At 68.9% G+C, this 53498-nt stretch carries 59 protein-coding genes, 2 tRNA genes and 1 other RNA gene (1 of these 62 running past the window's edge); 37 read left to right on the forward strand and 25 right to left on the reverse strand.

Features of this window, described 5'->3' with window-relative positions:
• Positions 1-93: 93 nt before the first annotated feature.
• The gene (locus ACWEPL_RS45280; RefSeq protein WP_452439863.1) at positions 94-1089 is read right to left on the reverse strand and encodes an inositol-3-phosphate synthase; all 996 of its coding nucleotides are present in this window, start codon (positions 1087-1089) and stop codon (positions 94-96) included.
• A gap of 13 nt (positions 1090-1102) precedes the next feature.
• Complete coding sequence (locus tag ACWEPL_RS45285) at positions 1103-1693, reverse strand: PadR family transcriptional regulator (protein WP_350724184.1); 591 nt, start codon at positions 1691-1693, stop codon at positions 1103-1105.
• Between the two features lie 134 nt (positions 1694-1827).
• On the opposite strand from ACWEPL_RS45285, the gene ACWEPL_RS45290 reads away from it, so the two are divergent.
• The 4 genes from ACWEPL_RS45290 (at position 1828) to ACWEPL_RS45305 (ending at position 7412) form a co-directional block, all read left to right on the forward strand.
• A complete protein-coding gene (locus tag ACWEPL_RS45290) occupies positions 1828-2214 on the forward strand; it encodes a DUF5318 family protein (protein WP_363978835.1) in 387 nt (128 codons plus the stop codon).
• 328 nt (positions 2215-2542) lie between these two features.
• The gene (locus ACWEPL_RS45295; protein WP_363978837.1) at positions 2543-5020 is read left to right on the forward strand and encodes a transglycosylase domain-containing protein; all 2478 of its coding nucleotides are present in this window, start codon (positions 2543-2545) and stop codon (positions 5018-5020) included.
• Entirely contained in the window at positions 5017-6339 is a 1323-nt protein-coding gene (locus ACWEPL_RS45300; protein WP_452439865.1) for a glycosyltransferase family 87 protein, read from the forward strand. The genes ACWEPL_RS45295 and ACWEPL_RS45300 overlap by 4 nt, the downstream gene beginning before the upstream one ends.
• Positions 6336-7412, forward strand: a complete 1077-nt coding sequence (locus ACWEPL_RS45305; protein WP_363978843.1) for a mannosyltransferase family protein — start codon at positions 6336-6338, stop codon at positions 7410-7412. The genes ACWEPL_RS45300 and ACWEPL_RS45305 overlap by 4 nt, the downstream gene beginning before the upstream one ends.
• Before the next feature lie 63 nt (positions 7413-7475).
• On the opposite strand, the gene ACWEPL_RS45310 is transcribed toward ACWEPL_RS45305, so the two are convergent.
• Entirely contained in the window at positions 7476-8219 is a 744-nt protein-coding gene (locus ACWEPL_RS45310) for a deoxyribonuclease IV (protein WP_355192904.1), read from the reverse strand.
• A 153-nt stretch (positions 8220-8372) separates the two neighbouring features.
• On the opposite strand from ACWEPL_RS45310, the gene ACWEPL_RS45315 reads away from it, so the two are divergent.
• The gene (locus ACWEPL_RS45315) at positions 8373-8507 is read left to right on the forward strand and encodes a hypothetical protein (protein WP_357746497.1); all 135 of its coding nucleotides are present in this window, start codon (positions 8373-8375) and stop codon (positions 8505-8507) included.
• A gap of 57 nt (positions 8508-8564) precedes the next feature.
• Here the strand turns inward: ACWEPL_RS45315 and ACWEPL_RS45320 are convergent, their stop codons facing one another.
• The gene (locus ACWEPL_RS45320) at positions 8565-8879 is read right to left on the reverse strand and encodes a hypothetical protein (protein WP_363978847.1); all 315 of its coding nucleotides are present in this window, start codon (positions 8877-8879) and stop codon (positions 8565-8567) included.
• A 189-nt stretch (positions 8880-9068) separates the two neighbouring features.
• Here ACWEPL_RS45320 and rpsF point away from each other — a divergent pair, with 189 nt between their 5' ends.
• The 7 genes from rpsF to ACWEPL_RS45355 all read left to right on the forward strand — a co-directional run bounded on the left by rpsF (position 9069) and on the right by ACWEPL_RS45355 (position 13672).
• Positions 9069-9359: a 30S ribosomal protein S6 gene (rpsF, locus tag ACWEPL_RS45325; RefSeq protein ID WP_080044189.1), complete on the forward strand. Its 291-nt coding sequence runs from the start codon at positions 9069-9071 to the stop codon at positions 9357-9359.
• A gap of 77 nt (positions 9360-9436) precedes the next feature.
• Positions 9437-10000, forward strand: coding sequence for a single-stranded DNA-binding protein (locus tag ACWEPL_RS45330; RefSeq protein WP_452439866.1), 564 nt, complete (start codon positions 9437-9439; stop codon positions 9998-10000).
• A 64-nt stretch (positions 10001-10064) separates the two neighbouring features.
• Positions 10065-10301: a 30S ribosomal protein S18 gene (gene rpsR / locus ACWEPL_RS45335; protein WP_020543048.1), complete on the forward strand. Its 237-nt coding sequence runs from the start codon at positions 10065-10067 to the stop codon at positions 10299-10301.
• Positions 10302-10315: 14 nt separating this feature from the next.
• Positions 10316-10762 (forward strand): 50S ribosomal protein L9, encoded by a 447-nt coding sequence (gene rplI / locus ACWEPL_RS45340; RefSeq protein ID WP_185069541.1) that lies wholly within the window; start codon positions 10316-10318, stop codon positions 10760-10762.
• A 314-nt stretch (positions 10763-11076) separates the two neighbouring features.
• A complete protein-coding gene (locus ACWEPL_RS45345; protein ID WP_350724169.1) occupies positions 11077-11934 on the forward strand; it encodes an ABC transporter substrate-binding protein in 858 nt (285 codons plus the stop codon).
• Entirely contained in the window at positions 11931-12932 is a 1002-nt protein-coding gene (locus tag ACWEPL_RS45350; RefSeq protein ID WP_452439868.1) for an amino acid ABC transporter permease, read from the forward strand. Before ACWEPL_RS45345 ends, ACWEPL_RS45350 begins: the two co-directional genes overlap by 4 nt.
• On the forward strand, positions 12929-13672 hold the full coding sequence (locus tag ACWEPL_RS45355; protein ID WP_350724165.1) for an amino acid ABC transporter ATP-binding protein: 744 nt from the start codon (positions 12929-12931) through the stop codon (positions 13670-13672). The genes ACWEPL_RS45350 and ACWEPL_RS45355 overlap by 4 nt, the downstream gene beginning before the upstream one ends.
• Positions 13673-13757: 85 nt before the next feature.
• On the opposite strand, the gene ACWEPL_RS45360 is transcribed toward ACWEPL_RS45355, so the two are convergent.
• Together ACWEPL_RS45360 and ACWEPL_RS45365 are read right to left on the reverse strand one after the other, a co-directional pair.
• A complete protein-coding gene (locus ACWEPL_RS45360; protein ID WP_452439870.1) occupies positions 13758-15230 on the reverse strand; it encodes an APC family permease in 1473 nt (490 codons plus the stop codon).
• Between the two features lie 125 nt (positions 15231-15355).
• Entirely contained in the window at positions 15356-16657 is a 1302-nt protein-coding gene (locus ACWEPL_RS45365; protein ID WP_452439872.1) for an MATE family efflux transporter, read from the reverse strand.
• Between the two features lie 283 nt (positions 16658-16940).
• On the opposite strand from ACWEPL_RS45365, the gene dnaB reads away from it, so the two are divergent.
• Positions 16941-18296 (forward strand): replicative DNA helicase, encoded by a 1356-nt coding sequence (dnaB, locus tag ACWEPL_RS45370; protein ID WP_350724159.1) that lies wholly within the window; start codon positions 16941-16943, stop codon positions 18294-18296.
• A 60-nt stretch (positions 18297-18356) separates the two neighbouring features.
• On the opposite strand, the gene ACWEPL_RS45375 is transcribed toward dnaB, so the two are convergent.
• Complete coding sequence (locus ACWEPL_RS45375) at positions 18357-18863, reverse strand: GtrA family protein (protein WP_452439873.1); 507 nt, start codon at positions 18861-18863, stop codon at positions 18357-18359.
• Positions 18864-19166: 303 nt separating this feature from the next.
• The gene (locus tag ACWEPL_RS45380) at positions 19167-20003 is read right to left on the reverse strand and encodes an SDR family oxidoreductase (RefSeq protein ID WP_452439874.1); all 837 of its coding nucleotides are present in this window, start codon (positions 20001-20003) and stop codon (positions 19167-19169) included.
• 58 nt (positions 20004-20061) lie between these two features.
• On the opposite strand from ACWEPL_RS45380, the gene ACWEPL_RS45385 reads away from it, so the two are divergent.
• Entirely contained in the window at positions 20062-20532 is a 471-nt protein-coding gene (locus tag ACWEPL_RS45385; RefSeq protein WP_363978872.1) for a MarR family winged helix-turn-helix transcriptional regulator, read from the forward strand.
• On the opposite strand, the gene dnaN is transcribed toward ACWEPL_RS45385, so the two are convergent.
• The 3 genes from dnaN to ACWEPL_RS45400 form a co-directional block, all read right to left on the reverse strand.
• Positions 20515-21612 (reverse strand): DNA polymerase III subunit beta, encoded by a 1098-nt coding sequence (gene dnaN / locus ACWEPL_RS45390; RefSeq protein WP_452439875.1) that lies wholly within the window; start codon positions 21610-21612, stop codon positions 20515-20517. The genes ACWEPL_RS45385 and dnaN overlap by 18 nt on opposite strands.
• 98 nt (positions 21613-21710) lie before the next feature.
• Positions 21711-22364: a response regulator transcription factor gene (locus ACWEPL_RS45395; RefSeq protein ID WP_350724149.1), complete on the reverse strand. Its 654-nt coding sequence runs from the start codon at positions 22362-22364 to the stop codon at positions 21711-21713.
• Entirely contained in the window at positions 22364-23794 is a 1431-nt protein-coding gene (locus ACWEPL_RS45400) for a sensor histidine kinase (protein WP_363978878.1), read from the reverse strand. The genes ACWEPL_RS45395 and ACWEPL_RS45400 overlap by 1 nt, the downstream gene beginning before the upstream one ends.
• A 109-nt stretch (positions 23795-23903) precedes the next feature.
• Between ACWEPL_RS45400 and ACWEPL_RS45405 the strand changes: the two genes are divergently transcribed.
• Complete coding sequence (locus ACWEPL_RS45405) at positions 23904-24809, forward strand: ABC transporter ATP-binding protein (RefSeq protein WP_363978881.1); 906 nt, start codon at positions 23904-23906, stop codon at positions 24807-24809.
• Positions 24806-25534, forward strand: a complete 729-nt coding sequence (locus tag ACWEPL_RS45410) for an ABC transporter permease (protein ID WP_452439877.1) — start codon at positions 24806-24808, stop codon at positions 25532-25534. The genes ACWEPL_RS45405 and ACWEPL_RS45410 overlap by 4 nt, the downstream gene beginning before the upstream one ends.
• A 2-nt stretch (positions 25535-25536) precedes the next feature.
• On the opposite strand, the gene ACWEPL_RS45415 is transcribed toward ACWEPL_RS45410, so the two are convergent.
• A complete protein-coding gene (locus ACWEPL_RS45415; RefSeq protein ID WP_355192935.1) occupies positions 25537-26451 on the reverse strand; it encodes an SMP-30/gluconolactonase/LRE family protein in 915 nt (304 codons plus the stop codon).
• A 56-nt stretch (positions 26452-26507) separates the two neighbouring features.
• Here ACWEPL_RS45415 and ACWEPL_RS45420 point away from each other — a divergent pair, with 56 nt between their 5' ends.
• Together ACWEPL_RS45420 and soxR are read left to right on the forward strand one after the other, a co-directional pair.
• The gene (locus ACWEPL_RS45420; RefSeq protein ID WP_350724139.1) at positions 26508-26939 is read left to right on the forward strand and encodes an Lrp/AsnC family transcriptional regulator; all 432 of its coding nucleotides are present in this window, start codon (positions 26508-26510) and stop codon (positions 26937-26939) included.
• A gap of 9 nt (positions 26940-26948) precedes the next feature.
• On the forward strand, positions 26949-27482 hold the full coding sequence (gene soxR / locus ACWEPL_RS45425; protein ID WP_363978887.1) for a redox-sensitive transcriptional activator SoxR: 534 nt from the start codon (positions 26949-26951) through the stop codon (positions 27480-27482).
• A 166-nt stretch (positions 27483-27648) separates the two neighbouring features.
• Here soxR and ACWEPL_RS45430 read toward each other — a convergent pair whose 3' ends face one another.
• From ACWEPL_RS45430 to upp, 7 genes are all read right to left on the reverse strand, one after another.
• A complete protein-coding gene (locus ACWEPL_RS45430) occupies positions 27649-28101 on the reverse strand; it encodes a universal stress protein (protein ID WP_355192939.1) in 453 nt (150 codons plus the stop codon).
• A gap of 99 nt (positions 28102-28200) precedes the next feature.
• The gene (locus ACWEPL_RS45435) at positions 28201-28875 is read right to left on the reverse strand and encodes a FadR/GntR family transcriptional regulator (protein ID WP_350724133.1); all 675 of its coding nucleotides are present in this window, start codon (positions 28873-28875) and stop codon (positions 28201-28203) included.
• 100 nt (positions 28876-28975) lie between these two features.
• Positions 28976-30319 carry a helix-turn-helix domain-containing protein gene (locus ACWEPL_RS45440; protein WP_452439879.1) on the reverse strand — a complete coding sequence of 448 codons (1344 nt, stop codon included), beginning with the start codon at positions 30317-30319 and terminating at the stop codon, positions 28976-28978.
• Between the two features lie 96 nt (positions 30320-30415).
• Positions 30416-30949 (reverse strand): PH domain-containing protein, encoded by a 534-nt coding sequence (locus ACWEPL_RS45445; RefSeq protein WP_192788987.1) that lies wholly within the window; start codon positions 30947-30949, stop codon positions 30416-30418.
• Positions 30946-31128 carry a hypothetical protein gene (locus ACWEPL_RS45450; protein WP_192794450.1) on the reverse strand — a complete coding sequence of 61 codons (183 nt, stop codon included), beginning with the start codon at positions 31126-31128 and terminating at the stop codon, positions 30946-30948. The genes ACWEPL_RS45445 and ACWEPL_RS45450 overlap by 4 nt, the downstream gene beginning before the upstream one ends.
• Before the next feature lie 71 nt (positions 31129-31199).
• On the reverse strand, positions 31200-31424 hold the full coding sequence (locus ACWEPL_RS45455) for a hypothetical protein (RefSeq protein WP_192788986.1): 225 nt from the start codon (positions 31422-31424) through the stop codon (positions 31200-31202).
• A 120-nt stretch (positions 31425-31544) separates the two neighbouring features.
• On the reverse strand, positions 31545-32183 hold the full coding sequence (gene upp / locus ACWEPL_RS45460; RefSeq protein WP_350724129.1) for a uracil phosphoribosyltransferase: 639 nt from the start codon (positions 32181-32183) through the stop codon (positions 31545-31547).
• Positions 32184-32386: 203 nt separating this feature from the next.
• Here upp and ACWEPL_RS45465 point away from each other — a divergent pair, with 203 nt between their 5' ends.
• From ACWEPL_RS45465 to ACWEPL_RS45530, 14 genes are all read left to right on the forward strand, one after another.
• Entirely contained in the window at positions 32387-32899 is a 513-nt protein-coding gene (locus tag ACWEPL_RS45465) for a tRNA adenosine deaminase-associated protein (protein WP_449897029.1), read from the forward strand.
• A 17-nt stretch (positions 32900-32916) separates the two neighbouring features.
• Positions 32917-33393 carry a tRNA adenosine deaminase-associated protein gene (locus ACWEPL_RS45470; protein ID WP_350724125.1) on the forward strand — a complete coding sequence of 159 codons (477 nt, stop codon included), beginning with the start codon at positions 32917-32919 and terminating at the stop codon, positions 33391-33393.
• A gap of 31 nt (positions 33394-33424) precedes the next feature.
• Entirely contained in the window at positions 33425-33862 is a 438-nt protein-coding gene (gene tadA / locus ACWEPL_RS45475; RefSeq protein WP_350724347.1) for a tRNA adenosine(34) deaminase TadA, read from the forward strand.
• A 10-nt stretch (positions 33863-33872) separates the two neighbouring features.
• Positions 33873-33962 (forward strand) — tRNA-Ser (locus ACWEPL_RS45480).
• A gap of 548 nt (positions 33963-34510) precedes the next feature.
• Positions 34511-35572 (forward strand): sugar ABC transporter substrate-binding protein, encoded by a 1062-nt coding sequence (locus ACWEPL_RS45485; protein WP_363978899.1) that lies wholly within the window; start codon positions 34511-34513, stop codon positions 35570-35572.
• A 52-nt stretch (positions 35573-35624) separates the two neighbouring features.
• Complete coding sequence (locus tag ACWEPL_RS45490) at positions 35625-37187, forward strand: sugar ABC transporter ATP-binding protein (protein ID WP_363978902.1); 1563 nt, start codon at positions 35625-35627, stop codon at positions 37185-37187.
• Positions 37180-38223 carry an ABC transporter permease gene (locus ACWEPL_RS45495; protein WP_363978905.1) on the forward strand — a complete coding sequence of 348 codons (1044 nt, stop codon included), beginning with the start codon at positions 37180-37182 and terminating at the stop codon, positions 38221-38223. The genes ACWEPL_RS45490 and ACWEPL_RS45495 overlap by 8 nt, the downstream gene beginning before the upstream one ends.
• Before the next feature lie 90 nt (positions 38224-38313).
• On the forward strand, positions 38314-39639 hold the full coding sequence (locus tag ACWEPL_RS45500) for an L-fuconate dehydratase (RefSeq protein ID WP_452439881.1): 1326 nt from the start codon (positions 38314-38316) through the stop codon (positions 39637-39639).
• Positions 39632-40018: an amidohydrolase family protein gene (locus ACWEPL_RS45505; protein WP_452439882.1), complete on the forward strand. Its 387-nt coding sequence runs from the start codon at positions 39632-39634 to the stop codon at positions 40016-40018. The genes ACWEPL_RS45500 and ACWEPL_RS45505 overlap by 8 nt, the downstream gene beginning before the upstream one ends.
• Positions 40009-40446, forward strand: coding sequence for an RbsD/FucU domain-containing protein (locus tag ACWEPL_RS45510; protein WP_363978914.1), 438 nt, complete (start codon positions 40009-40011; stop codon positions 40444-40446). Before ACWEPL_RS45505 ends, ACWEPL_RS45510 begins: the two co-directional genes overlap by 10 nt.
• A complete protein-coding gene (locus ACWEPL_RS45515; protein ID WP_452439883.1) occupies positions 40443-41486 on the forward strand; it encodes a zinc-dependent alcohol dehydrogenase in 1044 nt (347 codons plus the stop codon). The genes ACWEPL_RS45510 and ACWEPL_RS45515 overlap by 4 nt, the downstream gene beginning before the upstream one ends.
• Positions 41483-42244, forward strand: coding sequence for an SDR family oxidoreductase (locus ACWEPL_RS45520; RefSeq protein ID WP_452439884.1), 762 nt, complete (start codon positions 41483-41485; stop codon positions 42242-42244). The genes ACWEPL_RS45515 and ACWEPL_RS45520 overlap by 4 nt, the downstream gene beginning before the upstream one ends.
• A 37-nt stretch (positions 42245-42281) precedes the next feature.
• Positions 42282-43295 (forward strand): aldo/keto reductase, encoded by a 1014-nt coding sequence (locus ACWEPL_RS45525; protein ID WP_452439885.1) that lies wholly within the window; start codon positions 42282-42284, stop codon positions 43293-43295.
• Entirely contained in the window at positions 43292-43990 is a 699-nt protein-coding gene (locus ACWEPL_RS45530) for a FadR/GntR family transcriptional regulator (RefSeq protein ID WP_452439886.1), read from the forward strand. Before ACWEPL_RS45525 ends, ACWEPL_RS45530 begins: the two co-directional genes overlap by 4 nt.
• Before the next feature lie 305 nt (positions 43991-44295).
• On the opposite strand, the gene ACWEPL_RS45535 is transcribed toward ACWEPL_RS45530, so the two are convergent.
• From ACWEPL_RS45535 to ypfJ (ACWEPL_RS45545), 3 genes are read right to left on the reverse strand one after another with little or no spacing between them, the layout of a single operon-like run.
• Positions 44296-44592, reverse strand: a complete 297-nt coding sequence (locus tag ACWEPL_RS45535; protein WP_185069514.1) for a type II toxin-antitoxin system VapB family antitoxin — start codon at positions 44590-44592, stop codon at positions 44296-44298.
• A 48-nt stretch (positions 44593-44640) separates the two neighbouring features.
• A complete protein-coding gene (gene ypfJ / locus ACWEPL_RS45540) occupies positions 44641-45486 on the reverse strand; it encodes a KPN_02809 family neutral zinc metallopeptidase (protein WP_452439887.1) in 846 nt (281 codons plus the stop codon).
• Positions 45487-45541: 55 nt separating this feature from the next.
• On the reverse strand, positions 45542-46489 hold the full coding sequence (gene ypfJ / locus ACWEPL_RS45545; RefSeq protein WP_363978929.1) for a KPN_02809 family neutral zinc metallopeptidase: 948 nt from the start codon (positions 46487-46489) through the stop codon (positions 45542-45544).
• 86 nt (positions 46490-46575) lie between these two features.
• Between ypfJ (ACWEPL_RS45545) and ACWEPL_RS45550 the strand changes: the two genes are divergently transcribed.
• Complete coding sequence (locus tag ACWEPL_RS45550; protein ID WP_452439888.1) at positions 46576-47217, forward strand: LysE family translocator; 642 nt, start codon at positions 46576-46578, stop codon at positions 47215-47217.
• 32 nt (positions 47218-47249) lie between these two features.
• On the opposite strand, the gene ACWEPL_RS45555 is transcribed toward ACWEPL_RS45550, so the two are convergent.
• On the reverse strand, positions 47250-48737 hold the full coding sequence (locus ACWEPL_RS45555; RefSeq protein ID WP_452439889.1) for an MFS transporter: 1488 nt from the start codon (positions 48735-48737) through the stop codon (positions 47250-47252).
• Between the two features lie 218 nt (positions 48738-48955).
• On the opposite strand from ACWEPL_RS45555, the gene ACWEPL_RS45560 reads away from it, so the two are divergent.
• On the forward strand, positions 48956-49327 hold the full coding sequence (locus ACWEPL_RS45560) for a YciI family protein (protein ID WP_350724098.1): 372 nt from the start codon (positions 48956-48958) through the stop codon (positions 49325-49327).
• Positions 49324-50535: an RNA polymerase sigma factor gene (locus tag ACWEPL_RS45565; RefSeq protein ID WP_449947945.1), complete on the forward strand. Its 1212-nt coding sequence runs from the start codon at positions 49324-49326 to the stop codon at positions 50533-50535. Before ACWEPL_RS45560 ends, ACWEPL_RS45565 begins: the two co-directional genes overlap by 4 nt.
• Positions 50536-50548: 13 nt before the next feature.
• Here ACWEPL_RS45565 and ACWEPL_RS45570 read toward each other — a convergent pair whose 3' ends face one another.
• Complete coding sequence (locus tag ACWEPL_RS45570) at positions 50549-51325, reverse strand: class I SAM-dependent methyltransferase (protein ID WP_363978941.1); 777 nt, start codon at positions 51323-51325, stop codon at positions 50549-50551.
• Positions 51326-51740: 415 nt separating this feature from the next.
• A tRNA-Ser gene (locus tag ACWEPL_RS45575) sits at positions 51741-51825 on the reverse strand.
• Between the two features lie 86 nt (positions 51826-51911).
• On the opposite strand from ACWEPL_RS45575, the gene ffs reads away from it, so the two are divergent.
• Both ffs and ACWEPL_RS45585 read left to right on the forward strand, forming a co-directional pair.
• Positions 51912-52007, forward strand: an RNA gene (gene ffs / locus ACWEPL_RS45580) — signal recognition particle sRNA small type.
• Positions 52008-52038: 31 nt separating this feature from the next.
• On the forward strand, positions 52039-53498 hold the 5' portion of the coding sequence (locus ACWEPL_RS45585; protein ID WP_452439890.1) for a DNA polymerase III subunit gamma and tau. The gene runs 994 nt beyond the window's last position; 1460 of the gene's 2454 nt are visible here — the first part of the coding sequence; it begins with the start codon at positions 52039-52041; its stop codon lies beyond the right edge, outside the window.

The following is a 53498-nucleotide window of genomic DNA, read 5'->3' on the forward strand; positions in this document are numbered from 1 at the left end:
CGCCTGCGCGTAGGTCAGCGTGGTCCAGCCGTCCCCGTCGGGGTCGGAGTAGGCGGGGGCGTCGGGGTGCTGCTCGGCGGCGTGCCTGAGCCGTTAGTACGAGGACGCCGACAGGATCGGGCCCCCGATCCCGCGGTCGAGGGCGATCTTGGCGGCCCGTACCGCGTCGATGATGATCCCCGCCGAGTTCGGCGAGTCCCAGACCTCCAGCTTGTACTCGAGGTTGAGCGGCGTGTCGCCGAACGAGCGGCCCTCGAGCCGCACGAACGCCAGCTTCCGGTCGTCCAGCCACGGCACGTGGTCCGACGGCCCGATGTGCACGTCGGCCTTGCCCATCTCGTGCGGGATCTGCGAGGTGACCGCCTGCGTCTTCGAGATCTTCTTGGACTGGAGCCGCTTGCGCTCCAGCATGTTCATGAAGTCCATGTTGCCGCCGACATTGAGCTGGTACGTGCGCAGCAGCTCCACCCCGCGGTCCTCGAACAGCTTGGCCATCACGCGGTGCGTGATGGTGGCGCCGACCTGCGACTTGATGTCGTCGCCGACGATCGGCACGCCGGCCTTGGTGAACTTCTCCGCCCACACCGGGTCGGAGGCGATGAAGACCGGCAGCGCGTTCACGAACGCCACGCCGGCGTCGATGGCGCACTGGGCGTAGAAGCGGTCCGCGTCCTCCGAGCCCACGGGCAGGTAGGAGACCAGGACGTCGACCTGGTTGTCACGGAGCACCTGGACGACATCGACGGGCGCCTCGTCGGACTCCTCGATGATCTCCCGGTAGTACTCACCCAGACCGTCGAAGGTATGGCCGCGCTGGACGGTCACCCCCGTGGGCGGCACGTCGCAGATCTTGATCGTGTTGTTCTCGCTGGCGACGATCGCCTCCGCCAGATCACGGCCGACCTTCTTGGCGTCGACGTCGAACGCGGCGACGAACTCGACGTCACCGACGTGATATTCGCCGAACTTCACGTGCATGAGGCCCGGGACCCGAGTGTCCGGGTCGGCGTCCCTGTAGTAATGGACGCCCTGGACCAGCGATGACGCGCAGTTTCCGACACCGACAATGGCCACGCGAACCGAACCCATCGCATTCGCTCCCTTACTCATCAGTTGACGTGGTATCTCTTGCGGGCCCCTCTTCCGACGAGGCCCGACGCTCTGTAGCGATCAGCTCGTTGAGCCAGCGCACCTCGCGCTCGACCGACTCGAGCCCATGCCGCTGCAGCTCGAGCGTGTAACTGTCGAGGCGCTCCCTGGTGCGCGCCAGAGCTGTGCGCACCGCGTCGAGCCGCTCCTCCAGCCGGCTACGGCGGCCTTCGAGAATGCGCAGCCGTACTTCCGCCTCGGTGTGGCGGAAGAACGCGAAGTGCACGCCGAAGCTCTCGTCCTCCCAAGCGGAGGGGCCGGCCTGCGTCAGCATGTCCTGTAGCCGTTCCTTGCCCTCGGCCGTCAGCTTGTAAACGATCTTCGATCTGCCGCCGACGATCGTGGTGGGAGCGGGTTGCTCCTCCACGATGAGGCCCTGAGCCAGGAGTGATCGCAGACAGGGGTACAGCGATCCGTAGGAGAACGCACGGAACATCCCCAGCAGGGCGTTGAGCCGTTTGCGCAGCTCATAGCCGTGCAGTGGTGTCTCGTGCAGCGACCCGAGCACGGCCAGTTCCAAGACCCTGCCCTGTCCGCCGCCCATCGGAACCCGCCCCCTCTCGCGTCGATGTATCGAGCCGATACATCCCCAGGATACGTCGGGTCGCTATATGGCGGCAATCTGTGAATCTGGCAAGTCGTTGGGATGCAGCCGCAAAACGCCGTAGTCTGGCGCTCATGTGGTCACAGCGAAGGGTGGTGGATTACGGCCTTGCGAAACGGGCGGTGGTCCGCTCCCTGCGCATGGGGCGCACCTCGCGGGGCGACGTGTGTGACGCACAGCCCTACCTCCTTCGCGCGGCGCGCCACTTCGGCGAGCCGACCGAACGCCTCTGCCCGGTATGCGAAAGGGAGAACGTCACCAATGTGACCTACGTCTACGGCGATGCGCTCGGTAGGCATGCCGGGCAGGCAAAGGTCACATCGGAACTCGTCGCAATGGCTCATGATTACGATGAGTTCCGCGTGTACGTTGTCGAGGTCTGCCAAGGTTGTTCCTGGAACCACCTGACGGTTTCATACGTCCTCGGAAACGGACCGCCTGACCTCGTCAGCCAACTGTGAAGACCGAGGGCGGCGAGAAATCTCACGCCCACCGCCGTTTATGTTTCCGACGACGATGCGAGGACGTGTGAGTGACAGCATGAATGAGGGGACGGCCCGCCCGGGAAGGCGCCGTCGTTCCAGCTCATCCCGTTCTGTGCCCCAGGGTTCTCCTCCGCAAACCGGTGAGTCGGGTTGGGGTGGTCCGGCGCAGTCGCAGCGTCGTGCGGAAGCCGCTTACGAGCAGACCGGCGCCATGGCCGCGCAGCCGTACGACGAGGCTCCCAGACGCGGTGACGGCCCTCCGATGCGTGGTGACGGACCTCCCACACGCGGTGACGGCCCTCCCATGCGTGGCGACGGGCCGGCTACGCGCGGTGACCAGCCGGGGCCGCGCACGCGCGCCCGGCAGGAGGCGCGGGGGACGAGCAACCAGGAGACGATCGTCAGCGACGCGCCGCGGCGCTCGCGCCGGAAGGGCGACGGCGGGCCGCCCGGGCCTCCCGGGCCGCCGACCAAGAAGGGCGGCGGCGACGGCAAGGGCGGCTGGCGCAGGTTCGTGCCCAGCTGGAAGATCGTCGTGGCCGGGTTCGTGGTGCTCGCGGCCGGCCTCTTCGGCATGGTCATGGTCGCGTACGCCAACACGCCGGTGCCGACCGCCGACCAGGCCAAGTCCGACGCGCTCGCGCAGCAGAGCACCATCTACTACCGGGACGGCAAGACCGAGATCGCCAAGCTCGGTACGAAGCGCGAGATCCTCGATGACATTTCCAAGATGTCCCCGAGCGTCCGGGACGCCGCGGTGGCCATCGAGAACAAGACGTTCTACGAGGACTCCGGCGTCTCCATCTCCGGCATGTTCCGCTCGCTGTACATGACCGTGACCGGACAGCAGCTCCAGGGCGCCTCGACGATCACCCAGCAGATGGCCCGTAACTACTACGACGGCCTCAGCCAGGAAGTGTCCATCAAGCGCAAGGTCATGGAGATCTTCGTCGCGGTCAAGCTCGACGAGGAGTTGTCCAAGGACGACATCCTGAAGACCTACCTGAACACCGTCAACTTCGGCAAGGCCTATGGCGTCCAGGCCGCCGCGCAGGCGTATTTCGACGAGAAGGCCACCGCCGCCAAGCTGACGCCCGAGCAGGGCGCCTACCTCGCCGCGCGCATCCAGCAGCCCAACTGGGAGCCCGATGCTCCCGAGCTCAAGGCCCGCTGGAAGACCGTCATCCAGTACATGGCCGAGCAGTGGCCGGACAAATACGGCAAGCTGCCGCAGACCGCGAAGTTCCCCAAGCTCCGCAAGGACAGCGACAGCAACGAGCTCGGCGGTCTCCGGGGCTACATGGTGACGCAGGTCCTCCAGGAGCTGAAGGAGCGGCGTGGCCTCACCCCTGACGCGGTCAGGAGCGGCGGCTACCACATCATCTCCACCTTCGACAAGAAGCTCATGAAGGCCGCGCAGGTCGCGGTGAAGAGCACGACGGACAGCATGAGCAAGGAGTTCCACGCGGGCCTGGCCGCGGTGGACCCGAAGAACGGCCGCGTTCTGGCGTTCAACGGCGGAAACAACTACGTCACCGACCCGTTCAACGAGCCCTTCGACGCCAAGAAGCAGGCCGCGTCCGCGTTCAAGCCGTACGTGCTGGCGGCCTGGCTGCAGGCCGGCTACTCGCTGAAGAGCTACGTGCCGGGCAACGTGACGGTGCCGAAGGTGCTGCCGGGCCAGGCGCGTGGCGGCTTCAAGAACAGCCACAACGTCGGCCAGTCCGTCGACGTGATCAAGGCCACCGCCGATTCGGTCAACACGGCGTACGTGTCGATGGCGTTCCGGCTGCCCGGCAAGATCGACGACGTGAAGAACCTCGTCGAGGCGGCCGGGTTCAACCCGCAGCGCATGGAAGAGGACGTCGAGACGCACCACTACCAGTTCGCCATCGGCAGCGCCCTGGTGACGCCGATCGAACAGGCCGCCGGCTACTCCATCTTCGCCAACGCGGGCAAGTACACCAAGTATCACGTGGTGCAGGAAGTCAGGCTGGGCAAGCAGGTCGTTTACGGCGAGCAGCTGGCCTCCAAGCGGGTCATCGACCCGGGTGTCGCCGCCGACGCCACCGTCGCCATGGAGGAGGTGCTGCGCAGCGGCACCGCACGGGGCAAGGGGCTGGGCAACCGGCCGGCCGCCGGCAAGACCGGCACGAACAACGACGAGAACGGCGCCTGGTTCGTCGGCTACACGCCGCAGATCTCCGCCGCGGTCGGCTTCTACCGCGAGGTGTGCAAGACGAAGACGGGCAAAACCGTCACGCCCAATGCGAATCGCACCTGCCCGGTGACGCCCAACAACAAGAAGAGCACGAAGTACAACGACCAGAATCCCTGGAGCAGGCCGTACGAGGTGGGCCTGGGCTTCGAGGGTGCTGACGCGCCCACGCTCACGTGGCAGAGGTTCATGCTGGCGGCTCACGAGAACCTGCCGGTCGAGCAGTTCCCCCAGAAGGCCGATGTGGGGTTGGCCGAGAACATCGTGCCGAGCCCCGAGCCCAAGCCGACGAAGACCCCCGACAACCCGTTCGACAGCGGGGACAACCCCTTCGACGATCAGGGCAACCAGGACTGCCTCGTCAACCCGTGTGACGACAACGTCACCCCCGACGACGACGTCACCATCGAGGACCCGGGCAACAACGGCAACCACGGCAACAACGGCAACAACGGCGACGGCGGCGTCCCGCAGACCGGCGACGTCGGCGGGCCCGGCGGCGGCCGGGCGCCCGAACCGAGACCCTCGGGATGGTCGCCGATGTCCAGACCTGAGGACCGGTGACGAGCACGGAGGTACGCGTCCCCTTCGTGGCGCGTGCCGTTCCGTACCTGCCCCTGGGGCTGTTCGCGGCCCTGGGGGCGACCCTCGCCTACGTCGTGCGCCTGCCCTGCCGCACCGGCGGCTGGAACGACCAGGTCACGACGTACACGAACTTCTGCTACACCGACATCTACCCCCTGTACTTCGACAGGGCGCTGTCGACCCAGGATCCCTACTTCGCCGCCGTGCCGTTCGACAAGCAGGTCGAGTACCCGGTCGTGCTGGGCGAGGTCATGCAGGTGATCAGCTGGTTCGCCAGGGCGGTCGGGGCCGACGTGGGCGCGCAGGCCGTCAGGTTCTACGACCTGACGGTCATCCTGCTCGGCATCTGCCTGGTCGTCGGCGTCCTGCTGATGGCCGCGGTGGCCGGGCCCACGCGGCGGTGGGACGCGCTCTGGTACGCCATCTCGCCCGCCGTCGTGCTGGCCGCGTACATCAACTGGGACCTGGTCGCCGGCGCGCTGTCGATGGGCATGCTGCTGGCCTGGGCGCGGCAACGGCAGGTGCTGGCCGGGGTGCTGCTGGGGCTGGCCATCGCGACCAAGTTCTATCCCCTGATGTTCTTGGGGGCGCTGTTCCTGCTCACGTTGCGCACCGCGCGATGGCGGCCGTTCCTGGTCACCCTGGGCGCCACGGCCGGCGCGTGGATCGTGGTCAACGCGCCGTTCATGATCTTCGCGTGGGAGGGATGGCGCAGGTTCTACGTCTTCTCCCAGGAACGCGGGGTCGACTGGGGCTCGCCGTGGCTGTTCTTCCAGAACAAGGGGATCCCCATCCTGGGGGACGGCGACGTCAGCAAGCTGGGCATGGCGTCCCTGGCCATCCTGTGCCTGGGCATCGCCGTACTCGCGCTGGCCGCGCCGCGGCGGCCCAGGCTGGCGCAGATCTGCTTCCTGGCGCTGGCCGCGTTCATGATGACGAACAAGGTGTGGTCGCCGCAGTTCGTGCTCTGGCTCGTGCCGTTCGCCGTGCTGGCCAGGCCTAACTGGAAGCCGCTGGTGTTGTGGCAGCTCGCCGAGATCTGGTACTTCGTCGCCATCTGGCTCTACCTGGTCGCGCAAGCGCCCTTCAGCAGGAACGACCTGGGCATCGGTGACGACACGTACTTCACCGCCGTCTGGGGACGGGTCATCACGATCGGGATCATGATGGCGTTCGTGGTGCGGGACATCCTCCGTCCCGACAAGGACGTGGTCCGCCAGGGCGGCGTCGACGACCAGGGTGGCGGCGTCTTCGACGACGCTCGTGACCGGTTCACGCTGACACCAGCCGTTCGATGATCACCCGCTCGGCCGGCCGGGACGCGTTACTGCTCTGGTTCGGCTCGCGGGCGGGGCTGCTGGTGATGACGCTGCTGGGGACGGCCCTCGGCGCGTACGCCGACAAGTGGCGCAAGTGGGATGCCGGGCTGTTCATCACCATCGCCCAGTACGGCTACGACGGCGAGCCCGGCAAGCCTGTGGACGACGGGTTGCCCGCGTTCTTCCCCGGCTTTCCGATGCTGCTGCGGGTGGTGCACCTCGTCGTGCCGGACTGGGCGGCGGCCGGGCTGCTCATCTCGCTCGCCGCCGGGGCGGTGGCCATGGTGGCGCTGGCCCGGCTGGCCGAGCTGGAAGGCGCCTCCGGCTGGATGGCGGTGCTGGCGCTGCTGCTCTACCCGATGGCGGTGTTCCTGGCGGCGGGCTACAGCGAGTCCCTCTTCCTGGCCTTCGCCATCCCGGCCTGGCTGGCCGCCAGGCAGGGGCAATGGTCCTTGGCGGCGTCCCTCGCCGCGGGCGCCTCGTGCGTGCGGATCACGGGGCTGTTTCTCGCGGTCGCGCTCGTCGTGGAGTTCTTCACCCGACGCGAGCCGATCCGGCAGCGCATCCGGCAGGCGGGGTGGCTGGTCGTGCCGTTCGTGCCGCTGGCGACGTACTCGTACTACCACTACCGCAGGTCGGGTGACTGGCTGGCGTGGAAGCACGCGCAGGAGGCCGGGTGGGGGCGGGACTTCGCCTGGCCGTGGGAGGCGTGGAAGACGACCTGGCGCTCGGCCATGGGCTCCGACGACTTCGCGGTGGCGTTCCGGATGGAGATCACCGGGGCGGTCGTGGCGCTGGCGGCGCTGATCTGGCTGCTCGCGCTGCGCCGGTGGAGCGAGCTGGTCTACACGGGGCTGCAGGCGGCGGCGCTGATGACCTCGGCGTACTACCTGTCGATCCCGCGCTCGCTGCTGCTGTGGTTCCCCCTGTGGATCCTGGTCGCGAAGGTCGCGACCAGGAGGCCGTGGGTGATGGTCGTGTACGCCCTGATCTTCGGGCCGCTCATGCTGCTCAACGCGGAACGTTTCCTGAGTGGCGCGTGGGCGGGCTGACCTTTCTACCCACTTCTTCGTCTTGGTAATCCAGGGAAGTTATCCACAGGCTGTGTGTATTCCCTAGAGGTTCTTGCGCAGGAACGCGATGTCGTCCGCCTGGCCGTCGGCGGGCGTCTCCACCACGATCGGCGCGTCGGCCGCGCGGCAGACCGCCAGGATCAGCTCGGGGTCGATCTTCCCCTTGCCCAGGTTGGCGTGGCGGTCGGCGCCGGAGTCGAAGTCGTCGCGCGAGTCGTTGCAGTGGACGAGGTCGATCCGGCCGGTGATGGCCTTGACCCGCTCGACCAGGTCGACCAGCTCCTCGCCGCCCGCGTGGGCGTGGCAGGTGTCGAGGCAGAAGCCCACGTCGAACCCGTCGAGCGCCTCCCACAGCCGGGCGATGCGCTCCAGCTTGCGGGCCATCGCGTTGCCGCCGCCCGCGGTGTTCTCGATCAGCACGGGGATGGGGCACTCCATGCGCTCGAACACCTTGCGCCAGTTGTCGAAGCCGGCCTGTGGATCGTCGCTCTTGTTGACGTGGCCGCCGTGCACGATCAGGCCCTTGGCGCCGAGCCCGGCGGCGGCCTTGAGATGCTGCTCCAGCAGCTTGCGGCTGGGGATCCTGATGCGGTTGTTCGTGGTGGCGACGTTGACCAGGTAGGGGGCGTGGATGTAGATGTCGACGCCCTCGACCGGTTTGGCGGGCAGCACCGGCTTGTCGTAACCCTGCGGGTCTCCGAGGAAGAACTGCACCACCTCGGCCCCCACCGCCTCGGCGTGGGCGGCGGGATCGTCCTGATCGACATGAGCTCCGATGCGCACCATAGCTCCCGAGCTTACGCCGGAGAGTAAGGCGGCAGCGGGGGGACCGATCGGTTTGCCGGGCGCGCGCTCGGGAAGTCGCCATGCGCCCCCTAATCGAGGAGAAACGATATGGCACGCTGGCGCTTGCGAGCGCTGATCTTATTGGTTTACGTCGTGATCGGGATCTACGTGGGCTGGGTCTACCACTACATCACCCCCGGACTGCTCAGAGACCTCGCGGAAGCGCTGCTCGCGGTGTTCCTCTGGTTCCTGGTCCTGCTCGGTATAGACCTGCACATCGGCGGGTGAGCGGCATGCCGGAACGGCCCCGGGCGCCGGGGCCGTTCCTCATCAGCTCAATGAAGTTCAGTGGGGGAGAAAGCCCCCGTGGGCGATGCCCAGCGCGGCTCCCACGAACGATCCCACGATGCCGACGATGTTGAGCGCACGCTGCGGCGTGGTCGCCGAGACGTACTGGGAATACAACCCGACCCCGAAGCCCAGCGTGCCGACCCACGAGGAGATCGCATGCGCGGAGACCCAGAATGTGGAGACGAAGGCAATGAGACCGCAAACGAGCGCTCCCACCGCCAGGGCGTTCTCCACCGGATGCGCATGCCCGTCGCTGTTGAGTGTGAGCCTGAACCGCTCCCTCTCGGAGGGCTGAAGCACATGTGGCACGGCCACCACCCCCTAGGTTTCCTAAAGGCCTTCCCACCTTCCCGCGGCTGGTAACCTGGGCAAGCTGCGTTGTGATGGTTGAACCATCGCCCCGAGGCGCCGAAAGGGGCGCCCGGGCACAGACGTCAGCGTCCTCCTGTCACGGCAGAGTGTCGTGACCGCAAGAGTCCAGAGGAGGTTGGAGTCCGCATGCGTCGTTACGAAGTAATGGTCATCCTGGACCCTTCGCTCGATGAGCGCACTGTCGCGCCGTCCCTCGACCAGTTCCTCTCCGTGGTCCGCAACGACGGCGGCACCGTGGAGAAGGTCGACGTCTGGGGCCGTCGCCGTCTCGCCTACGACATCGACAAGAAGTCGGAAGGCATCTACGCCGTCATCGACCTGTCCGCGGAGCCCGCGACGGTCAAGGAGCTCGACCGGCAGATGAACCTCAACGAGGGCATCCTGCGCACCAAGGTCCTGCGTCCGGACGTGCACTAACCCCGGTTTTTGTCGGGGAAGCCCCGTACTCTGAGCCGTAACCCAAGCGAAGGCGTGCAGGAAGGCGAGCGCTAGCCATGGCAGCAGGCGACACCGTAATCACCATCGTCGGCAACCTCGTCGACGACCCGGAGCTGCGCTTCACCCCGACGGGGCAAGCGGTGGCTCGATTCCGCATCGCGTCCACTCCGCGGTTCATGGATCGTCAGACCAACGAGTGGAAAGATGGCGAAAGCCTCTTCCTGACCTGCAACGTGTGGCGGCAGGCGGCGGAGAACGCCGCCGAGAGCCTGCAGCGCGGGATGCGGGTCATCGTGCAGGGGCGGCTCAAGCAGCGGTCCTACGAGACCAAGGAAGGCGAGAAGCGCACCGTTTACGAGGTCGAGGTCGACGAGGTCGGCCCGTCCCTGCGTAACGCGACCGCCAAGGTCAACCGCACCTCCCGCCAGGGTGGTGGAGGCGGCGGGGGCGGCTTCGGCGGCCCCGCCGACGACCCGTGGGCCTCCGCCTCGCCCGCCCCGCCCCAGGGCGGCGGCGGTTACGGCGGCGGCGGTGGTGGCGGCTTCGGAGGCGGCGGCGGCCAGCAGAGCGGCGGCGGCTTCGGAGGCGGCGGCGACTTCAGCGACGAACCGCCTTTCTAAAACCTGTCCACAAGCCCGAGTCCATTCCCGCCCGTGAAGGCGGGGCTCTGAAAGGAGCACCACGATGGCTAAGCCGGCACTGCGCAAGCCGAAGAAGAAGGTTTGCCTGTTCTGCCACGACAAGATCTCCTACGTCGACTACAAGGACACGGCGCTGCTGCGGAAGTTCATCTCCGACCGCGGCAAGATCCGTGCGCGCCGGGTGACGGGCAACTGCACCCAGCACCAGCGCGACGTGGCGACCGCGATCAAGAACGCGCGTGAGGTGGCCCTGCTGCCTTACACGAGCACCGCGCGCTAAGGAGGCCTGTCGATATGAAGCTCATCCTCACCAACGAGGTCTCCGGCCTCGGCACCCCTGGCGACGTCGTCGAGGTCAAGGACGGCTACGGCCGTAACTACCTCATCCCGCGCGGCTACGCCATGCGCTGGACGCGGGGCGCCGAGAAGCAGATCGAGACGATCAGGAAGGCTCGCGACGCTCGCGAGATCCGCGACCTCGGCACCGCCAAGGAGGTCGCCGGTCAGATCGGCGCGCTGCGCGTCCGCCTGACCACGCGCGCCGGCGAGTCCGGCCGCCTGTTCGGCTCGATCACGACGGGCGACATCGCCGACGCCGTCAAGGCCGCCGGTGGCCCGATCGTCGACCGCCGCCGCATCGAGATCGTCAACCCGATCAAGAGCGTCGGCTCGCACCGCGTCACCATCAAGCTCCACCCCGAGGTTTCGGCCTCTGTGGACGTCGAGGTCGTCGCGGGCTGAGTCCTGCTGTGGAAGCCCCCTCCGCCCGGAGGGGGCTTCCACGTTTCCTGCCCCTGTGAGCGCCTTCCCGGAAACGTCCGCTGACTCCCGGCTGAAAAGCCCCATCCTGTACGGCTGCGCACGGGCAGGCCACCCGCCGTACTCCGGCTCAGCGCCCTCCAGGAAACGCCCTCTGACCCTTCACCGGCGGGCCGCCGTTACGCGAGCCCATCTTGGCCAACTCCATGGTCAGGGGCACCGCCGGGCGTAATTTCCTATTCGGTCAGCGTAGAATGCGTTCGTTCTTTCGCATGTTCCCCCTGGAGGCTGCAGCCATGGCCCGTCCCCTTATGCTGCTCGCGCTGGCCGTGGCGCTCGTCGGCTGCGCGCCGGTCGACAACACGTCGAGCTCGGCGAGCCCGATCGCGTCAACGTCCACCGCGTGCACCAAGGACCAGCTCAAGCTGGTCAACGCGGGCAAGCTGACCATCGGCACCGACAAGCCCGCGTTCGAGCCCTGGTTCAAGGACGACGACCCGAGCAACGGGCAGGGCTTCGAGAGCGCGGTGGCCTTCGCCGTGGCGGGGGAGCTCGGCTTCGACCGCACCGAGGTGCAGTGGAGCACGATCAAGTTCGACTCGGCGTTCGCTCCTGGGGTCAAGCAGTTCGACTTCGACGTCAACCAGGTGTCCATCACGCCCGACCGGGCCAAGGCGGTCGACTTCAGCAAGGGCTACTACACCGTCAAGCAGGCCATCGTGGCGATCGACGGGAGCAAGTTCGCCGGGGCGAAGAGCCTGGCCGAGCTGCAGAGCGCGAAGATCGGCGTACAGGTGGGGACGACCTCGCTCGACGCGGTCAAGAACGTCATCAAGCCCGCCGACGACCCCAACGTCTACAACGAGCAGATCGACGCCGTCAACGCGCTGAAGAACAAGCAGGTGGACGCGCTGGTCGTGGACCTGCCGACGGCGTTCTACGTGACGGCCGCGCAGGTCGAGAAGTCCAAGATCGTGGGGCAGTTCAGCTCGACGGGCGGCACGCCCGAGGAGTTCGGGCTGGTCATGGAGAAGGGGAGCGCGCTCAAGCCGTGCGTCGACAAGGCCGTTGAGGCGCTGAAGTCGAAGGGCGAGCTGGCCAAGATCGAGCAGGCGTGGCTCGGCTCGGCGGCGGGCGCGCCAGAGCTGCGATGAGCGAGTTCGACGAACCCGGCAAGAGCGCAGCAGGCAAATCCGGCGAACCCGGCAAGGCCGCAGTGGGCGAGCCCGGTGGACCTGGCAAGCCGGCGTCGGGCGAGTTCGGCCGAGTGGGCCAGGCCGTGGGCGAGTTCGGCGGGTCCGGGACGGGTGCGGCGGGCGCGTGGGTCAAGTCGGAGCGGCAGGTCGAGCGGGAGCGGGTGCGCCGGTCGCACGCCCGTCGCTCGGCCTCGATCGCGACGGTTTCGACGATCGTCTTCATCGTGCTGGTCGTCTCGATCGTCACGAACTCACCCGGCTGGCCCCGGGTGCAGGAGACGTTCTTCAATCCCGACGAGTTCGTCAAGGCGCTGCCCGACGTGCTGAAGGGCTTCCTGCTCAACATCAAGATCTTCCTGATCGCCGAGCCGCTGATCCTGGTCGTCGGGCTGCTGGTGGCGCTGGCCAGGGGGATCACGAAGCCCGCGTTCTTCCCGATCCGGGCGCTGGCCACGCTCTACACCGACGTCTTCCGCGGCGTGCCGACGATCCTGGTGATCTACCTGATCGGGTTCGGGCTGCCCGCGCTCCGGCTGCAGGGCATCCCGACCGACCTGGTGACGCTGGCCATCATCGCGCTGACGCTCTCGTACGGCGCGTACGTGGCCGAGGTGTTCCGCTCGGGCATCGAGTCCATCCACCCGAGCCAGGTCGCGGCGGCCCGCTCGCTGGGGCTGAGCCACATCAAGACCGTGCGGTTCGTGGTGCTGCCCCAGGCCACCCGCAGGGTCGTGCCGCCGCTGCTCAACGACTTCGTCTCGCTGCAGAAGGACACCGCGCTCGTGTCGACCATCGGGCCGCTGGAGGCGCTCAGGCAGGCGCAGATCCACGTGGCCAGCACCTTCAACTACACGCCCTACCTGGTGGCGGCGCTGCTGTTCATCCTGCTCACCATCCCCCTGGCCAGGTTCACCGACCACCTGGCGGCACGCACGCGCAGGAGGCGTGGCGCATGAGCCTTCTCACTATTGACGGGGTGTGGAAGAACTTCCGCGGCCACAGCGTGCTGCGCGGCATCGACCTCGAGGTGCGCCCGCACGAGGTGGTGAGCCTCATCGGGGCCTCCGGCTCGGGCAAGTCCACGCTCCTACGCTGCGTCAACCTGCTGGAGACCGTGGACGACGGCGTGATCCTCCTCGACGGCGAGGACATCACCGACCCGCGCGTGAACGTGGACGACGTGCGCAAGCGGCTCGGCATCGTGTTCCAGGCGTTCAACCTGTTCCCGCACATGACCGTGCTGGACAACGTCACGCTCGCGCCGCGCCAGGTGCACAAGGTGGCCAAGGGGGAGGCCGAGGAGCAGGCGCACGGCCTGCTGGCCAGGTTCGGGCTGGCGGACAAGGCGCGGGCCTACCCCGACCAGCTCTCGGGCGGGCAGCAGCAGCGGGTGGCCATCATCAGGGCGCTGGCCACGCAGCCCAGGCTGATGCTGCTGGACGAGGTCACCTCGGCGCTCGACCCCGAGCTGGTGCTGGAGGTGCTGGGGGTCATCAAGGAGCTCAAGGAGTCGGGCATGACGATGATCCTCACGACCCACGAGATGAGCTTTTGTCGCGATATTTCGGACACAGTGTGTTTCCTCGACGGCGGCGTGCTGCTGGAGAAGGGCCCCGCCGAGCAGATCTTCACCGAGCCGGAGAACCCCCGCACCAGGGAGTTCCTGCGCAGCGTCCTGGAGTCGGGCCGGCTCTAGCGGCGGTGGTGTCCGCATACTGACTCGATCAGGGTGCGGTGGCGGGCCGCGTACCCGCTCGGCCGGTGCCGGAGTCGGGCCGGCTCTAGCGGCGGTGGCGGCCGCGTGCCGGCTCGATCGGGGTGTGCGGGCGGGCCAGCAGGCTGTGGCGGCGGCCGTACACGAGGTAGACCAGCAGGCCGAAGGCCATCCACAGGGCGAACCACGCCCAGGTGAGCAACTGCAGGTTCACCATCAGCCAGAGCGTGGCCACCAGCGACAGCCCCGGCAGCAGCGGGGAGAGCGGCACCCTGAACCCCCGCTCCAGGTACGGCATGCGCCGCCGCATCACGATCACCCCGGCCGCCACGAAGGCGAACGCGAACAGCGTCCCGATCACCACGAGCTCCTGCATCGTGAGCACCGGCACGAACTCGGCCAGCACGATCGCCACGACCCCGATCACCAGCGTCACCCGGGTCGGAGTGTGATATTTCCGGCTGACCGTGGCCAGGCCGCGAGGGATCAGCCCGTCCCGGGCCATCGAGAACAGCACCCGCGTCTGCCCCACGATCAGCACCAGGATCACCGTCGTCAGCCCGAGCACCGCGCCCACGTCGATGACGTGCACCATCCAGTCCACGCCGACCGCCCGGAACGCCCCGGTCAGCGGCGCGTCCTCGGAGATCTTCGTGTACGGGACCATGCCCACCATGACCAGGGCCACCGCGATGTAGAGGACGGTGGCGATGATCAGGCTGCGGATCATGCCCTTGGGCACGGCGGCGGGCGCGTTCACGGTCTCCTCGGCGGAGGTGGCCACGATGTCGAACCCGATGTACGCGAACGCGATGGCCGAGGCCGCCGCGAAGATCCCGAACCAGCCGAACGCGTGGCTCTGACCGAACAGGATCTCCAGCACGGTCGTGGGCGGCTTCGGCAGGATCTTGGACGGCACGTGGAACTCGCCGAAGTTCCGCACGTCGATGTGGGGCAGGCCCACGACGATGACCGCCCCGATGGCCAGCAGCTTGGCCGCCACCATGATCCACAGGGCCCGCAGCCCGATCCGCGCGCCGAGCGCCACCACGCCGGTGAGCAGCACCAGGATCACGAACACGAGGACGTCGCCGACGAGCTCCTGGTGCGGCACGCGTACCCCGAAGTTGGAGATCGCCCCGACCGTGATCGCGGCCCACGCCCTGGCCACGACGGCGGCGGCGAACTGCAGCTCCAGGATCAGCGCCCAGCCGATGATCCACGCCCAGACCTCGCCGAAGATGACGTACGTGAAGGTGTAGGCGCTGCCCGAGGTCGGCATCGTGGACGACAGCTCGGCGTAGCACAGGCAGGCGAGCAGGCAGGCGATGCCCGCGATCATGAAGGACAGGATGACACCGGGACCCGCCGTGGTGGCCGCCTGCCGCCCGGCGATGGAGAAGATGCCGGCTCCGATGATCACACCGAGTCCGAGCACCACCAGGTCGGCCGGGCGGTAGAGCTCGGCCAGGCTGTGGCGGGCGCCCGTGCGTAATCCGGTCGCCTCGGTGGGTGGCAGTCGCCGCAGAATCGTGGACAAGGAACACCCCGCTCAGGGAACGCGCCCACAATGTCTCACCACTCGGACAACAGCAAGCACAGGACGGTCACAGTGTTTCCGCAGATCACTGCAGGTAGCGGGGCCTGTGCCCAAAGTGAGACCGCCTACGCTCCGGTCACCAGCCAGGCGGTGCCGGCGGCCCGGCGTACGAGGCTGACCAGGCGGGCGAGCATCCACACTCCGAGCGCGCACCACAGGGCGACGACCCCGAAGCCGGAGGCGAGGAGGGCGGCGGGGAGGTACGCCAGCGTCGTCCACACCCCCGCCCACGCCAGGTAGCGCTGGTCGCCCGCACCGATCAGCACGCCGTCGAGCACGAACACGACCCCGCACACCGGCTGGAACGCCGCCACCGGCCACATCAGCGCCAGCAACAGGTCGGTGACCTGCGGGTCCGTGTCGAACAGCCCGGGCAGCAGCGGCCTGGCGGCCACGACCAGCAGGCCGAGCAGCACGCCCGACCAGCCGCCCCACTGCACCATCCGCCTGGTCGCGGCCCTGGTGGACGCGACGTCCCCCGCGCCGAGCGAGCGTCCCGTGATGGCCTGCCCGGCGATGGCGATGGCGTCCAGCGCGAACGCGAGCAGCGTCCACACCTGGGTGGCGATGGCGTACGCGGCCAGCTCGGCCTCGCCCATCCTGGTGGCAATCACGGTGGCCGCGAGCAGCACCACCCGCAGGCAGAGGGTACGGACGAGCAGCGCGAACCCGGCCGTGCCCGCCTCCTTGACCCCCGCCAGACCGGGCGTGAGCGGCGTCCCCAGCCGCCGCGCGCCCCGCGCCACGACGGCGAGGTAGACGGCCGCGCCCAGCGTCTGCGCGATCACCGTGCCCCAGGCCGACCCGGCGATGCCCCACCCCAGCCCCAGCACGAACCAGGCGTTCAGGGCCGCGTTCAGCACGAAGGAGCCGATGGCGACGGCCAGCGGCGTGACGGTGTCCTGCAGGCCGCGCAGCACCCCCGTCCCGGCCAGCACGACCAGCATGCCGGGCGCGCCGAGCAGGCTGATCCGCAGGTACGTCACGGCCTGCGCGCCCTGCCCCTCGCCCGCCCCGAACAGCTCCACGATCGCGGGGGCCAGCGGCCAGCACACGGCGATCAGGAGCGCGCCGATGGCCAGGGCCAGCCAGATCCCGTCCACACCGCTGCGCATGGCCCGCGCGTGGTTCCCGGCGCCCGTCTGACGCGCCACGGAGGCCGTGGTGCCGTACGCGAGGAAGACGCACAGGTTCACCAGGGTCGCGAGGACCGTGCCCGCCACCCCCAGCGCCCCCACCGCCGTGGTGCCCAGCCCGTGCCCCACGATGGCGTAGTCGGCGAGGAGGAAGAGCGGCTCGGCCACCAGCGCGCCGAACGCCGGTACGGCTAAGCGGAGTATCTCCCGATCCCTGGGGGTAATGAGCATTTGTCCATTATGGCCATTACACGGCGTGTCGGCGAAACTTTCTTTTCTCCACAGCCGGTGGATACAGTTCGCCCAGGTCAGAGGCTATCCGGTGGATATCCGAGAGAGTTATCCACAGCAACTGTCCACAGGCCTTTCACACCCTGGGCACGGTAGTGCACAGCTTGACCACAGGGTTGTCCACAGGTCGCGTTGCCGTCGGCTCGCGACTCCGAGAAACTGTCAGACCGGTCGGCTACAAGTGGGGGTGGTGCGACCGCCTGCAAGTGTTCGAGGGGGCGCGGTGAGTATTGACGACGAGACGGGCGCAGGCCCTGGTTTCGAGCGCACCCCCCCGAACAACATCGAGGCGGAGCAGTCCGTCCTGGGCGGCATGCTGCTGTCCAAGGACGCCATCGCCGACGTCGTCGAGATCCTGCGGTCCGACGACTTCTACCGGCCCGCCCACCAGATGGTCTACGAGGTCATCACCGACCTCTACGGAAGGGGCGAGCCCGCCGACGCGGTCACCGTCTTCGACGAGCTGCAGAAGCGCGGCGAGATGGCCAGGGTGGGCGGGGCCGCCTACCTCCACACCCTCACGGCCGTCGTCCCCACCGCGGCCAACGCCGGCTACTACGCCAAGATCGTCAGGGAGCAGGCCATCCTGCGCCGCCTCATCGAGGCCGGCACCCGCATCGTCTCCTTCGGCTACGGCGGGCAGAACGAAGAGGTCGACGACCTCGTCGACCGCGCCCAGGCGGAGATCTACAAGGTCACCGAGCGCCGCACCTCGGAGGACTACGCGCCCCTGGCCGACATCATGCCCGGCGCCCTCGACGAGCTGGAGGCCATCGGCAGCCGCGGCGGCCAGATGGTCGGCGTGCCGACCGGCTTCCAGGACCTCGACCAGCTCACCAACGGCCTCCACCCGGGCCAGATGATCGTTGTGGCCGCCCGGCCTGCCATCGGTAAAAGCACGCTAGGTCTGGATTTCGCCCGGTCTGCGGCTATCAAGCATGGGATGACCACGGTCATCTTCTCGCTGGAGATGTCGCGCAACGAGATCACCATGCGTCTGCTGTCCGCCGAGGCCCGGGTCGCCCTCCACGCCATGCGCTCGGGCATGATGGGCGACGACGACTGGACGCGCCTGGCCCGGCGGATGAGCGAGGTGGCGGAGGCGCCGCTGTTCATCGACGACTCGCCCAACATGTCGATGATGGAGATCCGGGCCAAGTGCCGGCGGCTCAAGCAGCGTAACGACCTGCGGTTCGTGGTCATCGACTACCTCCAGCTGATGAGCTCGCCGAAGAAGACCGAGAGCCGGCAGAACGAGGTCTCGGAGATCTCCCGTGCGATCAAGCTGCTGGCCAAGGAGCTGGAGGTGCCGGTCATCGCGATCTCCCAGCTCAACCGTGGTCCGGAGCAGCGCACGGACAAGCGCCCCGCGGTGAGCGACCTGCGTGAGTCCGGGTCCATCGAGCAGGACGCCGACATGGTCATCCTGCTGCACCGGGAGGACGCGTACGAGCGGGAGTCGCCGCGGGCGGGTGAGGCGGACCTGATCGTGGCCAAGCACCGTAACGGCCCCACGGCGACGGTGACGGTGGCGTTCCAGGGCCACTACAGCCGGTTCGTGGACATGGCGCAGCACTGACGGGCGCAGCAGCGGCATGAAGCAGTCCAGTCGCCGAAACGGCTTCTGGATTCGCCGGCATCAAGCCGCCTCGTCCGTGGAATCGGGAGCCAGCCGCACGCTGCCGGACTGGGCTTTCTCGTCGGGGAAGACCCACTTCCGGAGCGCCCAGAAGCGGAAGACCATGGCGATCAGCGTGCCGATGATCTGCGCGCTCATGAAGTCGGCGATCTCCTGGGTCACCAGGCTCACATCCGGGGTCTCCAGGTGAAATACGTACCGGGAGATCCACAGCGGCGCGGAGCTGAGCACGAGACCGACGCCACTGACCAGGAAGAACAGCGCCGCCTCGTGACGGCGCTCGCGGCCGCCCCTGGTCCGGAACGACCATTCGCGGTTCAGCACGTAGGACACGATCGTCGCCACGAGCACCGCGATGATCTTCGCGGTCACCGGTTTCGGTTCCAAAATGGTCAGCTTCAACCCGTAGAACACCGTGTTGTCCACTAAGAACGTTGTTCCACCCACCACCGCGAACTTCAGCAGTTCACGGTGCTTCAACGCAAGTGCGTGCAGTGGTTCCGGCAATCTCGCGAGTACTGCTTTTGATATTCGGAGCACCCTCGATCTTCTCACCGGTCCACGACCTCGTCGGCGCCGGCCACCGCGGCGGCCGCGTGCAGGGCGGGCTCGCGATCCGCTGCGCCGAGGTCTGCCTGGCGTGGCTGCCCCGGCTCGTCGTCGTCGGGCACTGCTGCGGCGCGGCCGGGGTCGGTCAGCGGGCTGCCCGGCGAAGGGAGCCCGGTCCGGGCGCAGGGGCTGACCGGCGTCCTGACGTTCCTGCGCCGGCTGCGCGACCACGGAGGCCCCGCCCTGCTTCCGGAGTGACGGTCACGGGCGGAGCTCGGCGGCGTGGGCGCGGGCGAAGTCGGCGAACGAGCGGGCCGGGCGGCCCATCACCTTCTCGAAGTCCGGCGTCGTGTAGTCACCCCACCCCGCCGAGTACGCCGTCAGGTACTCCTTGGTGACCGCCGCGATCCACGGGGACAGCCCGGCGTCCACCATCGACCGTCGAACGTCGTCCGGCGCCATCGGCTGATAGGCGATCGGAGTGCCGTATATCTCGCCCAGCACGGCGGCCACGTCCCGCAGTGAGACGCCGGCCGGGCCCGTGAGAGTGTAGGTGCTGCCCTTGTGCTGTGCGGGAGCGCGCAGGACCGTGGCGGCGAAGTCGCCGATGTCGCGTACGTCGATCATGCCGAGCCGCCCCTCGCCGAGCCCGCCGTACAAGGTGTCGCCGTTGACCGAGCCGAAAAGGTTCTGCATGAAGAAGGCCGGGCGGATGACGGTCCAGTCGAGGCCCGAGGCCGCGAGCTCGACGTCCGACAGGGCGTGCAGGCGGCCGTTGCGGGTCGGCGCGTCGTGGGCCGCGCCGATGGCCGACATGCGTACGACGTGGCTCACCCCGGCCTGCCGGGCGGCCCAGACGGCGTTCATGCTCGCGTGGGGCGCCTGCGGGCCCATGGCGGTCAGCAGCCACAACGTGTCCACACCCTGGAAGGCCTGGTCAAGCGTGGCGGGGTCGTCCAGATCGCCGACCGTGACCTCCACCCCCGACGGCGCCTTGGCCGCGTCACGCACGAGGACCCGCACGTCAGCGGTCCCGGACAGGGAGCGGAGGACAGCGCTGGAAACGGTGCCGTTGGCACCCGTGATCAAGATGCTCATGCCGTCGACGATATAGTAAGATTCAGTGACAATCAAGATTGATGACTAAATGGAGGGCGTGACCGTGCGCAGGAGCCGGCGCAAGCAGGAAGAGCCCGATCTCGGCATCCTGTCCAGCAGGACTCTTTTCAGCCTGCAGCGGCAGCTGTTCGAGACGCTGGCCCAGCAGGGCCATCCCGGGCTCAGGCCCCGGCACGGGGCGGTGCTGGCGTACCTGGACGAGGAGGGCAGCAGGGCCACGGACCTGGCCGCGCAGTCGGGCCAGCACAAGCAGGTGATCGGCACGCTGGTGGACGAGCTGGTCGAGCTGGGCTACGTGGAGCGCCAGCCGGACCCAGCCGACCGGCGGGCCAAGCTGATCGTGCCCACCGAGAAGGGCCGCGATCACATGGTCAAGTCGGACGCCATCCTCGCCGCCATGGAGGCGGAGCACGCCGAGGCCGTGGGGGAGGAGGCGTACACGGAGTTCAAGAGGGTGTTCAAGCTGGTCGCCGAGCGCCAGACCGGCGGCTCAGCCCTGGCGGAGTGACATGACGAGGTAGCGGAAGGCGGGCTCGGCGTCGCCGGGCACGTCCTGGATCAGGGCGGGCCTGGTCGGCGACTCCATGTTGATGCGGGCCAGCTCGCTCTCGATCCCGGTCAGCCCGTCGAGCAGGAACTGCGACTGGAAGGCGATCTGGATGTCGTCGCCGCGCAGCTCGCAGTCGACCACCTCGGCGCCGCGCCCGATGTCGCCGCCGCCCGCCTGGATGAGCACCTGCCCCTGGCTGAACGACAGCCGGATCGCGGTGTTGCGCTCGGCCACCAGGGCGACCCGCTTGATGGCGTTGACGAACGGCGCCACCGCCACGTCGGCCCTGATCGACCAGTCGGAGGTCAGCCGGGCGCGATAGTCGATGAACTGCTCGTCGAGCAGCCGCACGGTCGTGCTCCGCCCGACGCTCTCGAACCCCGCCACCCCGTCGCCCATCGCGATCGACACCTCGCCGCCGCGCAGCGACTTGGCCACCTCGACCAGCACCTTCGCCGGGACCATGGCCGAGACCGCGAGGTCGGGGCCGGCCGGGCGCCAGGCGAAGTCGCGGGCGGCGATGCGGTAGCGGTCGGTGGCCGCCATGGCCACGGACTCGCCCTCGATGTCGACCCTGATGCCGGTGAGCATGGGCAGGGTGTCGTCGCGGCTGGCGGCGGGCGCGACCTGGCCGACCGCCGAGGCGAACACGCCGCCGCCGACGGCGCCGATGCTCGGCGGCATCGTGGGCATGGTCGGGAAGTCCTCGACCGGCATCGTGATCAGCCCGAACTCCGCGCTCCCGCAGGTCAGCACCGCCTCGGCGCCCTCGGTGACGATCTCCACGTCGTCGGCGGGCAGGCTCCTGCTGATCTCGGCCAGCAGCCGACCGGGAATCAGCACGCTGCCCGTCTCGGCCACGTCGGCGTCGACCGAGGCCCTGGCCGAGACGTCGTAGTCGAACGCGGACAGGACCAGCTCGTCGCTCGCCTCCAGCAGCAGCCCGGACAGGACGGGCATCACGGGGCGGGAGGGCAGGACTCGGGCAGCCCACGCCACCGCATCTGCCAGAACATCGCGGTTAACCCGGATTTTCACCTGCTACCACCCCTTCGTCGCCATGCCCTTATGAAAATAGCCGGTGCGACCGACAAGTCGGGGCAGTCTCCGGATGGCCAACCCCAGGTGGAGGGTTCCTAGCGGCTGTTGAGATAGGCGAGTACGGCCAGCACGCGGCGGTTGTCGTCGTCCGACGGCGCGAGCCCCAGCTTGGCGAAAATGGAGGCCGTGTGCTTGGCCACGGCGCTCTCGCTCAGATAGAGCCGCTGGCAGATGGCCGTGTTGGAGCGCCCTTCCGCCATGGCCTCCAGCACTTCCCGCTCGCGCGGCGTGAGCGCGGCCAGCGGCTCGTGCCTGGCGTTGCTGGCCAGCAGCTTGGCGATGACCTCGGGGTCCATGGCCGTGCCGCCCTCGGCGACCCTGCGTACGGCGTCGATGAACTGCTCGGCGTTGAAGACCCGGTCCTTGAGCAGATAGCCGATCGCGCCCGAGCCGTCGGCCAGCAGCTCGCGCGCGTAGAGCTGCTCGACGTGCTGGGACAGCACGAGGACGGGCAGCCCGGGCACCTGCTTCCTGGCCGCGAGCGCCGCCTGCAGCCCTTCGTCCGTGAACGTGGGAGGCAGCCGCACGTCCACGATCGAGACGTCGGGCCGCAGCTCCAGCAGGCCCCGCAGCAGCTCGGGCCCGCTCTCCACGGCCGCCACGACCGAGAAGCCGTGGGCCTGGAGCAGGTGCACCAGCCCGTCTCTGAGCAGGTAGAGGTCCTCGGCGACGAGTACGCGGTTCTTCATCAGCACCAGGGTTTGATCGGCGTGGCACGCGCGACCCAGAGGTCGCGGTTGTGGTTGGAGGGTATCCAGATGGCCAGGATGTGCATGCACAGGCCCAGGGTGATCATGCCGAGGATGACAGGCCACTGCCAGGGCCCGGGCAGGTACAGGGCGAGGAACCAGCTCTTCTCCTCGAACCCGATCGTCTTCATGACGCCGGCCACGATGCCCTGAGGGAAGGTCGGGCACCAGGCCGTGGCCCAGAGGAACACGACGATGGCCGCCTTCCAGCGCGGCAGCCGGGGCAGGCTGCCCGCCCAGTGCTCGGGCAGCACCCGGGGCAGCTCCATCGCCACGGTGGTGGGGCCGCCCGGCGGGCTGTTCAGGGCGAGCAGCCCGTCGAATGCGGCCAGCCGCCGCTCGATCCCGGACAGGCCGCTGCCCTTGGCCGGGTCGGCGCCGCCCAGGCCGTCGTCGGTGACCGTGACCCGCAGGTTGGGGCCGTCGGTGCTGAGGTCCACCGTCACCGCCTGAGCGTCGCCGTGCCGGGCGGCGTTGGAGAGCAGCTCGCTGACCGCGAAGTACACCGCCGCCTCCACCGGCGCCTCCGGCCGGTGCGGCAGGTCCACGTCCACCGTGACCTGCAACGGGCTGTCCATGGCCAGCGCGCGTACGGCGTCGGCCAGCCCGCGCTCGGCCAGCACCGGAGGGTGGATGCCGCGGATGACCCGGCGCAGCTCGGTCAGCGTCTCGGAAGAGGTGTCCCGGGCCTTCGACAGCAGCGCCTTGGCCGCTGCGGGATCGTCGTCGACGAGCTGTTCGACCGCGCCCAGCGTCATGCCGATCGCCACCAGCCGGGCCTGCGTGCCGTCGTGCAGGTCCCGCTCGATCCGGCGCATCTCGGCCGCCTGCGAGTCGGCGGCCAGGTTACGCGTCCGCTTGAGGTGGCTCACCTGGCTCGCCAGGCGGCTGGCGACGGTCGCGCGGAGCATCAGGTCGCTCCAGAGGGCGTAGATCCGCAGGCCACGCTCGGGGAGCGTGACGAACACCGGCAGCAGCGCCGCCTTCACCACCGGTTCGAGCACCAGCCAGATCATGTCGCGCCAGGTCGCCGGGTCGGAGGTCAGCCACTTCCACCGGTTGTTCCACGCGGGGATCCGGGGCGTCTTGTAGAGGGTCCGGTCGGAGCGGTAGAGGCCGTCCGACTGCGGCTCCGGCGGCGGGGGCTTGGGCAGGTACGGGGACTCGATGTGGACGTCGGTCCAGCTCCGCATCAGCCGCCGGTTGAGCTCGGCCAGCCTCCTGACCAGCCGGACCTGCGGCGAATACAGGAACACCATGCCCACCCCGAACGACAGCAGCAGCATGGTGAGGCTGAGCACGATCGCCGGCACCTCGACGAGGAGGAGCGCGAGCAGCGCCGCGGCCTGACCGAACCTTCGGAGCAGCATGCCCCCAGTCTGGTCCAACGGGGGCGACCGGACCATTGCACCTAGGTACACCCTTGCCCGACATCCAACCGGATTCCCCGGCGAAGGCCGTGTTCCTAGCGTCGTCTGCATGAAGGTCATCGAAGTCAGGAACCTGCGCAAGCAGTACCCGAACCACTTGGCGGTCGACGACGTGTCGTTCGAGGTGGCGGAGGGTGAGATCTTCGGCATCCTCGGCCCGAACGGCGCGGGTAAGACCACCACAGTCGAGTGCGTGGCCGGCCTGCGCGTGCCCGACGGCGGCACCGTACGGGTGGCCGGGCTGGACCCGCAGCTCAACAGGGGCGAGCTGCGACACGTGCTGGGCATGCAGCTGCAGAGCGCGGCGCTGCCCGAGAAGATCAAGGTGTGGGAGGCCATGGACCTGTACGCCTCCTTCTACCCCGACCCCGCCGACTGGTCCGAGCTGCTCGAACGGGTCGGCCTCGGCGGCAAGCGCGACACGGCGTTCAAGAAGCTCTCCGGCGGGCAGCGCCAGCGGCTCTCGGTCGCGCTGGCGCTGGTCGGCAGGCCGCGCGTGGCCGTGCTGGACGAGCTGACCACCGGGCTCGACCCGCAGGCCCGTAGAGACACCTGGGAGCTGGTCGAGCAGGTACGCGACTCCGGCGTGACGATCGTGCTCGTCACCCACTTCATGGAGGAGGCCGAGCGGCTCTGCGACCGGCTCGCGCTCATCGACGCGGGCAAGGTGGCGGCCACGGACACGCCTGCCGGGCTCATCGCGCAGGTGGGCGGGGAGCAGCGGCTGAGGTTCCGGCCGTCGGCTCCTGTCGACGACGCGTTGCTCCTGGCCCTGCCGGAGGTACGCGAGGTCACGAGGAGCGGCGAGCAGGTCGTGGTGAGCGGCACGGGCAACCTCGCGCCGGCCGTCACGCTCGCCCTGGCCCAGTACGGGGTCGTTCCAGGAGACCTGCGGATCGAGCAGACCACGCTCGACGACGCGTTCCTCGCACTCACCGGAAGGAAGCTGTCATGAAGCTGCTCCTCGTGGAGACCAAGCTGCACCTGCGCGAATGGCCGTTCCTGCTCTTCACGATCGGGCTGCCGGTCGCGCTCCTGCTCGTGCTGGGCCTCAGCATCCCGGACATGACCAAGCCCGGGGCCTCGGGGGAGCGGGCCGTGGACACGCAGATGCCGAGCCTGATGACGCTGCTCTCGCTGCTGACCCTGGCCTGCAGCGTGGTGCCCGCGGTGATGACCGGCTACCGCGAGCAAGGGGTGCTCAGGCGGATGTCCACCACGCCCGTGCACCCGGCACGGCTGCTGGGGGTGCAGCTCCTGATCAACCTGGTGGTCGGAGCGGTCACCACGGCCCTGCTGATCGTGACGGGCTCGCTCGTGTTCGGGTCGGCGGCGCCGCGGCAGTGGGTGGGATTCATCCTGGTCTTCCTGCTCGGCAGCGCCGCGTTGCAGGCCATCGGGCTGGTGATCGCCGCGCTGGCGCCCAACGCGAAGGTCGCGCCGGGGATCGGGTCCGCGGTGATGTTCCCGCTGATGTTCCTGGGGGGCATGTGGGTGCCGCGCGACCTCATGCCGGACGCGCTGCGGACGGTCAGCGACTACTCCGTCGCGGGGCCGTTCGCCCAGGCGCTCAAGGACACCTGGGCGGGCCACGCGCCGCAGACCGCGCACCTCGTGGTGGTGGGCGCCGGGCTGCTGCTCTTCAGCGGGCTGGCCGTGCGGCTGTTCAGGTGGGAGTGAGGCTAGCGCCCGGCCCAGACCGGGCGCGCGCCGGTGACGTTGGTCATCAGGGAGTAGAGCGAGGACGAGGCCGTGATGAACATCCGGTTGCGCTTGAGCCCGCCGAACACCAGGTTGGCCGTGGGCTCCGGGAGCTTCAGCCGGCCGATCAGCGTGCCGTCCGGGTCGTAGCAGAGCAGCGCCCTGCCTGCCGCGGCCCAGACGCGGCCCGTGTCGTCGAGTCGCAGGCCGTCGAAGATGTCCTGCTCCGTCCCCTCGGCGAAGACCTTGCCGCCCGCGAGCGTGCCGTCCTCGCGCACCTCGAACACGCGCAGGTGCTTCATCCGCGTGTCGGCGACGTAGAGCCGGCTCTCGTCGAGCGAGAATGCCAGGCCGTTGGGGCGGGCGAAGTCGTCGGCCACGACGCGGACCTCGCCCGTCACCGGGTCGGCGCGGTAGACGTGACAGCCGTCGATCTCCTGCGCGGCGGCGTAGCCCTCGTAGTTGCTGAGGATCCCGTACGGCGGGTCGGTGAACCAGATCGACCCGTCGGAGCGGACCACGACGTCGTTGGGGCTGTTGAGGCGCTTGCCCTCCCAGCGGTCGGCGATGACCGTGATCGAGCCGTCGTGCTCGGTGCGGGTGACGCGGCGGTTGCCGTGTTCGCAGGAGATCAGACGGCCCTCGCGGTCGAGGGTGTTGCCGTTGGTGTAGCCGGACGGCTGGCGGAACAGGCCGACCGCGCCCGTCATCTCGTCCCAGCGCAGCATCCGCTCGTTGGGGATGTCGCTCCAGACCAGGAACCGGCCGGCCGGGAAGTAAACAGGGCCCTCCGCCCAGCGGGTGCCGGTGTGGAGGCGTTCGACATAGTCGTCTCCGCCTACCGCGGCGAACCGCTCGTCGAGCACCTCGAACTCAGTGGGGATCGTGTCCGTCATGCCGTCCACAATATGCTGTTCGACATCTCAGGCATATCACTGGATAGCATTCGGCTGTGGATGATATCGACAGAATGCTGATCGGCCTGCTGCAGGAGGACGCGACGCGGTCGTACGCCGTGCTGGGCAAGGCGGTGGGGTTGTCCAGCGGGGCCGCGCACGAGCGGGTGCGCAAGTTGCGCGAGCGCGGGGTGATCAGGCGGACGACGATCGAGGTGGACCAGGCGGCGCTCGGGCGTGCGGTGACGGCGTACGTGCTGGTGGACGGGAGCACCTGGATGGGCGACAGCGCCGACCGGCTGGCGGCGATCCCGGAGATCGAGGAGGCGCACGTCATCGCGGGTCCCGCGTCGGTGCTGCTCAAGGTCCGTACGGCCGGGACGGTGGAGCTGCAGGACGTGCTGCGCCGGGTGTTCGGGGTGGACGGGGTCACCGGGACGCAGACCATCGTGGTCCTCGAGACCCTGTTCGAGCGAACCCTCAAGTAATCTCCAGGTATGACGAAGGTCGCCTGGAACACCAAGGAGCTCACCGTCGGCGAGCTCGCCGAACGCAGCGGGGTCGCCGTGTCCGCCCTGCACTTCTACGAGACCAAGGGCCTGATCAAGAGCCGCCGTACGGCGGGCAACCAGCGCCGGTACACCCGCGACAGCCTGCGCAGGGTCGCGTTCATCAGGCTGGCCCAGCGCATCGGCATCCCCCTGAAGACCATCAAGGACGCCCTCGCCGAGCTGCCGGACGAGCGCACGCCCAACCGAGACGACTGGGCCCGGCTGTCGGCCGCCTGGCGCGGGGAGCTGGACGACCGGATCGAGCAGCTTCAGCGGCTGCGGGACGATCTCACGGACTGCATCGGGTGCGGCTGCCTGTCGCTCGACCGGTGCCCGGTGGCCAACCCCCACGACCGGCTCGGCGACGAGGGCCCGGGCGCGCGCCGCATCGACACCCGCCTCTGCCCCCCACCCCAGTCCTGCGCCCCCTCACCCGGCTGCGCCCCCTTCACGGAAACGCCCCTCCCCACGGCCTCCTGACGCCCCACCCCAAGGCTGCCCCTCGCCGTCGTCACGGTCGGCCCGGCCCTCACCCGAGGGACCTCTCGCGGTCGGGCTCGGCCGCTGGAGGGACCCCAAGGCCGTCCTCCTCACGCAAAAGGACCCCAGCCGAAGCGCGGCGCTTCGGCTGAGGTCCTGAGCCCTTTCAGCGGGCGGGCTTGGCCGGCGGGACGATGAGCGTCGGCCGGTGCGCATGATGGAGCACGTGGTTGGACACGCTCCCCAGCAGCACCGACCGCACCCCCGCCAACCCTCGCGACCCCGTGACGATCACCGAGGCATCCACCTCATCCGCCACATCGACGATCGTCTTCCAGATCGACTCGTTGTCAGCCACCGCCCGATAGGTGACGTCCGAGAGCCCGGCGGCGATGGCCAGCTCGGCCCCCTCCCGGGCATGCTGTTCCGCCTGCGCGTGCGACTCGTCCTCGGTGCTCTGGTCGAGGGCGCCCGCGGCCAGCGGATACTTCTTGAGCTGCACGAGCAGCGGCTCCCACACCGTGACGACGACGGTGGGCTCGGCGGCGAGATGCTTGGCCGCGAACTCGATCGCGGTCCGTGAGTCGGCCGAGCCGTCGTAGGCGACAAGGATGGTCATGGCGTTCTTCCTTTCGCTTCACTCTTCCGCTAAAGCACTGAAGCGATCAGGCGCCATTCCAGAGCCGGCTGTCTCCTTCGTCACACCCCGGGGGAGGGGTCAGGACTCGGTGAGGGCGATGAGGATGTGTTCCATGCAGGCGTGACCCGCCCGCTCGGCCGCCGCCGCGTCTCCCGCCGCGATGGCGCGGGCGATGGCGTCGTGCGGGATGTAGCTCTTGTCGAGCGAGGTCCCCGCGGCCGTGATGCTGGCGCGCAGAGCCGCCGAGAAGTCCTCGTACAGGTCGATCAGCACCAGGTTGTGCGTCGCGTGCGCCACGGCCATGTGGAAGGCCAGGTCGGCCTCGACGAAGTAGTCGGGGTCGTCCAGCTCCCAGGCCCGGTCCCGCTCGGCCAGGGCCGCCTCGATGCGCTTGATGTCGTCGTCCGTGCGCCGGGTTGCGGCCAGGCGCGCGGACTCGACCTCCAGCGCACGACGTACCTCGAGGATCTCGAGCTGCTCGGCTTGCTTGAGCCGCCGCAGCATCGCGCCGGACAGCTCGCTGGTCGCGCGGACGTAAGTGCCGTCCCCCTGACGGCACTCGAGCAGCCCGGCGTGCGTGAGCGCGCGTACGGCCTCCCGAACGGTGTTGCGACCCACCCCGAGCTGCTCGGCGAGCACGGTCTCGGTCGGAATCTTGCCGTTCATCGGCCACGACCCTGAGGTGATCTGCTCCTTGAGCTGATCGATCACCTGGTCGACGAGCGAAGCCCGCTGCGCCGTACGCAGACTCACAGTCCGCCTCCTCCGGGGAAACCAATCATCCTATGAGTCAATGACTGGTAGACCCTAATTATTCCAGACTCAAAACGCCAAATCTGGAGCTCCCGGAGGATCAGCGCGAAACTGTGGCGTCGACGGTCACCCCCGCCATGGCCGAACGGACTCCAGCGGCTTCGAGGGCCTTACGATATGCGGCGGTCTGTTGTGTTCTGGACCCGGCCCTGCCGTAGAGGTCGCCCAGCTCACGCCAGCAACGCGCGGCCTGCCGATCGGAGCCGAACACCGGCCGGTCGAGCGTGTCGAGCGCCCGGTGGGCGTCGCGCAGGTGCGCGGAGGCGTCGCCTCCCTCGTCGAACGCGACGGTGGCCAGCACGAGGTGGGCCTCGGCGGGCGTGGTGCCGGCGCGGTCGTGCGACAGGCTCAGAGCCGTGTTCGCCAGCTCGCTCGCCCGCGCCGAGGCGCCGGTCCGCAGCACGACCCGCGCGTGCACGATGAGGCTCTCGCCGTGCTCGCGCGCCGTGCCGGGGAACGTGGCGAACGCCTCGGCGGCGGCCGAGATGAGGCGCTCGGCCTCGTCGGCCGGCGCCGTGGTCAGCCTGGACCAGTGCATGGCGGTCCTGGCCAGCTGCAGCGACAGCCGGGCCTGGCGGCCGGCCATGATGGCGTCGTCGGCGAGGCGCACGGCCAGCGCCGAGTCCTCGCCGGCAGCGGCGGCGGCGCTCGCGTGCCACAGCGCCTGGATCTCTCCGGAACGGTCCACAACTTGAGGAACGCCGGTCAGAGCCAGCACCCGCTGGACGTATCCCAGCTCGCGGGACTCGCTCTCGCGCTCGCTGCGCGCCTCGACCAGAGCGGCTGCCAGGTCGACGGCGATCTCGCCCTGCGTGATGGACAGCCGCTCGGCCTGCTGGAGGGCGGCGGTGGCCAGGTCGCGGGCCCGCAGGCGGTCGCCCGCCCGCTGGTAGCAGCGGCTCAGCGCGATCGTGAGCGGGAGGTCGGCCAGCCGCTCGGGGTGAGCCGCGGCCTCCCTGCGCAGGCGCTCGAACGCCTCCACCGCCTGGCCGAGGCGACCCTGGGCCTCGAGCGCGCGCGCCCTGCCGAACCGGGCGTGCGCGGTCAGCATGGCGTTTTCCTCGTCGGCCGCCTTCACGATCTCCGTGAAGCGGTCGGCGGCGACGGACGGGTCGCCATGCTGCAGCTCGAGCTCGGCGTGACGCAGGCCGAGCTCCGTGTCGATGCGCTGCCGAGGTTCGATCCCGTGAAGGAGGAACTCGGTCGTGCACCCCAGCCGCTCGGCCAGCAGCCGGGCCACGACAGGAGTCGGCGTGCGCTTGCCCGACTCAATGAGCGAGACATAACTGTCAGACAGGTCGGGTCCGGCCAGTTGGGCCTGGGACATCCGCCTGTTCAGCCGCAGTCCGCGGACGCGGTCACCGATGGTTCCCTGACTCGGCATCTCATCTCTCAAGGCGGGGAAGGGTCAACAACACGCAATGATTGCATGAAGTAGCCGAATCGGGTATCCCCGAGTGAAGAATTCCCCGCGAGGAGATTAATCGTCGCTCTCGTCCTTGCTGGGAAAAAGCATCCCGCAGACCTCGAGGTACAGCGTCTCGGGGTACGGAATGTACTCCACGGTCGAGAGTGCCTGGTCCTGACCTGCTGACTCGAGGATGAACTCACCGTAACCGAGCATGCGCCCAAGCAGACTTCTTTGGAAGCTCATGTCGGTGACCTTGCCCAAAGGCATCATCGCGACCTTACGGGTGATCAAGCCCGTTGTCAGCAGCATGCGCTTCGAAGTCACCACAAAGTAATCGACCGACCACTCCGCGACTTTCCACACGAAACGCACCAGAAGCAGGAGCCACAACCACCACACGACGACGAGCGCCGTGCCACCCTGATCGCTGCCTCCGAAGAACTTGCTGAGCAAGCCCGCGACGATCAGGCCGGCGAGCACCTCGGCAACCGGGCGTAGCAAGATCGCAGGGTGCCGCCGGACCATGATGAACTGTTGTTCTTGGGGGAGAAGGTATCGGTTGACCGACGACGGGGCGGAGTCCCCGTGGGTCACAAGTCTCATGACAGGCTGTTCACAAATTGAGCCAGCGAGTCGGCCGCGTTGAACACCGTGTCGAACGCTCCTCTCACCGCGTCCGCGGCGTCAGATGGTCGCGCGAACAGGTAGTACGCGACAAATGCGATACCACCGTATGTGAGGACTTTTTTGACCTGCACCGTCGCCTCCGTGCCCTTACCCACTCCACCCGCCCTATACATTACCCACCCGGATGCCCGGGTAAAGATGCCTTCGCGGGATAGTTTTGATCTTGTCAGCCGCGTTCGCTGGCCACCAGGGCCAGGACGTGAAGGTGCTTGCGTGCGATGCGCTCTACAAGGCTTGGATGGGCGTAACCGGTGACCTCCAGCGCGCCGTAGTGCGCAGCTTCAACGCAGCGCGTTACGGTGGTCGCGGAGTGGATGCCGGCGAACTCGTCGCACAGCACAGTTTCCACCTCCGCGTACGGAGCCGGCTCCGCCTCGCTGTGATCGCTCATCGTGCTCCCCCACGCGCATGCGGAAGTTGCCTTCCTGCCTCTTCGTACCCACGAAACAACAGTATGTAACGAAGAGATGACTGCGTGTGACGGGAAAGGTGCTTTTCGGCTGTCGTGGCGTCAGACCACGCCGTAGAGGCGGTCGCCCGCGTCGCCGAGGCCGGGCACGATGTAGCCGTTCTCGTTGAGCCGCTCGTCGAGCGCGGCGGTCACCACGCGGATGGGCTTGCCCGAGTTGGCGAACACCTTGTCCATGTACGCCAGGCCCTCGGGGGCGGCCAGCAGGCAGATGGCCGTGACGTCGACCGCGCCCCTGTCGAACAGGAACTGCACGGCCGCCGCCAGCGTGCCGCCGGTGGCCAGCATCGGGTCGACGACGTAGCACTGGCGCCCGGACAGGTCGTCGGGCAGCCGCGTGGCGTACGTCTCGGCCTGGAGGGTGGACTCGTTCCTGATCATGCCGAGGAACCCGACCTCCGCCGTGGGCAGCAGCCGGGTCATGCCGTCGAGCATGCCGAGCCCGGCGCGCAGGATGGGCACCACCAGGGGGTACGGCTTGGCCAGTCGCACGCCGTGGGCGGGGGCCACGGGCGTCTCGACCGTGACGTCGTTGATCCGCACGTCGCGGGTGGCCTCGTACGCGAGCAGCGTCACCAGCTCATCCGCGAGCCTGCGGAAGGTCGGCGAGTCGGTGCGGACATCGCGCAGCGTGGTGAGCTTGTGGGCCACGAGCGGATGGTCGACGACGAGGGTTTCCATAAACGGCAAGGCTATCCGCTGGGGAACGTGCATGGGGACCCCCGCCACCTGCGGTGGTCCCCTGACCGCGCCCACCCCCGGCGGCCCCTCAGGCCATGGGTTTTGATCACAATTTAGTCCGAGAGGCACACGCCTCGTGCGCGGGTCTGAAACGATTGGGTGCTGGTAATACCTGTCGTGTCAGAAGTCGGGTGGGGATGGCGATGGCAGACGAAGATGACGCTCTGGACTTCGCCATCGTGGTCTATCGCGAGGACGGGTGCTGGGATGCCGAGCTCCTGCCGGTCGTGCTCACGTCCGACCTGCAGGGGTTGATCCATGCCCTGCGCCAGCAGCCGAGCGAGAGCGGGACGATCGGCCTGGTCGCCGTGGGTGACGAGTTCTTCGTGGCGCTGCGGGTCCTGGGCGAGCGGGTGGACGTCTTCCTGTCCGACATCGCGGCCTCCTGGGACTTCCCGCTGGCCCGCCAGGTTCTCGAGTACCTCGACGTGCCGGTGCCGGACGAGGAGGAGCTCGACGAGATCCTCCAGGACGAGGAGACCGTGCTCCCCGCCGGAGATCTGTCGATCTTCGCCGATCTCGGGTTGGACGAGATGGAGCTGGGCATCCTCTCCGGCGACATCGACTTGCTGCCCGAAGATGTGCTGTCCAGCATCGCCGCGCGGCTCGGCTTCTCCGAGCCGTTCGAGCGTGCCATCGAATCGGTCTTCGGCTGACCCCCTGGAGCTCGGACATGGCGTCCAACACCTTCTCTGCGGCTTTCGTCAGGACCTCGGACGGCTGGAGCGGCGCCGAGGTCGATCTGAGCGCGGCCGAGATCGTCGACGACCTCGGTGACGCGGTCACGGAGACGCTGAGCCTCTCCGGCGACGAGCTGGCCCTGCTCTGCGTCGAGGTCGAGGACGAGTGGTTCGCGATCGCCCGCTACCGGGGCGAGGAGGAGCCGCGCGTGTTCCTGTCGGACGCGCACGCGATCCTGTCCGACCCGCTCGGCGAGCTGTTCGCCGAGTTCGCCGGCGTGGCGCCCGACAAGGAGGCCAACGGCCTCGGCGTGCGCCCGGCCGGTGACTACGAGCTGCTGAGCGACCTCGGGGTCAGCTCCGAGGAGCTGCTGGAGCTGAGCATGGAGGAGGGCATGCTGCCGGCCGACATCCTGTCGGTGATCGCCGAGCGGCTGGCCTTCGCCGACGAGCTCGACCGGCTGCGGTGACCCGGCTCTCGCTGTGACGTACGAGGAGGCCATGCGCCTGGCGCTGGCGGAGGCGGACGCAGCGGGGTCCAGGGGAGAGATCCCCGTGGGCGCGGTGGTGCTCGACGCGCTCGGCGAGGTCCTGTCCGCGGCGGGCAACGACCGCGAGTCCTCCGCCGACCCGACGGCCCACGCCGAGGTTCTCGCGCTCCGGCAGGCGGCCGTGCGGCGCGGGCAGTGGCGGCTGGCCGGCTGCACGCTCGTGGTGACCCTGGAGCCCTGCACGATGTGCGCGGGCGCCGCTGTACTGGCGCGAGTCGATCGGATCGTGTACGGCGCGGTGGACGAGAAGGGCGGGGCCGTGGGCTCGCTCTGGGACGTCGTACGCGACCGCCGGCTCAACCATCGGCCCGAGGTCGTCATGGGAGTGTTGGCGGACGAGTGCTCGTCGGTACTAAAGCGGTTCTTCGCTACTCGCCGGATCCGGTAAGCTCGTGCGCGGTGGTGTCGCCTAGTGGCCGAGGGCGCACGCCTCGAAAGCGTGTGATGGGGCAACTCATCCGTGGGTTCAAATCCCACCACCACCGCCACGAGAAGGGCCTCCGACCTACGGGTCGGGGGCCCTTCGTCTGTCAAGATCACGCGGACGGATTCCCGGTGGCGGTGGTCGGTCACCTTCCGACCCGAAGGAACGCCGGAGAATGGCATCGATCGAACCGCGCAAGGGCCTGAAGGGGCGCGCCAGCTACCGCGTCGCCTGGTAAATCGACGGCAAGCGGCCGGCTACCCCAAGCCCGCTCCGGCGGCCCGTCGGCCGCCGCCGACGTGCCCACCGTGGGCGAGGACGAAGACCCCATCCTGCCCACCGGTGCCCGATGGGGCAGCATCCAGCGGTCGGCATGGCCGGATCACATCATGCACGCGTTGAACTGAATTGATGGGATGGATCCATCCTCTCGCTCGTTGCCGGTGATGTCCAGATGAGAGATCTACCGAGAGCATCGCAGCAAAGTGCCCCTTGGGGTAGACAGTGCCCCAGATTCGGCCTTAAATACATCCCATCTCTTCATGTTGGTGACACACGGATGCCGCCGATATGAAACATCCCCCGCTTCGGGATCAGTGCGAGGAAGTGCCGATGAGACTCACAACTGTCCTGTGCTCCACCGCCTCCGCCGTGTCCGCGCTGGTCTTGCTCAGCGCCTGCAGCAGCTCCGGCACCACGGCCACGTCGAGCTCCACGCCACTGGTCGGCGTGGACTACCCGCGCTCCGACACCGACTTCTGGAACTCGTACATCAAGTACACGCCCGAGTACGCCAAGGAGCTTGGCCTCGAGCTCAAGACCACCAACTCGCAGAATGACGTCGCCAAGCTGACCGCCAACGCGCAGACGTTCATCAGCCAGGGTGTGAAGGGCCTGGCGATGGCTCCGCAGGACACCGCCGCCATCGCCCCGACCCTCGCGCAGCTGGAGGCGAAGAAGATCTCGGTCGTCACCGTCGACACCCGCCCCGACAGCGGCAAGGTCTACATGGTCGTCCGCGCCGACAATCGTGCCTACGGCGAGAAGGCGTGCCAGTACCTGGGCACCAAGCTGGCCGGCAAGGGCAAGGTCGTCATGCTTCAAGGCGACCTTGCCTCCATCAACGGCCGTGACCGCACCGAGGCGTTCAACGACTGCATGAAGAAGAACTACCCGGGCATCACGGTGCTGGGAGAGGCCACCAACTGGGACGGCGCCGTCGCCGCGCAGAAGCTCCAGACAGACCTGACCGCCCACCCGGACATCAAGGGCGTCTACATGCAGTCCAGCTTCGCCCTGTCCGGCACGCTCCAGGTGCTCAACCAAAAGGGCCTGTTGGTCGGCCCCGAGGACCAGAAGCACGTGTTCGTCGTCTCGAACGACGGCATCCCCGAAGAGCTCAAGTCCATCGCCGAGGGCAAGATCGACGCCACCGTCTCCCAGCCGGCCGACCTCTACGCCAAGTACGCCCTGTACTACCTGAAGGCCGCAATGGACGGGAAGACGTTCAAGCCGGGCAAGACCGACCACGACAGCACCATCGTCCAGGTCCGTGACGGCCTGCTGGAGGACCAGCTCGCAGCCCCGCTCGTCACCGCCGACGGCGGCACCTACGGCGGTGTCCCCAGCCTCAAGAGCACCGACACGTCCCTGTGGGGCAACAACCTCGGCTGAGTCTCAGAGCTCGTCAGGAAACAGAACGGCTCACGAACACAAGGCGGTTGAGATGAGCGACGGGGAGCGAGCAGTCACCCCCGCGTCCGCCCCGGCGCACGACGGGAGAGCCCCGGCCGGCCCTCCCGTCGTCGAGGCGACGGGCATTGTCAAACGATTCGGTCCGACGGTGGCCCTGAACGGCGCCCGGATCACCATCATGCCCAACGAGACCCACGCGCTGGTCGGCCGCAACGGCGCCGGCAAGTCGACCCTGGTGTCCGTCCTCACCGGACTTCAGGCCCCGGACGAGGGAACGGTCACCTTCGGCGGCAGCCTGGCGCCCCGGCTCGCGGACCGCGACGCCTGGCGGCAGCGGGTGGCCTGTGTTTACCAGAAGTCGACGATCATCCCCACGCTGACCGTCGCCGAGAACCTCTTCCTGAACCGGCACGAGCACGGCCGGAGCGGGCTGATCAGCTGGCAGGGCGTGCGCAGGCGGGCGCGGGAACTGCTGTCGACCTGGTCGGTGGACGTGGATCCGCAAGCCCCGGCCGGCGATCTCAGCGTGGAACAGCGGCAGTTCGTCGAGATCGCCCGTGCGCTGTCCTTCGGAGCCCGGTTCATCATCCTCGACGAACCGACCGCGCAACTCGACGGCGCGGCGATCAACCGGCTCTTCGAGAGAATACGTGATCTGCAGCGCCAGGGCGTGACCTTCCTGTTCATCAGCCACCACCTCCAGGAGATCTACGAGATCTGCGACATGGTGACGGTGTTCCGAGACGCCCAGCACATCCTGACCGCGCCGGTCGCCGAACTTCCCCGCACCGAGCTCATCGCCGCCATGACCGGCGAGGCGGCGGCCGACAGGCGCGAGGAACGGGCGAGCGCCCTCGACGTCGGCGCGACGTCGGCGCTGAGCGTCCGGGGCCTCACCGGCCAGGCCTACGAGGACGTCACCTTCAAGGTGGGCGCGGGCGAGATCGTCGGCCTGGCCGGGGCCGCCGGCAGCGGTCGCATCGAGGTCGCCGAGACAGTCGTGGGGCTGCTGGCCGCCGACGGCGGCGAGGTCGAGATCGCAGGGCGGCGGCCACAGCCGGGCAGCGTGCCCGCCGCGCTCGCCGCCGGCGCCGGGTTCGTCCCGCAGGACCGGCACCACCAGGGTTTCGTACCCGACATGTCGATCGCGGACAACGCCACGCTGTCCGTGCCCAAACGGCTCAGCCGGGGAGGGTTCCTGAGCCGCGACCGCCGGGACCAGCTTGCCGAGGGCATGATCGAGAAACTGGCGATCAAGACCTCAGGCCCCGACCTGTCGGTCTCCGCGCTGTCCGGGGGTAACCAGCAGAAGGTCGTCATGGCCCGCGCCCTCGCCGACGACCCCCGGCTGCTGGTGCTGATCAACCCGACCGCAGGCGTGGACGTGCGCTCCAAGGAGTTCCTCCTCGGCAAGGTCGAGGAGACCGCGGAAGGCGGCACCGGAGTGCTCATCGCCTCCGACGAACTCGACGACCTGCGCATGTGCGACCGGGTCCTGGTGATGTTCCAGGGCCGAGTGACCTCAGAGATCGCCCGCGGCTGGCACGACCACGACCTAGTGGCCGCGATGGAAGGAGTGGACCTCAATGCCTGAAACCGCCCTCGCGGACACGCCCGCCCCCAAGCCCACGAAGCCCGAGGCCGGGCGGAAGGGGCTGTTCGGCGGCCGGATACCCGTGGCCCGGCTGCGTGACCTCGCTCTGGTTCCCGCGATCGTCGCGATCGCGATCGTCGGCCAGATTGTCAACCCGGTCTTCCTCCAGGGCGACAACCTGATCAATGTCCTGCAGACCATGTCCGAGATCGCCCTGCTGGTCCTCGCCCAGACGATGATCCTGATCGTCAAGAAGATGGACCTGTCTCTGGAGTCCACCATGGGCCTCGCGCCCGGCGTCGCCGCCCTGCTGGTAGTGCCGACCGGCGTCGGACCCGGCCTCGGGCTCCTCCCCGGCGCCTGGTCGATTCCCATCACGCTGGCCGTGGGTGCGCTCATCGGCGTGGTCAACGCCCTGCTGATCATCCGCTTCGGTCTCAACGGCTTCATCGTCACCCTCGGCATGCTGATCGTCCTGCGTGGTGTCCTCACCGGCATCTCGGGCGGCCAGACCTTCTTCCAACTGCCGGAGTCGATGCTCTACCTGGGCAGCGCCCAGTGGTTCGGGATACCCGCCTCTATCTGGATCTGCCTGGTGCTGTTCGCCGTCGCGATCGTCGTCCTGGGCTGGACCAGCTTCGGCCGCTCGCTGTACGCCATCGGCGGCAACGTCGACGCGGCGAAGGCGGCCGGTATCCGCACTGACCGGGTGCTGTGGATCGTCATCGTCACCGGCAGCCTGCTGGCCGCACTCGCCGGGCTGATGCTTTCCGGGCGTCTCGCCTCCGTCGCCTCCGCGCAGGGCAACGGTTACATCTTCACCGTGTTCGCCGCCGCCGTCATCGGCGGGATCAGCCTCAACGGCGGCAAGGGCACCATGTTCGGCGCCTTCAGCGGCATCCTGCTGCTCTTCATGATCCAGAATGTGCTCACCCTCGCGGGTGTCCCCGCCCAGTGGATCGGCGCCCTCAACGGCCTGATCATCCTGGTCGCGCTGACCATCTCCCGCATCACGGGCGGCAAGGTCCAGGAGTGAACCGGGCGGCCCCACGCCGCCGTACGCCGCCCCATCTTTGTTCCGTCGCAGGAGGTCGTGTCGCCGCCTGCCGCCACAGGAGTTGCTGCCATGTCCTCCGCTGTGCCCGTATCCGCCCGCATCACCGCGCTCGACGTCATGGACGTCCGGTTCCCGACGTCCGAGCATCTGGACGGATCGGACGCGATGAACCCCGAACCCGACTACTCGGCCGCCTACGTCATCTTGCGCACAGACGCCGGTGACGGACTGGAGGGCCACGCCCTGGCCTTCACCACGGGCCGTGGCAACGATGTCCAGGCCGCCGCCATCGCGGCCCTGGCCCCGCATGTGGTCGGATTGTCCGTCGACGAGGTCTGCGCCGACCTCGGCAAGTTCTCCCGCTCTCTCGTCCACGACCCCCAACTGCGCTGGCTGGGCCCGGAGAAGGGCGCCATCCACATGGCCACCGGCGCCGTCGTCAACGCCGCCTGGGACCTCGCGGCCAAGCGGGCCGGCAAGCCCGTCTGGCGGTTCCTCGGCGAGATGTCGCCAGAGGAGCTGGTCGCCCAGATCGACTTCCGGTGGCTGAGCGATGCCCTCACTCCAGAGGAGGCGCTTCAGATCCTGCGCCGCGCCGAACCGGGCCGCCAGCAGCGCATCGCCCACCTGCTGGAGCGCGGCTACCCCGCCTACACCACCACCCCTGGCTGGCTCGGCTACTCCGACGAGAAGCTGGCCCGCCTCGCCCGCGAGGCCGTCGCCGACGGCTTCACCCAGATCAAGCTGAAGGTCGGCGCGGACCTCGAGGACGATCTACGGCGTATGCGCACTGCTCGTCAGACGGTGGGCGAGGGCATTCGCATCGCGGTCGATGCCAACCAGAGATGGGACGTGCAGCCCGCCATCGACTGGATGCGGGCCCTGGCCCCCTATCAGCCGTACTGGATCGAGGAGCCCACCTCCCCGGACGACATCCTCGGGCATGCCGCCGTTCGCAAGGCGGTCAGCCCCATCAAGGTCGCCACCGGCGAGCACATCGCCAACCGGGTTGTCTTCAAGCAACTCCTCCAGGCGGGCGCGGTGGACATCGTGCAAATCGACTCGGCACGGGTCGGCGGCGTCAACGAGAACATCGCGATCCTGCTGCTCGCTGCCAAGTTCGGGGTGCCGGTCTGCCCACACGCGGGCGGTGTGGGCCTGTGTGAGATGGTGCAACACCTGTCGATGTTCGACTACGTCGCCGTCTCCGGCACGGTCGAGGACCGGGTCATCGAGTACGTCGACCATCTGCACGAGCACTTCGTCGACCCGGTCCGCGTCGCGGACGGCCACTACCTCGCCCCGGCCCTGCCCGGACTCAGCGCGCAGATGCACCCGGAGTCCCTCAAGGAGTACGCCTACCCCGACGGCCCGGTCTGGACCGCCCGTGCCTGACGCCCACCATCACGTGTGGAACCTCGACCACCGCCCCCAGCCCTGGCTGGACGAGGCCGGCCACGAGCCGATCCGCCGCACCTTCGGCCTCGATGACCTGCGATCGACCGCGACCCGGCTCCTCGCCGGCCGACAGCTGACGAGCACGGTGGTCGTCCAGTGCGTCACGTCCGTGGTCGAGACCCCCGAGCGGCTGATGTTCGGCTCCGACCGGCCGTTATGCGTCCTGGCGGGGGGCCGGAACCGCTGGGCCGCCACCGTCGAGGTACTCCTGAGCGGCTGCTCCGCCATCGAGACCGACGCCGTGCTCGCTGACACTGCGACCACCTTCTACGGCCTGGCATCCGCCGCCGACGGGAGGACCGTCCCATGCTCCTGACCGAACTGCTGCACCCTGGAATCCTCGAAGCCCTGGCCGGAGCCGGCCACGGCGCCCGCGTCCTGCTCGCCGACGGCCACTACCCCGCCAGCACCGCCACCGGCGAGCGTGCCAGGACGGTCCACCTCAACCTGACCCCCGGCCTGCTGGACGTCACCGTCGTGCTCGACGTCCTGCTGCGGGCCCTGCCCGTCGAGTCGGCCCAGGTGATGGTGCCCCCCGAGGGCGCACCGGAGCCGCCGGCCATCACCGAGTACCGCTCGAAGCTGGCGCCCGTCCCGGTCGAGAAACTCGGCCGCTTCGAGTTCTACGACGCCGCCCGCTCACCCGACCTGGCGCTGGCGATCGTCACCGCCGACATCCGTACCTACGCGAACCTGCTGCTGACCATCGGCGTTCGCACTGAAAGGAACGTGAGAACACGATGACACTCGCCGTCCGTTACACGGCTGCCCGAACCCTGGACACGGCGCCCGTCGAACCCGCCTCCCCCGGACCGGGTGAGGTCGAGCTGGCCCCCGCCTACGTCGGCATCTGCGGCACCGATCTACACATCTTCCACGGTGACATGGACGCCCGGGTCAGCACACCCGCGGTCCTGGGGCACGAGATGTCCGGCCGTGTCCTCCGTGTCGGGCCGGACGTCGAAGGCTGGCGGCCCGGCGACGCGGTCACCGTGATGCCGCTGCGCTGGGACGACAGCTGCCCCGCCTGCCGCGCAGGCAACCGGCACATCTGCCAGCACCTGGATTTCATCGGTATCGACTCCCCGGGCGCGATGCAGCAGCGCTGGATCGTGCCCGCCGCCACCCTCGTACGGCTGCCCGACTCGCTCCCCCTGGACCGCGCCGCGCTCGTCGAACCCACTGCGGTGGCGGTACACGACGTCGGCCGGGCCCGAGTGCGGGACGGTGAGCGGGTGGTCGTCGTGGGCGGCGGACCCATCGGCATCCTGATCGCGCTGGTCGCGCGCGCCGCCGGTGCCGAAGTCCGCGTGGTGGAGCTGAGCGGCCACCGGCGGATCCTGGCGCAGAAGTTGGGGCTGACCGCCTGGAACCCGGCTGCCGAGGACGTGCCCGGACTGGTCCGGCAGTGGACCGGCGACGCAGGCGCGGATGTCGCATTCGAGGTCTCCGGCGCGGCAGGCGGTGTGGACACCGCGGTCCAAGTGCTGGGCGTACGCGGCCGGCTGTGCCTCGTGGCCATCCACCCCCGGCCTCGAGAGGTCGACCTGCATCGGTTCTTCTGGCGCGAACTGACCCTCATCGGCGCCAGGCTGTACGACCGTTCAGACTTCGAGAAGGCGGTCACGCTGGTCGCCGACGCCACCATCCCCGCCGAGCAGTTGATCAGCAAGGTGGTGCCACTCACCCAGGCGCCCGCCGCGTTCCAAGCGCTCGAGGCGGGTGGCGACGTCATGAAGATCCTCGTGGACTGCACCGACGACGCACAGGGAGCAGCCGTATGACTGCCTTCGACCTCACGGGAAGACTTGCCGTTGTCACCGGCGCCCGGCGCGGCATCGGCCGGGCCATGGCCCGGGCGCTGGCCGAGGCCGGCGCCGACGTCATCGGCGTCAGCGCCAACCTGGAGGAGTCCGGCAGCGCCGTCGAGAAGGACGTCCTTGCCGCAGGCCGTACCTTCGAGGCGATCCGCACCGACTTCGCCGACGCCGAGGCAGTCCGGGCCCTGGCCACGGACCTCGCTGGACGTGAGCGACCGGTGGACATCCTGGTCAACAATGCGGGCACCATCCGCCGCGCCCCGACGTCCGAACACGCCGACGCCGACTGGGAGCTGGTCCTCCAGGTCAACCTCAGCGCCCAGTTCACGCTGACCAGGGCGGTGGGCGCGGCGATGGTGTCCCGAGGCTACGGGAAGATCCTTTTCACGGCGTCGCTGCTCAGCTTCCAGGGCGGCATCAATGTGCCCGGCTACACCGCCGCCAAGCACGGTGTCGCCGGCCTGACCAAGGCGCTGGCCAACGAGTGGGCCCCGCACGGCGTCAACGTCAACGCCATCGCGCCCGGCTACATCGCAACCGACAACACTCAGGCTCTCCAGGACGATCCGGCGCGCAGCCGGGCGATCCTGGACCGCATCCCGGCCGGGCGGTGGGGCACCGCCGACGATCTCGCGGGCGCCACCGTGTTCCTGGCCTCCGACGCCGCCGCCTACGTGCACGGCACCGTGCTCCCCGTCGACGGCGGATGGCTGGGCCGATGACCGTCGGCGCCGGCCTCGCACTCCCAAGGAGCGCACCTTGCGACACCGGAAGATCACGAACACCTCTGTCGAGCTCAGCGAACTCGGCTTCGGGGCCTCCGTCATAGGCAATCTCCACCGCGTCACACCGGCCCTCGACGCGGCAGCCGCGGTCGAAGCGGCCTGGGACGCGGGCATCCGGTACTTCGACACAGCACCCCACTACGGCCTGGGCCTGTCCGAGCACCGCCTGGGCGCCGCGTTGCGGGACCGTCCGCGGAACGAGTACGTCCTATCCTCCAAAGTGGGCCGTCTGCTGGTGCCCAACGAGCGGCCGCGCGGGGTCGACGACGAGGGTTTCGTCGTCCGGGACGACCTGCGCAGGCAGTGGGACTTCAGCCGGGACGGGGTACTGCGCTCCATCGAGGCGACACTGGAGCGCACGGGCCTCGACCGTCTGGACGTCGTCTACCTGCACGATCCCGACGACCACTGGAGGCAGGCCGCCGAGGAGGCCATGCCCGTCCTGGCGGAACTACGCGACCAAGGGGTGATCGGCGCCATCGGCGCCGGCATGAACCAGTCGGCCATGCTCGCCCGCTTCCTGCGTGACACCGCCGCCGACGTGGTGATGCTCGCCGGCCGCTACACGCTCCTCGACCAGTCGGCATTGGACGACGTCCTGCCCGCCGCTCAGGAACTGGACAAAAGTGTGGTGGCGGTCGGTGTGTTCAATTCGGGACTGCTCTCCCTCGACCGGCCCGCCGAGGGCATGAAGTACGACTACCGGGACGCGCCGCCTGCCCTGGTCGCCCGTGCCCTGGCGATCGCCGAGGTCTGCGTGGCGCACGGCACGACTCTCCCGGCAGCGGCGATTGCCTTTCCGTACACCCATCCCCATATCATCAACGTCACCCTGGGCATGCGGAATGCTGAGCAGGTCGCACGGAACGCGGAACTCCACCGTCGGCACATCCCCGAAGGCCTTTGGGAGGATCTTCGTACCCAAGGATTGATCAGATCGGACGTGCCCGCCGAGAAGGGGCGCCAGAGGAGTTCGCATTGTCTTTGACCGACAAGGCCATTGAGCAGATCCGTGAGCTGATCCGCACCGGAGCCCTGCCGCCGGGTTCGAAGCTTCCACCGGAACCGGATCTGGCCGCTCAACTGGGCCTGTCCCGCAACCTCGCACGGGAAGCGGTCAAGGCACTGGCCGTCGCGCGAGTCCTGGAGATCCGGCGGGGGGACGGCACCTACGTGACCAGCCTGCAGCCGAGTCTGCTCTTCGAGGGTCTCGGCGGGGCTGTGGAGCTGCTGCAGGGCGACTCGGCCGCCCTGCAGGATCTGATGGAGGTACGTCGGCTCCTCGAACCGGTCGCCACAGCACTGGCCGCAATCCGGATCTCCGACGAACAACTCGCCGAGGTGCAACAGCACTTGGACGCCATGCGTGAGGCCCGCGACGACGTCGAACGGCTCAACGCCCACGACGCGGCCTTCCACCGTGCCGTCGTCTCAGCCACGGGCAACGACACGCTGCTCACCCTCCTGGAGGCCATCTCCGGCCGCACGTTGCGCGCCCGCATCTGGCGTGGCCTCGTCGACGCCGAGGCTGCGGGCCGCACCCTCGCCGAGCACGAGGCGATCTTCACGGCCCTGTCCACCCGTGACGCCGCTCTCAGCCAGGCCGCTGCACTGATGCACGTCAGTAGCACCGAACGGGGATTGAGGGAATACCTGCGCACCACCGAATCCCTCCCCCGCTGAGCGCCTACGGCGAACGGCACCGGAACCTGCCTGACCGACGTGGCCATGAACCACGACGAGCGGCGCGCCGATAGCGCCGGCATGGCTCCTTCGAGCGCGGCCGGCACCGCGGCGGCGGTGGGATCGAATGGCGGGGGTGGCCCCACCAGGTCAGGCCGGTTGATCGCGGCGCTCATCAAGGGCCTCCGACCGACGGGTCGGCGGCCCTTCGTCATGAGGCGGGGCGCTCCCGAGCCTTTCCAACATCATTTATGGAGCGCATGCGAAAAGGGAGCCGCGAATCCCGCGGCTCCCTTTTCCCTTTCTCAGTTGGGCAGCTCGAGGACCCTGGCGTGCAGGATCGATCTTTGGTGCAGGGCCGCGCGCAACGCGCGGTGCAGACCGTCCTCCAGATAGAGCTCGCCCTGCCACTGCACCACGTGCGGGAAAAGGTCGCCGTAGAAGGTGGAGTCGGCGGCGAGCAGCGAATGCAGGTCCAGTACGGCCTTCGTGGTGATCAACGAGTCGAGCCGGACCTGCCGTGGAGGGATCTGCGCCCACTCTCGGTTAGAGAGACCGTGGTCGGGATAAGGGCGTCCGTCGCCGACAAGCTTGAAGATCACCCCCCCGATTTTAGGAGAGAATCCGATTCCTTGCGTTGTCCGGGAGCGTCAGCGCAGGTCGCCCGGTTCGCAGGAGTCGGCTGTGCCCTTTTCGTAGCCGCGTTGGAAGGCGTTGACGCGTTGCTTGGAGCTGCCGTGCGTGAACGATTCAGGATCGATTCTGCCTTGGGTGCGTTGCTGGATTCTGTCGTCGCCGACCGCCGCGGCGGCGTCCAGGGCCTCGGAGATATCCGTCCGGGTGAACGGCTTCTCGTAGAAGCCGGTCTTGACCGCGTTGTGCGCCCAGACGCCGGCGTAGCAGTCCGCCTGGAGTTCGGTGGAGACGGAGGAGCCGCCCGTGTCGAGCGCGCCGAGCAGGTCCTGCACGTGGTGGCCGTACTCGTGGGCGATCACGTACGCCTGCGCGAACGGCCCGCCCTTGGCGCCGAACTGGGTGTGGAGCTGGTCGAAGAAGCTCAGGTCGAGGTAGACGCGCTGGTCGCCGGGGCAGTAGAAGGGGCCGACCGCCGAGCTGGCCGTGCCGCAGCCCGTACGTAAGCGACCGGAGTAGAGGATGGTCTTCGCCGCCCGATATCCCGCAATTTCCTGCTTCCAGTAGTCCTGGATGCTGTTGACCACACCCACCACCCGGCACCGCTCCGACTGGTCGGCGTCCTTGCCCGTCCGGCACTGCCCGGACAGGTTGGACGGGGACCGCCGCTGGGCGGGCTCGGCGCCGCCGCCACCGCCCACGTTGTTCAGCACGACGACCAGCACGAGCACGATCAGGCTGACGATGCCGCCACCGCCGATGATCATGCCGCCGGGGAAGCCACCGCCACCACCGCCCGAATAACCGCCGCCGGCATCCTCGACCTGCGAGGAGTCGAGCTCGACGTCGTCCCTGAAGTCCATGCTGACGTCCCTTCCGGAGGTGCCGCCCGCATGACAGCTTCCCCACAGACCGGTATCAAATACCTCCGGAGAACGTGTCGCACCGCTTGGGGTCCCCGCTGTCGTACCCGACGCTGAACCAGCTCTCCCGCTGCCGCGACGTGCCGTGGGTGAAGGCGTCGGGGGTCACCCGGCCCTGTGTGCGGCGCTGGATGCTGTCGTCGCCGACCGCCGCGGCCGCGCTGAGCGCCTGGTCGATGTCCGTCTGGGAGAACGGCTCCCGGAAGAAGCCGGTCTTGACCGCGTTGTGCGCCCAGACGCCCGCGTAGCAGTCGGCCTGCAGCTCCAGCCGCACCGACGGGCTGCCCGCGCCGGGCCTGCTGTCGGGGCCGACCCTGTTCATGGTGCCGAGCAGGTTCTGGACGTGGTGGCCGTACTCGTGGGCGACCACGTACGCCTGCGCGAACGGACCGCCCTCGGCGCCGAAGTCGCGCTGGAGCGTGTTGAAGAACGACAGGTCGAGGTAGACCTTGCGATCGACGGGGCAGTAGAACGGGCCCACGGCGGCGTCGGCCGTGCCGCAGCCGGTGTTGACAGCGTTGGAGAACAGCACGGTCCTGGCGGGCTTGTACGTGCGCCCGCGCTCCTGGAACGCCTGCCGCCAGTACGTCTGGATGCTGTTGACCGTGCCGACGACGCGGCAGTCCTCGGACTGCTCGGCATCGGCGCCGGTCCGGCACCGCGCCGCCAGGTTGCCGGTCTGGGCGGGCATGGCCGGGGCGCTCGGCTGCCGCCCGCCGCCCTGCGGCCCGCCTCCCTGGCCGCTGAACGGCGAGGGGATGACCCCGAACAGGAACAGCCCGGCCGCCGCCAGGATGAGCAGCAGGCAGCCGCCGCAGCCTCCTCGGCCGCCGATGGGCAGCATGCACCCGCCCGGCATCCCGCCCCCGCCCGGCTGCGGACCGGAGGCCCGTACGTCCTCGACCTGCGACGGATCGAGTTGCGCGTCGTCGTCGAACTGCATGCCTCCCTACTCCCCAGCAACGGGTCGAATACGCAGCGCGACAAACTGGGATGCGCGCGACCGGATATGTCCGCTAATCTGCCGATATGACGGCTGGCTTGATCGGAATCGCGCTGGTGTCGCTGGGCATGGTTCTCACGCCCGGGCCGAACATGGTCTATCTGATCTCACGATCGATCTCCCAGGGCCGCCGGGCCGGCCTGATCTCCCTCACCGGCGTCTTCCTCGGCTTCACGCTCTACCTGACCGCGACGTGCCTGGGGCTGACGGCGGTCTTCGCGTACGTACCGGCCGCCTACACGGCACTCAAGCTCGCCGGCGCCGCGTACCTGCTCTGGCTGGCCTGGAACGCCGTCAAGCCGGGCGGCACCTCGGCCTTCCAGCCGCGCACGCTCACCCCCGAACCCCCGCGCAAGCTGTTCGGCATGGGCCTGCTGACCTGCCTGCTCAACCCCAAGATCGCCATCCTGTACCTGTCGCTGCTCCCGCAGTTCATCGACCCTTCGATGGGCCACGTACTGCTGCAGAGCCTGGCGCTCGGCTCGGTCCAGATCGTGGTCGCCACCACGGTCAACGGCCTGATCGCCATCTCGGCCGGCGCGCTGGCCGCCTTCCTGGGCAGCCGCCCTCTCTGGCTCCGCGTCCAGCGCTACGTCACCGGCACGATCCTCGGCGCCTTCGCCATCCACATGGCCACCGACCGATCGAAGGCCCTGGTGGCCGCCTAGCGTCGGCGCGGCTGACAGCGGCGACCACCGGCTCATGAGCGAGCGCCCTCGGGGAGCGGGGCCGAGGCGGCCCGGGTTGCCGGGCGCATGGCCAGGACCAGTACGGCCATCCCGGCGAAGACGACCACGGCGACACCGCCCGTGACATGCAGACTGGCCGTGAAGGCCTCCCGCGCCGCGTGCAGCAGTTCCGCCCCCTGGCTCGCGGGAAGGTGCCGGCTGGCGGCGACCGCGCCGGCCAGCGAGTCGGACGTGCCGTCCATCCGGCTGCGGTAGACCACCGCGGCCACCACGCCGAGCAGCGCGAAGCCGAGCGAACCGCCGAAGTAGTTGCCGGTCTCCGACATCGACGCCGCCGAGCCGGCGCGCTCCGGCGGCACGGACCCGACGACCAGGCCGGTGCCCAGCGCGAACAGCGGGCCGGTGCCCAGCGCCAGTACGGTGATGCCGATCATCACCAGCGGCAGCGCGCTCGGACCGTCGACGGCGACCAGGAGCAGGCTGCCCAGCGCCGACCCCACCAGCCCGCCGGCGATCGCGGTCGTCTGCTTCATCCGCCGGGCCAGCGCCGGCGCGGCCATGGTGCCGACCGCCACGCCCAGGCCCATGGGCGCGAACAGCACCGCCGACGCGACCGGCGAGAAGTCCAGCACGCTCTGCAGGTACTGGGTCACCAGCAGGCCCGTGCCGGCCATGGCGATGCCGGCGAAGACCAGCGCGACGATCACGGCCGTGAGCGGCCGGTTGCGGAGCAGCCGCAGGTCCAGCAGCGGCGTCTCCAGCCGCAGCTGCCGGCGTACGAACAGCGATCCGACGACCGCGCCGACGACGAGGGCCACCGCCGGCACGACCGGCACGCTCTCGACGGTCAGCTGCTTGAGGCCGTAGACCATCAGAAGCACCGCCACGAGCGACAGCCCGACGCTGGCCAGGTCCAGCCGGCCGGCCCGGTCGCTGCGGAACTCCGGCAGCAGGACCGGCCCGGTGAGCAGCAGCAGCGCCATCGCCGGCACGGCGACCAGGAACACCGATCCCCACCAGAAGTGCTGGAGCAGGAATCCGGCGAGCACGGGTCCGAGCGCGCCGCCGGTGAACTGGCAGGTCGCCCAGATCGCGATGGCCTGCCCCCGCTGCCGTTCGTCGCGGAACATGTTGGTGATCAAGGCCAGCGTGGACGGCGCCAGGGTCGCGCCGGCGATGCCCAGGAGCGCCCGTGCGACGATCAGCATCAGCGGGCCGGCCGCGAAGGCGGCCACGACCGACAGCACCGCGAACGCCGCCGCGCCGATCATCAGCAGCCGCCGGCGGCCGATCCGGTCGCCGAGCGTCCCCATCGTGATGACCATGCCGGCCACCATGAACCCGTAGCTGTCACTGATCCACAGCTGCTCGACGTTGGTGGCACCCAGGTCGGCGCTCAGCTGCGGAAGCGCGAGGAGCAACGCCGTCATGTCCATCGCGACGAGCAATGTCGGCAGCATGAGGACGGCCAGTCCCAGCCATGCCCGGTTGACTCTCATATCCGAAACTCCCTGTTCTCTCGACGTTTCGCCGGTTGGTCGGAGCGGGCGAGAGTTTCTTGACATCGACACGGGGGAGACCTCGCGCGACTGCCGCCACGGTGGGGCGGCGAAAAACTTGTGCGAATGTTCTGCCGGGGATGTCAAGACGGCGGCAGCGGCTCCGACCAACCGGTCGAAGGCCCCGGCCGGGGCTCGCGAACCACAAGGAGGACACGATGAAGTTCCTGATCAGCCTGCACATCAATCCGGCCGTGCTGGACGCGCTGACCGACGAGGAGAAGGCGGCGATCGGCGACGGCCACGGCAGGTTCATCGAGGCGCTGAAGGAATCCGGCGAGCTGATCACCACGCAGGCGCTGGTCGACCCGTCACAGGCGGCTGTGGTGTCCGTACGCAACGGCCAGCCGGTGGTGACCGACGGCCCTTTCCTGGAGGCGAAGGAGTACCTGGGCGGCTTCTACCTGATCGACTGCGAGAACAAGGAGCGGGCGATCGAGCTGGCGACCCAGATCCCGGACACCGCGATCCAGGGGCTGGGGGTGGAGGTGCGGCAGGTGATGTTCGCTGACGGACAATTGGAGGCATGACGACATCAGCCATCGAGGACCTGCTGCGTGAGCTCACGCCGCAGGTCCTCGGCGCGTTGGTACGCCGGCACGGCCAGTTCGAGGAGTGTGAGGACGCCGTGCAGGAGGCCGTCCTCGCCGCCACCGTGCAGTGGCCGGCAGAGGGACTGCCGGACAACCCGCGCGGCTGGCTGGTCACAGTCGCTTCCCGGCGGCTCATCGACCAGATGCGCAGCGACCATGCGCGCCGCGAGCGCGAGTCGGCCACGGCCACCGAGGTGAAGCCCGAGGACGTGCCGGACACCGACGACACGCTCGTCCTGCTGTTCCTGTGCTGCCATCCGACCCTGACCGCGGCCTCCCAGACCGCCCTGACGCTGCGGGCGGTCGGCGGGCTCACCACTGCTGAGATCGCCCGCGCGTTCCTGGTGCCGGAGGCCACGATGGCGGCCAGGATCAGCCGGGCCAAGCAGCGCATCAAGGCCGCCGGCAGCTCGTTCGGCCTGCCGGAGGGCCCGGAACGCGAGGAGCGGCTGCAGGTCGTCCTGCACGTGCTCTACCTGATCTTCAACGAGGGCTACACCGCCTCCTCGGGCAGCGAGTTGCACCGCTCCGACCTCGCGCACGAGGCGATCCGGCTGGCCAGGATGGTGCACGCGCAACTGCCCGAGGACGGCGAGGTGACCGGGCTGCTCGCGCTGATGCTGCTGACCGACGCTCGCCGGCAGGCACGTACGACGGCGGCCGGCGACCTGATACCGCTGGACGAGCAGGACCGTACGAAGTGGGACCGGGGCCTGATCGACGAGGGCATCGAGCTGGTCAAGGCGTCGCTGGCCGGCCCGGCGCTGGGGCCCTACCAGTTGCAGGCCGCCATCGCCGCCACGCACGCCGACGCGGCCACGGCCGAGGAGACCGACTGGCCGCAGGTGCACGCCCTCTACCTGATCCTCGAACGGATCGCGCCCAACCCGATGGTCACCCTCAACCGCGCGATCGCGCTCGCCGAGACCGAGGGCCCGTCGGCCGGCCTGGCCCTGCTGTCCACGTTGGACAGCGACGAGCGGATGGCCGGGCATCACCGGCTGCTGTCCGTACGGGCGCATCTGCTGGAGAAGACCGGCGACACGGCCGGGGCGTACGAGCACTACCGGCGCGCCGCGAAGTCCACGGCCAGCCTCGCCGAGCAGCGGTACCTGGAGTCCCGGGCCGGCCGGGTGAAACCCTAGATTCGCCTGCGCCTCAGGGCCTCCTGGCGACCAGCACCTCGCTCGCCAGCTCCTGCTCCCACCGGCCTGCCGGGTTGTCGGCGAGCAACGCCCGTCGCAGCGTCTCGACGAACGCGGGCAGACGGTCGCCCAGCCTGGCGGGCGAGCTGTAGGAGTAGGAGAGCTGAAGCCCGACCAGTCCATCCACGTCCCAGACCAGCCGCCGGCTGAACACCCGGGATTCCACCCTGCTGAAGGCCGAGGCGGCCAGCACCTCGTGGTGGTGCTCGCCCGTCGCGTGGAACGAGTTGGCCGCGGTGCGGATGTCGAGGCCGAACTCCTCGCACACCCGCCTCTCGACCGGCTGCCACGGTTGCGAGTCCGGCTGCCACGGCTCTCCCCGCTGCCTCGCCGGGCCGACCAGCGCCACCGCGCCGCCGGCCGGCAGCAGCTCGTCCAGCTCCGTCAGCACGGACCTACGATCCATCCAGTGGAACGACCGACCCATCACCACCTGCTCGAACGGCGGCAACCCCCGCAGAACGGTTGAGTCGCCCCGCACCCAGGTGATGTTGGCGACACCCCCGGCCAGCCGCCTCCCTTCGGCGAGCATCTCCCGCGCCGGATCCACCGCGAGCACCGCCCTCACCCGCCGGGCCAGCGGGATTGCGATCGTCCCGGGACCACAGCCGAGATCCAGCACCCGCCCGTCCTCGCCGAACGTCTCCGCCAGATGCTCCATCGCCGCCCGGCCGTAGCCCGGCCGGTATCTCGCGTAGTACGGCGCAGCCCCGCCGAACAGATCCTCCACGGGACACCTGTCAGCAGTTGACGTCGGAGTCCTGGACGAGCACCAGAACTGCGAGGCAGCCCGTGAAGAGCGAGGCGGCCGGCAGCACGAGCGAGCGAGTAGGCATCGCGGATCCCATCGGTGAGGCGCCTCCGAGATCATGACAGCGCCGTGATGCCGTCAACCGCTCAGTGCACAGAATCTCGACAAAACCGCCTCCGACGTCACACCTAATAGCGACCGGCCCGCCTGTTCGGCGTGGGGTGGTCAGGTTCGGGCATGGCGGCGCGGTACCAGCACGTCACCGACGACATCCGGCAGACCGTGGCCAAGCAGAGGTCTGGAGTCTCATCTGGGAGGCGGGAAGGCCCGGAATAGCGAAAGGGGCCGACTTGGATGGGGTCGGCCCCTTCGCGTTTACTGCCTCAACCAGGCGCGGAGGATAGGGGATTTGAACCCCTGATAGGTTGCCCTATACACGCTTTCCAAGCGTGCGCCCTCGGCCACTAGGCGAATCCTCCGCCGACGAGCTTACCGGACTTCTGGGCGTGTGCAGACCACCTTTTCCGGTGTGGAGCGAGCACTGCGTCATCCGGCTAGACTGTGCAGGGACCCCTCGCGCGGCGTCATCCTGTGAACCTCCCCAGGGCCGGAAGGCAGCAAGGATAAGCGGGCTCTGGCGGGTGTGCGAGGGGTCTCTTCGTTGAGAGCCCCCTCGCAGGCGGGATGGTCGCATGAGCCTTGCGCTTTACCGCAAGTACCGGCCCGGGACGTTCGCCGAGGTCAAGGGTCAGGAGCACGTCACAGACCCGCTGCGGCAGGCGTTGCGTACGAGGCGGATCAACCACGCCTACCTGTTCAGCGGCCCTCGCGGGTGTGGCAAGACCTCCAGCGCGCGCATCCTGGCGCGCTCTCTCAACTGCGAGCAGGGGCCGACGCCCGACCCGTGCGGTGTCTGCGAGTCGTGTGTCGCGCTCGCCCCCACCGGTCCTGGCCACCTCGACGTCATCGAGATCGACGCCGCCTCGCACGGTGGCGTGGACGACGCGCGCGACCTGCGTGAGCGGGCGTTCTTCGCCCCCGTCTCCGCGCGCTACAAGATCTACATCATCGACGAGGCGCACATGGTGACCCGGGAGGGTTTCAACGCGCTGCTCAAGCTCGTCGAGGAGCCTCCGCCGCACCTGAAGTTCATCTTCGCGACGACCGAGCCGGAAAAGGTCATCGGCACGATCAAGTCGCGTACCCACCACTACCCGTTCAGGCTGATGCCGCCCGCGACGCTCCGCGCGCTGCTGGAGGAGATCCTCACCTCGGAGAGCGTGCCCTTCGAGCCCACCGCGCTGCCCCTCGTCGTACGGGCGGGCGCGGGCTCGGCGCGTGACTCGCTGTCGATCCTCGACCAGCTCCTCGCCGGGGCCGAGGAGGACGGCATCACCTATGCCAAGGCCGTCTCCCTGCTCGGCTACACCGACGGCGACCTGCTCGACGAGGTCGTCAACGCGTTCGCGGCGCGTGCCGGCGGGCAGGTGTTCCACGCGGTCAACCGGGTCATCGAGGGCGGCCACGACCCCCGCCGCTTCGCTTCCGACCTGCTCGAACGCTTCCGTGACCTGGTCATCCTGGCGAACGTCCCCGAGGCGGCGGCGAGCGGGCTGCTCGACCGGCCCGCCGATGAGTTGGAGCGCCTGGTTCAGCAGGCCGCTTCGATGGGCCCGGCGGAGCTCACCCGTGCGGCCGAGGTCTTCAACGCCGGTCTCACCGAGATGCGCGGGGCCACCTCGCCTCGGCTGCTGCTGGAGCTGATGTGCGCGCGCGTCCTGCTTCCGGGGGCCGCGCAGGGTGAGGAGGCGTTGCTCGCCCGTATCGAGCGGCTGGAGCGTGGTGGGGCTGTCGCTCAGATGGCCGCCGCCAGGGTCGCCGCCCCGCCCGTCCCTTCCGTGGCTTCTGTCCCGCCTGTCTCCGTCCCGGCCGTTTCCGGTCCAGCCGGTCCAGCCGGTCCCGGTTCGGTGTCCATTCCTCGACCGGGTGTCTCGTCCGGGCAGGGTGGCGCGCCGGCCCCGGCGGGTGCTGGGAGCGCGGGTGAAGCGGCGGTGGGTGGCCAGGGTCCGGCTGCCGGTTCCGGTGCGGCGGGGGGTGACGACTGGCCTGAGCCGGCTCGTCCCGGTTCGCCTTCCGTGACACAGGCGGCCCC

Source organism: Nonomuraea sp. NPDC004186 (assembly GCF_053603495.1).

What these genes read in the sequence shown, in the direction of transcription:
- ACWEPL_RS45280 (WP_452439863.1), bottom strand. Translation starts at nt 1,089, where the DNA reads ATGGGTTCGGTTCGCGTGGCCATTGTCGGTGTCGGAAACTGCGCGTCA.
- ACWEPL_RS45285 (WP_350724184.1), bottom strand. Translation starts at nt 1,693, where the DNA reads ATGGGCGGCGGACAGGGCAGGGTCTTGGAACTGGCCGTGCTCGGGTCG.
- ACWEPL_RS45290 (WP_363978835.1), top strand. Translation starts at nt 1,828, where the DNA reads ATGTGGTCACAGCGAAGGGTGGTGGATTACGGCCTTGCGAAACGGGCG.
- ACWEPL_RS45295 (WP_363978837.1), top strand. Translation starts at nt 2,543, where the DNA reads ATGCGTGGCGACGGGCCGGCTACGCGCGGTGACCAGCCGGGGCCGCGC.
- ACWEPL_RS45305 (WP_363978843.1), top strand. Translation starts at nt 6,336, where the DNA reads ATGATCACCCGCTCGGCCGGCCGGGACGCGTTACTGCTCTGGTTCGGC.
- ACWEPL_RS45310 (WP_355192904.1), bottom strand. Translation starts at nt 8,219, where the DNA reads ATGGTGCGCATCGGAGCTCATGTCGATCAGGACGATCCCGCCGCCCAC.
- rpsF (WP_080044189.1), top strand. Translation starts at nt 9,069, where the DNA reads ATGCGTCGTTACGAAGTAATGGTCATCCTGGACCCTTCGCTCGATGAG.
- ACWEPL_RS45330 (WP_452439866.1), top strand. Translation starts at nt 9,437, where the DNA reads ATGGCAGCAGGCGACACCGTAATCACCATCGTCGGCAACCTCGTCGAC.
- rpsR (WP_020543048.1), top strand. Translation starts at nt 10,065, where the DNA reads ATGGCTAAGCCGGCACTGCGCAAGCCGAAGAAGAAGGTTTGCCTGTTC.
- rplI (WP_185069541.1), top strand. Translation starts at nt 10,316, where the DNA reads ATGAAGCTCATCCTCACCAACGAGGTCTCCGGCCTCGGCACCCCTGGC.
- ACWEPL_RS45345 (WP_350724169.1), top strand. Translation starts at nt 11,077, where the DNA reads ATGGCCCGTCCCCTTATGCTGCTCGCGCTGGCCGTGGCGCTCGTCGGC.
- ACWEPL_RS45350 (WP_452439868.1), top strand. Translation starts at nt 11,931, where the DNA reads ATGAGCGAGTTCGACGAACCCGGCAAGAGCGCAGCAGGCAAATCCGGC.
- ACWEPL_RS45355 (WP_350724165.1), top strand. Translation starts at nt 12,929, where the DNA reads ATGAGCCTTCTCACTATTGACGGGGTGTGGAAGAACTTCCGCGGCCAC.
- ACWEPL_RS45365 (WP_452439872.1), bottom strand. Translation starts at nt 16,657, where the DNA reads ATGCTCATTACCCCCAGGGATCGGGAGATACTCCGCTTAGCCGTACCG.
- ACWEPL_RS45380 (WP_452439874.1), bottom strand. Translation starts at nt 20,003, where the DNA reads ATGAGCATCTTGATCACGGGTGCCAACGGCACCGTTTCCAGCGCTGTC.
- ACWEPL_RS45395 (WP_350724149.1), bottom strand. Translation starts at nt 22,364, where the DNA reads ATGAAGAACCGCGTACTCGTCGCCGAGGACCTCTACCTGCTCAGAGAC.
- ACWEPL_RS45400 (WP_363978878.1), bottom strand. Translation starts at nt 23,794, where the DNA reads ATGCTGCTCCGAAGGTTCGGTCAGGCCGCGGCGCTGCTCGCGCTCCTC.
- ACWEPL_RS45405 (WP_363978881.1), top strand. Translation starts at nt 23,904, where the DNA reads ATGAAGGTCATCGAAGTCAGGAACCTGCGCAAGCAGTACCCGAACCAC.
- ACWEPL_RS45410 (WP_452439877.1), top strand. Translation starts at nt 24,806, where the DNA reads ATGAAGCTGCTCCTCGTGGAGACCAAGCTGCACCTGCGCGAATGGCCG.
- ACWEPL_RS45415 (WP_355192935.1), bottom strand. Translation starts at nt 26,451, where the DNA reads ATGACGGACACGATCCCCACTGAGTTCGAGGTGCTCGACGAGCGGTTC.
- soxR (WP_363978887.1), top strand. Translation starts at nt 26,949, where the DNA reads ATGACGAAGGTCGCCTGGAACACCAAGGAGCTCACCGTCGGCGAGCTC.
- ACWEPL_RS45430 (WP_355192939.1), bottom strand. Translation starts at nt 28,101, where the DNA reads ATGACCATCCTTGTCGCCTACGACGGCTCGGCCGACTCACGGACCGCG.
- ACWEPL_RS45440 (WP_452439879.1), bottom strand. Translation starts at nt 30,319, where the DNA reads ATGCCGAGTCAGGGAACCATCGGTGACCGCGTCCGCGGACTGCGGCTG.
- ACWEPL_RS45445 (WP_192788987.1), bottom strand. Translation starts at nt 30,949, where the DNA reads ATGAGACTTGTGACCCACGGGGACTCCGCCCCGTCGTCGGTCAACCGA.
- ACWEPL_RS45455 (WP_192788986.1), bottom strand. Translation starts at nt 31,424, where the DNA reads ATGAGCGATCACAGCGAGGCGGAGCCGGCTCCGTACGCGGAGGTGGAA.
- upp (WP_350724129.1), bottom strand. Translation starts at nt 32,183, where the DNA reads ATGGAAACCCTCGTCGTCGACCATCCGCTCGTGGCCCACAAGCTCACC.
- ACWEPL_RS45465 (WP_449897029.1), top strand. Translation starts at nt 32,387, where the DNA reads ATGGCAGACGAAGATGACGCTCTGGACTTCGCCATCGTGGTCTATCGC.
- ACWEPL_RS45470 (WP_350724125.1), top strand. Translation starts at nt 32,917, where the DNA reads ATGGCGTCCAACACCTTCTCTGCGGCTTTCGTCAGGACCTCGGACGGC.
- tadA (WP_350724347.1), top strand. Translation starts at nt 33,425, where the DNA reads ATGCGCCTGGCGCTGGCGGAGGCGGACGCAGCGGGGTCCAGGGGAGAG.
- ACWEPL_RS45485 (WP_363978899.1), top strand. Translation starts at nt 34,511, where the DNA reads ATGAGACTCACAACTGTCCTGTGCTCCACCGCCTCCGCCGTGTCCGCG.
- ACWEPL_RS45490 (WP_363978902.1), top strand. Translation starts at nt 35,625, where the DNA reads ATGAGCGACGGGGAGCGAGCAGTCACCCCCGCGTCCGCCCCGGCGCAC.
- ACWEPL_RS45495 (WP_363978905.1), top strand. Translation starts at nt 37,180, where the DNA reads ATGCCTGAAACCGCCCTCGCGGACACGCCCGCCCCCAAGCCCACGAAG.
- ACWEPL_RS45500 (WP_452439881.1), top strand. Translation starts at nt 38,314, where the DNA reads ATGTCCTCCGCTGTGCCCGTATCCGCCCGCATCACCGCGCTCGACGTC.
- ACWEPL_RS45510 (WP_363978914.1), top strand. Translation starts at nt 40,009, where the DNA reads ATGCTCCTGACCGAACTGCTGCACCCTGGAATCCTCGAAGCCCTGGCC.
- ACWEPL_RS45515 (WP_452439883.1), top strand. Translation starts at nt 40,443, where the DNA reads ATGACACTCGCCGTCCGTTACACGGCTGCCCGAACCCTGGACACGGCG.
- ACWEPL_RS45520 (WP_452439884.1), top strand. Translation starts at nt 41,483, where the DNA reads ATGACTGCCTTCGACCTCACGGGAAGACTTGCCGTTGTCACCGGCGCC.
- ypfJ (WP_452439887.1), bottom strand. Translation starts at nt 45,486, where the DNA reads ATGGACTTCAGGGACGACGTCGAGCTCGACTCCTCGCAGGTCGAGGAT.
- ypfJ (WP_363978929.1), bottom strand. Translation starts at nt 46,489, where the DNA reads ATGCAGTTCGACGACGACGCGCAACTCGATCCGTCGCAGGTCGAGGAC.
- ACWEPL_RS45550 (WP_452439888.1), top strand. Translation starts at nt 46,576, where the DNA reads ATGACGGCTGGCTTGATCGGAATCGCGCTGGTGTCGCTGGGCATGGTT.
- ACWEPL_RS45555 (WP_452439889.1), bottom strand. Translation starts at nt 48,737, where the DNA reads ATGAGAGTCAACCGGGCATGGCTGGGACTGGCCGTCCTCATGCTGCCG.
- ACWEPL_RS45560 (WP_350724098.1), top strand. Translation starts at nt 48,956, where the DNA reads ATGAAGTTCCTGATCAGCCTGCACATCAATCCGGCCGTGCTGGACGCG.
- ACWEPL_RS45565 (WP_449947945.1), top strand. Translation starts at nt 49,324, where the DNA reads ATGACGACATCAGCCATCGAGGACCTGCTGCGTGAGCTCACGCCGCAG.